Here is a 54,874-nt window from a genome sequence, read left to right as displayed (position 1 = left end):
CGTCCTACACTGTCTACTATCTCGCCATCGCCGCGCTTCCGCTGGCCGACGCTGTGGCGCTCTATTTCATGGCGCCGCTGGTCATCATGGCGATGGCCGGACCCTATCTCGGCGAGCGCGTCTCATGGAAAACGCTAGCGACGGTGCTCATCGGCCTGGTCGGGGTCTTCGTGATGCTGCGCCCGGGTGCCGGCGTATTCGATTGGGCGGCGCTGCTGTCGCTGGGCTCGGCTTTCCTCTACGGCTTTTCGCAGCTGATGGCGCGCCGTATCGGCGACACCGAATCATCGACCGTGATGGCCTTCTACCAGAACGGCGCCTATCTCAGCGGCGCCGTGGCCGTCGCCATCGTCTTTCACCTGGCCGGCATCACCCACGCGGCGCATCCGAGCGTCGAATTCCTGGTGCGGCCATGGGTCTGGCCGACGCTGCCGGACTTCCTCAAAATGGCCGCCTGCGGCTTCGTCGCCTCCGCCGGCATGATCCTGTTGTCGCAGGGCTACCGGCTGGCGCCGGCCAACCGGGTCGCCACTTTCGAATACACCGGCATCCTCTGGTCGCCGCTATGGGGCTTCCTGTTCTTCGCCGAGGTGCCGCGTGAAACGACGGTGCTGGGCGCCGCGCTGATCATCGGCGCCGGCCTGCTGGCGCTGAACAACGAGCGCAGGCGCGGCGCTGTATCGGCAGTCGCCGCGACTGGCGAGGCTCAGGCTTAGTTCAGCACGCGGCCGACGCGGGCGCGAATCTCGGCAAGCGTGAACGGTTTCTGCACGACATCCAAGATGATGCCGTTCAGTTCCTCGGCCCGTTCGCGCTGGTCGGCATAGCCGGTCATCAGCATGATCTTCATCGCCGGGAACTGCCTTGCCGCGGCGGTCGCCATCTCGATGCCGTCCATCTCCGGCATGCGGATATCGGACACCACCAGATCGTAACCGCCTGCCGCGCGTTGGATCAGTTCCAACCCTTGCGCGCCGTCGGCGGCGATCGTGACCATATGGCCATCGCGTTCGAGCGCGCGGGCGGCGAGGGTGCGGACGGACTCATCGTCCTCGACAATCAGGAGCTTTGCCATGGCGAGAATACATGGCTGGGAAACGTTGATGTTTTCTGAAAATTTTATGCTTTCAGCGAGGTCCAAAGCCTTTGTTTCGATGCATGTCGTTGTCCCAGAACCGCCGCACACTTCTGGGCGACATGCATCAGGCGTCCCCCTTCACGACACCGACAAACGGCAACTCGCGAAACGCATGGGCGACGTCCATGCCGTAGCCGACGACGAAATAATCCGGACAGTCGAAGCCGACATAGTCGGCGTGGAGTTCGGTCTGGCGGCGCATGCGCTTGTCGAGCAGCACGGCGATGGCGCAGCTCTTGGCGCCGCGCGACAGCATCAACTCGCGCGTGTAGGAAAGCGTCTTGCCGGATTCCAGAATATCGTCGATCAGCAGCACGTCGCGACCGGCGACCTCATTGTCGATGTCGCGCAGCACCCTGACCTCGCCGCTTGTCGTGCCGGCGCCATAGCTCGATATGAAGATGAACTCGACCTCCGGCGACAGGCCGACATCGTGCATGGCGCGGATGAGATCGGCGGCAAAGACGAACGAGCCTTTCAGGATCGAGATCACCAGAAGGTCGTGATAGTCGCGCCCGGCAATTTCCTTGGCGAGCTCGAGATTGCGGCGCGCGATCGCCGACGCCGAAAACAGGACCTCGATGTCCTTACCGCGCACAACTGGCATAGTTTTATTCCCCTCGATCGCCTGCAACGCTGACAGGTCAGGTGGGTTGAGATTCAGGTCAGGCCGAGCCGAAAATGGCGGCTTCCGAGAACCGGAGCGGAGCGTACATTTCAGTACGTGAGCACCGGAAGCGCAGGAAGCCGCTATTTGCAGGCCGGCCTCACCTGAATATCGACGCACCTAGCCGGCGAAGATGACCGCAACGGTTCTGACGCCGTCTTTAGGCACATCGAGGCGGCTGGAAAAGCCAAATCTTTCGCCTGGCGCCAGGGAGCGGTTGGATGTCCCCAGCCTGTAGCGGATGATATTGCTGTTGTTGTCGGTGACGCGGATTTCGAGCGGCGGCAGCGTCTCTGGCCCCACTCCGTCGTTCGCCGCTTCTCCGTCGACGAACAGCAACGGCTTCAATCCCGACGCATCGATGCGCGATGTCACGCCGGAAATGGTGAGCGCGCTGGTCGGCCCGGCATTCGCCAGGAACGGACCCTGCCGCAACAGGGCATGGCCGCCCGACACCCAGAACGACACCAGCGCTATGGCGACCCCGGCGATCCAGAACATCGGGCCGCCGCGTGAGGAGCGCGATGGCGCGGCCTCCGGCCTGCGCAGCATGCCCATGCCTTCGATCGGCGGCGTCGAGGGCGGTGGCGGCGAGATCGTCGACACTGGTCCGGGACGCGCGTCAAAACGCGGCAGCACGACATAGTCGGCGTCGACGACATCGGCCAAGGCATCGAGCACGACGCGCCCGGGCGTGGCCTTCGCTGCCGCGCCGGTCATGATTTCGCCGGAAACGAGGCGCGCGGTTCTGTCATCAGCCATTAACGGCACCAGTTCAGTCTTCGTTTCTTTTGCGTAAACGCAAATGGTTAACGCTTCCCCACCGTAACGGTTGTAAGGAGGCGTCAGTGCCTGGAAATTAACCGCCGGTTAACCATGCCGGCCGATGGTCTGTTAAAGTAGATTGTGGCGCGTCGCCGCCGAGAGTTTCAGGTCGCCGAACGTGATCCGCTTCGAAAATGTCGGCCTCCGCTATGGCATGGGTCCGGAAATCCTCCGCGACATCTCCTTGCACATTCCGGAGCGCTCCTTCCAGTTCCTGAGCGGCCCCTCCGGCGCCGGCAAGACGACATTGCTGCGCCTGCTCTTCATGTCGCTGAAACCGACGCGCGGCCTGATCACCATTTTCGGCAAGGACCGCTCGCGGATCTCGCGCAGCGAACTGCCGCATCTCAGGCGCCGCATCGGCGTGGTGTTCCAGGATTTCCGCCTGCTCGACCACATGACGACCTACGAGAATGTCGCGCTGCCCTTGCGCGTGCGCGGGCGCGAGGAGGCGAGCTACCGCACCGACGTCACCGAGCTTCTGAAATGGGTCGGCCTCGGCGACCGCATGCATGTGCTGCCGCCGGTGCTGTCCGGCGGCGAGAAACAGCGCGCCGCGATCGCGCGCGCGCTGATCGAACAGCCGGAGATCCTGCTGGCCGACGAGCCGACCGGCAATGTCGACCCGCCGCTGGCGCGCCGGCTGCTCAGGCTCTTCATCGAGCTCAACCGTCTCGGCACCGCGGTGGTGATCGCCACGCACGACCTCGGCCTCATGGAGCAGGTCGATGCGCGGCGCATGATTCTCGCCGGTGGAAGGCTGGATGTCTATGACTGACCTTCCGGCCGATCACCTGCATGAACAGGACGACGTCGAAACCACGACCACCGTCCGCCGCGTCCAGCGCAAGATGGCGCCGATCGTGCCGGCGCAGAACATTGCCGGTCGCGCGCTTGTCCTGGTCATTGCCATCATGACCTTCCTGTCCTGCCTGACCTTCGGCGCCGTGACGCTGGTGCGCGACACCGCATCGGTCTGGGAAAACCAGATCTCCCGCGAGGCGACCATCCAGATCAAGCCGGCCGACGGCCTCGACATGGAGGCCGCCCTTGCCCAGGCCTCGCAGATCGCCGGTGAATTCCCCGGCGTGAAGGGCACCAAGATCATCGATCGCGACGCAACCGCGCGGCTTCTGGAACCCTGGCTGGGCAGCGGTCTCAACATCGACGAACTGCCGGTGCCGCGCCTGATCATCGTCACCATCGACGAGGCCAGCCCACCGGATTTTGCCGCGATCCGTGCCGCGATCACGCCGAAAATCCCAAGTGCCGCGCTCGACGATCACCGCACCTGGGTCGACCGGCTGGTCGCCATGGCGCATACGACGGTGACGATCGGCGTCGCCGTGCTGGCTTTGATGCTGTCGGCGACCGTCCTGACGGTGGTGTTCGCCACGCGCGGCGCCATGGCCGGCAACGGCCATATCATCGAGGTGCTGCATTTCGTCGGCGCCGAGGCCCGCTTCATCGCGCGCGAATTCCGCTGGCATTTCCTGGTCACCGGCATGAAGGGCGCCGCCGCCGGCGGGGCGCTCGCGATCGCCGTCTTCATCGTCTTTTCCTGGTGGTCGTCGCGCAACATGGCAACGCCAGAGGCCGACCAGGCGACCGCGCTGTTCGGCAATTTCGCCATCGGCTCCGCCGGCTATCTCGGCGTCGGTCTGATGGTGGTGGTGATCGGTGTGCTGACGGCGGCAACCTCGCATGTGACCGTGGTCGCCTATCTCAGCGACATCGACGTTCGCCAGCCGGATGGGGGCTGACCCATGAACTCCAACCGCAAGTCAGCGCAAGGCGTTATATACCAATCAGACAACGATCACGGCTTGGGCAAATGCCGTAACGCAAAGTGCGCCGTCTCATCTATCAACGGCCGCATTTCAGGATTAACCATAGGATGATGGACGCGCGGGACTCGACCGGGACAGCTGGACGGATGCCGGCGGTGCTTGCGCGCGCCGCCACTCCGGCCAAGCCCGGCCGTTTGAGGCTTGCGCTGCGTTTCTGCGGATTTGTCGTCCTCGTCATACTGGTGCTGTTTGCCGGTGGCTTCGGATGGTTTGCCGACAAGGTGAGCCACATGGCGACCCCGGTCGATCCGGCCAAGGCCGATGCCATCATCGTGCTGACCGGCGGCCAGTCGCGGCTGGACGCGGCGATGGACCTTTTGGCATCCGGCAAGGGCAAGCGGCTGCTGATCAGCGGCGTTCACCCTCTGCCAGCCGCCACCAACTGCAGGTGGCGATGGGTGGCGACAAGCAGCTGTTCTCGTGCTGCGTCGACATCGATCGCGCCGCGCTCGACACCATCGGCAATGCCGAGGAGAGCGCCAAATGGGTCGAAAGCCACTCCTATGGCAGCATCATCATCGTCACCAACAATTACCACATGCCGCGCAGCCTGCTCGAGATGAGCCGGCTGCTGCATGGCGCGCGGATCGAGCCCTACCCGGTGGTCAACACCAATCTCGGCAATGGCGGCTGGCTGACCAAGCCGGAAGCGTTGCGCGTGCTGCTTACCGAGTATAGCAAATATGTGCTGTCGTTAGCGCGCGGCTTCCTGCCGCTGCATCCGACGCCCGATGGCCTGACACTGGCGGAAGCCTCCTCGGTCAACAGCGGGAAGCCCGGCCAAATCACCCCATAGGCTTGCTGTCACGCAGGCGAGCGACCTCCTGCTCGAGGCTTGCAATGCGCCGATCGCGTTCGGCAAGCGCCGCCGCGACATCGGCCGCCTCGAAGCGCTGCGGGATATGCTGCGGACAATTGGCGTCCCAGGCCGAGACGGTGAACAGGATCGTCTGCTCCGGCCGCGCCTTGTAATTCTCGGGCATCAGTCTAGCCGTCTGCTCCGGATCGTTGTCGACGACACGCGCCTTGCCCCAGATCTTGATGCGCTGCCGCATCATGTAGTCGATCAGGAACAGGAAGGCCTGGTCGTTATCTTCCAGATTGCCCTGGGTGATGAACTGCCGGTTGCCGGAGAAATCGGCAAAGCCGATCGTGTGCTCGTCCAGAACCTTGAGGAACCCGGCCGGGCCACCCCTATGCTGGATGTAAGGTTGTCCGTCGGCATTGGCCGTCGCCAGGAAAACGCTGGTCTGCGCCTCGATGAAGGCGGCGAGATCCGGCGTGATCGTCGCGCGCCAGCCGCCACGCTGCTCGACGCGGGCATAGGAGTCGCGCGATCCCTTGCGCGCCTGGATCGCCTTGATGGTCGGCGTGAAGGCGACATCGCTGGTGAAGCCATTCATGGCGGCGTTCCTCTTGCAGGCTCGCACATCAGATAGCCTCTTCCGGAAAACGGATGTAGAGAGCATATTTGCAATTCATCCTTCCAGATTTCGGAAGAATAATGGATCGCCTTGATGCCATGTCCCTGTTCGTCGCCACGGTGGAGGCCGGCAGCCTTTCGGCCGCGGCGCGACGCGCCGGCATGCCGCTGGCAACCGTCAGCCGCAGGCTCTCCGAGCTGGAAAAGCATCTGAAGACGCGCCTGCTCAACCGTTCGACGCGACGCCTGAGCCTGACCGACGCCGGCCAGTCCTATCTCGCCGCCTGCCGCCGTATCCTTGAAGATGTCGGCGAGGCCGAGCGCGCCGCTGCCGGCGAGTATCTGAACCCCACCGGCGAACTGGTCGTCACCGCGCCGGTCGTCTTCGGCCGCCTGCATGTTCTGCCTGTCGTCACCGACTTCCTTGCCGCCTATCCCGAGGTGGATATCCGCCTGACCTTGTCCGACCGGCTCACCCAGCTGGTCGAGGAGCATATCGATCTCGCGGTGCGCATCGGCGAATTGCCGGACTCGGCGATGGTCGCGATGCGCGTCGGTTCGATCCGCCGCATCATTTGCGCGAACCCGACCTATCTTGCCGGACGCGGAGTGCCGACAAGGCCGCAGGACCTTGCCGGCCACGACTGCGTCACGTTCGAAGGGCTTGCGTCTCCGGCCACCTGGACCTTCGGCGCGGGCAAGTCGGAAATTGTGGTGCCTGTCCGCTCGCGGCTGCAGGTCAACACGGCCGAAGCGGCGATCGACGCCGCGATTGCCGGCCTGGGCCTGACCAGGGTGTTGTCTTACCAGGCCGATGCCTCCGTGCGCGCCGGAGCGCTGCAAGTGGTGCTCGAGCCGTTCGAGCCGCCGCCCTGGCCGGTCAGCCTGGTGCATGCCGGCCAGGGCCGGCTGCCGGTGAAGCTGCGCGCCTTCCTCGACTTCGCCGCGCCGCGCCTGAAGCAGCGGTTGGCGCGATCGCTTTGACGGCGTGTTGCGACTGCCCGCCGTTTCCTTTTGCTGCTGCTTGGTGTAACCAACGCACACCTCATCACCGGGCCTTTCCCGTATGCTCATTATCCGCTCGCTGGCGTTCAACTTCGTCTTCTATCTCAACCTGATCGTCCAGATGATCGTCTGGACGCCCTACTATTTCCTGTCGCCGCGCCACCGCGCCTGGTTCGTGCCGAAATTCTGGTCGCGCACCTCGATGTGGCTCTACGACAAGATGGCGTTCACCAAGAACGACATCACCGGGGTCGAGAATCTGCCCGAAGGCTCCTTCATCCTGGCGCCGAAGCACCAGTCCTTCTGGGATGCGATCGCCTTCTATCCCTATCTCGAGGATCCGCTCTACATCCTCAAGCGCGAGCTGACCTGGATCCCGTTCTTCGGCTGGTACATCTTGAAGATGCGCATGATCCCGGTCGATCGCGGCAGCCGCTCGAAAGCACTGAAAGCCGTCGTCAATGCCACCAAGGAGGAGATGGCGCGCAATCCGCGCCAGCTCATCATCTATCCGGAGGGTACCCGCCGCCCGCCAGGCGCGGAGCCATCTTACAAATACGGCATCGTCGAGATTTATGCGCAATTGGGCGTACCCGTGGTCCCGGTTGCCCATGTCGCCGGCCTCTACTGGCCGCGCCGCAAGTTCTTGCGCTACCCCGGCACCATCAAGGCCCGCTTCCTGCCGCCGATCCCCCCAGGCCTTGACAAGGAAGAATTCATGCGGCGGCTGGTCGGCGAGACGGAGGCCGCCTGCGATCAGATGCTCGTCGAGGCAGCGCAGGCGCCGAACCCACCGCCGATGCCGCCGACGGCGGCGAAGCGGCTGGCGGAGCTTGGCGTAGCAGCTGTGGAAGCCTGATCTTTCTTACGGCAGCGCAGCCCAGGCGGTCGTCAGCACCAGTGTCGCGGCGAAGATCAGATTGATGATCCGCGACGCCACGGGATGGCGCAGAAACCGCGCAAAACCCGTTCCGGCGAGCAGCCATGCCGCATGGATGACAACGATCATCGCTGCAAGTACCAGCAGCTTGGCGGAACCAGCCAGCGCGCCCGCTCGCGACGAGGCGCCGGCAAAGACAGCGGCAATCGCCACATAGGCCTTCGGATTGGCGACGGCGAGCATGAAGCCGCCGGCAAAGGTCGGGTGTGCTGCTTGCCCTCCGCTTTCGGCCAGCGGCGGCGCAGTCGCTATTCTGAAAGCGAGATAAAGGATGTAGCCCGCCGAGAGGATCGCCAGCACCGTGGCAATCCCAGGCATCGAGGCAAGCATACCGACAATGCCGGCAGCCACCACCAGCAGCACGGCGATCGTTCCAAGCACCAGCCCCGACGCGTAACCCAGCGAGGAACGCAGGCCGAATGCCGCTCCGACGGCGGTGACACTGATGGTCGATGGCCCCGGACTGCCCATGACGACAGTCGCCGCCACGATGAGCGCCAACAATTGCTGCCAGGCCTCGGACCATACCCCTGCCGCCATGTCGCACTCCGTCCCCCGCTATATGGCAGGAATTACGGGCAATCATCACGGCAGTCTTGGACAATTGTGCGCGCACCTACCGCGCAAGGCGTGTTGAGATTCGGGTCAGGCCGGTCTCACCCGAAGATCGACACGCCTTAGGCGCTGGCCCGGTCGAGCGCCCCGATATCGTCTGACGAAAGCTTGAGCGACGCGGCACGGATCAAGCTGTCCATCTGCTCTGGTGTCGTCGCGCTGGCGATCGGCGCTGTCACGCCCGGTCGGGCGATGATCCAGGCCAACGCCACTTCCGCCTGCTTGGCCGAATGACGCTCGGCGACGGCATCGAGCGCCGACAGGATGCGCATACCGCGCTCGTTGAGATAGCCGGCTACGTCCGAACCGCGCGCGCTCTGGCCAAGATCGGCCTTGCTGCGGTACTTGCCGCTCAGAAAACCCTTGGCCAGGCTGAAATAGGTGATGACGCCGATATCCTCCGCCTTGCACAGATCGAGCAGCGGGCCATCGAGCGACGCGCGGTCGTACAAATTGTATTCGGGCTGCAGCACTTCGTAGCGCGGCAGGCTGCGCAGGCTGCCGACATCGAGCGCGGCGCGCAATTGGCCGGCATCGAGATTGGAGCAGCCGGAGTAGCGTATCTTGCCCTTTTCGAGCAGGCGCTGATAGGCGCCGAGCGTTTCCTCGTAAGGCGTGGCCGGATCCGGCCAATGCGACAGATAGAGGTCGATGACATCGACCTGCAGCCGCTTCAGCGATTGCTCGACCGCCTTTTCGATATAGGCCGCGGAGAGGTCCTTCTTGCCCTGCCCCATATCGGAGCCGACTTTCGTAATGACCACGATTTGATCGCGGTTGCCGCGGCTTTTCATCCAGTTACCGATGATGGTTTCCGATTCGCCGCCCTTGTTGCCGGGAACCCAGCGCGAATAAGCGTCGGCCGTGTCGACCGCGTTGAAACCGGCTCCGGCAAAGCGGTCGAGCAGGTCGAAGGAGGTTTTCTCGTCGGCGGTCCAGCCGAAGACATTGCCGCCCAGGACCAGCGGCGCGATGGAAAGGTCGGTGCGACCGAGGCGGCGTTTTTGCAAGACTGATCTCCGTTGAGCTCGGGGCGTTGAGTTGCCGCTAAGCTAGGTCCCGGCCAGCCAAGGTCAAAGGCATGGTTTTGCTTTTTGATCGGGCCAGAGCAATTCCAGCAAAAGTGCGCAGGGGTTAGGTTCGGCGGCTTCGCCGTAGCCTTGCGCCCGGAGTTGCGTGAAAACAAAGAGATAGAGCATTGGAGGCGAAATCCTTTTCGCTGGAAATGCGCCTCACGAAGGCGCGACCTGTCGGCCGACCTCCTCCAGCCAATGGTCGCGGATGCCGAGCGCCTCCAAATGATCGAGCGTGCTCAAGACATAGTCCTCATTGTTGCCGGACTGGCCGACGGCGCCGCGAACGACTTTTGCCGCCTCGTCGGGATCGAGCGCGCCGGCATATTGCTCGTGCTGGCGGTCGACGATGTAGGCGACCGCCTCGACCTTACCGCCTTCTCCCGATGCGCCGCCATCCAGCCGGACATCGAGCATGCGTTCGAGATAGACGCTGGTCACCAGTTCGCGGTCGCGCAGGTAGGAGAGCACCTCGTCGCGCAAATTGCCGGGCACGCGATACGCAAGCCCGATGCAGGAGCCGCCGCGGTCGAGGCCGAGCACCAGTCCCGGCCGCTCACGCGTGCCGCGATGCACGAAGGAATAGACGCAAAGCGAACGGCGATAGCCGTAGAGCCGGGCGCGCCGCGTCTCGATATGTGCGAAACCCGGCCGCCAGATCAGCGACCCATAGCCAAAAACCCAAAAATCGCCCATATCGCCAAGCCTGATTGCATTTCGAGTGACGACAGCGCCGGTAAGGTGCTTCTTCAGTTCCCGCTTGTTGTGCGTGAGAATGAAGTCGCCACATGAGGGGTTAACGAGAGCCGCAGCATGACGTCAAGGGACGAGCGACCATCCAAACGCCGCCGCCGGCTGCTCTGGCTTGCCGCATTTATCATCGTGCTCTTCGCCATCTATAGCGGCGGCTGGTTCTACCTGGCCGACCGGCTCAAGACCGAGGCCGACCAGGCTTCAGCAAGACTGAAGACGCAAGGCATTGTCGCCGGTTGCGCCAGTCTTACCGTCAGCGGCTATCCGACGAGCTTTACCGTCTCATGCGACAACATCGCCTATGAGGATGACGGCAGGAAAGTCGCCGCTTCCACCGGCCGCTTCAACGCCGTTGCCGATGTCACCTCGCCCTTGTCGCCCGTCGCCGACCTGCGCGGCCCGCTGCGGACGATGGCGCCCGGCACGCCGCCGCTTTTCATCGACTGGGACCAATTACAGGCAAACGTCAAAGTGTGGTGGCCGCTGCCGAGCAGCGTCTCGCTTCAGGCTGACGGCCTTTCCGGTCAAACCGATCCGCAAGACGAAACCGACCCTGTGCAATTGTTCAGCGCTGGCAAGGCCGCCGGCCAGCTGCAGCCGATAGGCCAGGACATCAAGTATGTCGGCAGCTTCGGCGATCTGGAGATCAATGCGGATGCCATTGGCGGACGTGTGCTGCCGGCGCTCGATGGCAGCGGCGAGGCAACGCTGAAGAACGGCGTAGAATTGATAGCCGCCGCGCCGAAAAGTCTGCGCGGTCAGACCGTCGACATCGCCAAGCTGGACCTGTCGTCCGGGACGGCGCGTATCACCGTGTCGGGACCGATCTCCGTCGATGCCGAAGGCCTCGTCGATGCAAATCTAACGATCAAGCTCAAGGACCCAAAGGCGGTGGCGGCCATCCTTGGCGGCGCCATGCCGGAGCACAAGAGCGAAATCGAGCAAGGATTTGCGGCCATTGCCATGCTTGGCAAGGAGCCGTCTTTGCCGCTGAAAATAACCAAGGGCAAGGCTTCGCTGGGCTTCATCCCGCTGGGCAAAATCAAGCCGGTCGACTAGGCATGGTCCCGAAAAGTGGGAACCGGTTTTCGGGCAAGACCATGCCGACTAAGAACAGTAACGCAATGATGCGCGCGCCGGTCAGACTGCTCAGCGTCGGTGCCTTCACCCTCGACACGATCCTGCGCGTCGACACGCTTCCCGCGCATCAGGGCAAGTTCATCGCCAGCGACGGTGTCCAGATCGCTTCCGGCATGGCGACGAGCGCCGCCTGCGCCGCGCATCGTCTCGGCGCCGACGTCTCGCTCTGGGCAAGCGCCGGCGACGATCTGATCGGCGACCAGCTGATCGCCGACATTCAGGCCGAAGGCATCGACTGCAGCCTCATCCGCCGCATCGCCGGCGCGCGCTCGGCGCTGGCCGCGATCCTGGTCGATGCGCATGGCGAGCGCATCATCGTTCCATTCTATGACAGCAAAGCGCAAGCCGACCCCGAAACGCTGCCGCTTGCCGACCTGTCCGGCTTCGACGCCGTGCTGGTCGACGTCCGCTGGCCGGGCGCCGCGGCGCTTGCCTTGACCGCAGCGCGAAACGCCGGCCGCCCAGCAATCCTCGACGCCGATACCGCGCCGGTCGAGGTGCTGGAGCGGCTTTTGCCCTTGGCCTCGCACATCGTTGCTTCCGAGCCCGCCGCCCGCATCGTCTGCGGCAATGCGCTCGATCCGCAAAGCGCTTGTGCCGATCTCGCATCGCGCACCGACGCCTTCGTGGCGGTGACCGGTGGCGCCGCCGGGACCTGGTGGCATGACCGGGAAAGTGGCGGCGTGGGCCATGTCGAGGCGCCGAAAGTCAAGGCGGTGGACACGCTCGCGGCCGGTGACGTCTTCCACGGCGCCTTCGCCGTCGGCCTTGCCGAAGCCATGCCTATGGAGGAAGCGCTGCGTTTCGCCAGCGCCGCCGCAGCGCTCAAATGTCTGCGCTTCGGCGGCCGTCTCGGCGCACCGGATCGGGCCGAGACGCTGGCGATGATGGCCGCGCACTGGCCGCCGTCGGAAGCGACGAGAGAAAAGCTTAGCTTTTGAACCGGGGTGTTCGACCGCCTGACGGCCGAAATCCGGCACGTCGATGTCCTGGCCGGCCTCGATGATCGAGCGGCGGACGGCGCGGGTGCGGGTGAACAGGTCGAACAGTTTTTCGCCATCGCCCCAGCGGATTGCCCGCTGCAGCGAGGCAAGGTCTTCCGAAAAGCGCGCCAGCATCTCCAGGATCGCATCCTTGTTGTGCAGGCACACGTCGCGCCACATGGTCGGATCGGAGGCCGCCAGTCGGGTGAAATCGCGAAAACCGGAGGCGGAGTATTTGATGACTTCGCTCTTGGTCACCGCCTCCAGGTCGTCCGCCGTGCCGACGATGTTGTAGGCGATGATATGCGGCAGGTGCGAGACGATGGCCAAGGTCATGTCGTGATGCTGCGGGTCCATCGTGTCGATGTTGGAGCCGCAGCGCCGCCAGAATTCCGACAGCTTCTCGAGCGCGGCGGGGTCGGTGCCCGGCACCGGCGTGAAGATGCACCAGCGGTTGTCGAAGAGATCGGCAAAGCCGGCGTCCGGTCCGGATTTTTCCGTGCCGGCCAGCGGATGTCCGGGGATGAAATGCACGCCATCGGGCACATGCGGCTGCATCTGCGCGATCACGGAGGCCTTGGTCGAGCCGACATCGGTGAGGATGGCGCCCTGCTTCAGCACTGGAGCGATCTCCGCGGCGACCTCGCCGGATGACCCGACCGGAACCGAGACGATGATGAGATCCGCGTCGCCCACCGCTTCCTTGGCATCGGTGCTGTAGGAATCGCCAAGGCCAAGCTCCTCGGCGCGCTTGAGCGTCGATGCGCTGCGCGTCGCGATGGCGATGTGGTTGGCGAGCCCCTCGCGGCGGATGACGCGTGCGAGCGACGAGCCGATCAGGCCGATGCCGACCAGCGCTATTTTCTCGAACATCGGTGATGCCATTGTGTTTTTAGCTTTTCAGGAAAATCGCCAGCGCGTCGACGACGCCGCGATTGGCCTCTTCGGTGCCGACGCTCATGCGCAGCGCGTTGGGAAAGCCGTAGCCGGTGACGCGGCGCAGGATATAGCCACGCTGGCTGAGATAGTCGTCGGCGGCCGCGGCGGAATGCTTCTTGTCGTCGGGGAAGTGGATCAGCAGGAAATTGCCGACGCTGGGCGTCACCCTGAGGCCGAGAGCGGTGAGCGCTTCGCTGAGCCAGGCCAGCCATTTCTCGTTGTGCAGCACGCTGCGCTCGACATGGGCGCGATCACGGATCGACGCGATGCCGGCCTCGATGGCCGTCGCGTTGACATTGAACGGGCCGCGCACCCGGTTGATCGCATCGACGATATGCGCCGGACCGTACATCCAGCCGACCCGGGCGCCGCCGAGGCCGAGTTTGGAGAAGGTGCGCGTCATCACCACGTTCTCGGCGCTTCCGGCGAGCTCGATGCCGGCTTCGTAGTCGTTGCGGCGCACATATTCGGCGTAAGCCGCATCGAGCACCAGAAGCACGTTCTTCGGCAGGCCGGCATGCAGGCGGCGCACCTCGCTGAACGGCAAATACGTGCCGGTCGGATTGTTGGGATTGGCGAGGAACACGATCCGCGTCGCCGGCGTCACGGCCGCCAGGATCGCGTCGACATCGGCGCGCTCCTCGGTTTCCTTGACCGCCACCGGCCTGGCGCCCGCCGTCTGGATATAGATCTTGTAGACCCCGAAGGCGTGTTCGGTGAACACTGCCTCGTCTCCGGGCGCGAGATAGATCTGCGCCAAAAGCCCCAGGATCTCGTCGGAGCCGTTGGAGCAGATGATGTTTGCCGGGTTGAGGCCATGCACCTCGCCGATCGCTTCGCGCAGCCGGCGGGCCGAGCCGTCAGGATAGACGTCGAGCTTGGCAGCCACTTGCCGCGCAGCCTCGATCGCCTTCGGCGAGGGCCCGAGCGGGTTCTCGTTCGACGACAGTTTATAGACTTTCGTCACCCCGGCCGGGGCCGTGCTCTTGCCGGGCACGTAGGCCTCGATGTCCATGATGCCCGCGCGGGGCGTCGGACGTGGCTGATCCTGCTTCATGTCACAAATCCGTCGAGAAGGTCTTGAGGCCGCAGCGGAAATACAGGCCATGGCCCGGAATGTCGAGTGCCGGCGCTTAGGCCGCCGCTCCTTGCCGTTGACGAAGCGCGGCGCTGGTTCTAGAAGAGCAGCAACACTTCCGTGGTGATTTGGCCGGTCGGCTTGCAGCCACGTTAAACAATTCGCTAAAGGGCCGTTTGCAACCTGTAAACCGGCTTCGCGAAGGCAGGCCGGTTTTTTGTTGTCCGCCGGCCCGGACACCGCATCAGTAAAGATCGATGCGGCTTGGATCGAGGACTGCGATGGCCGCTCAGCGCGCTGCACGAACCAATGACGAGGCCGACCATCCGTCGAGCCCGCTACTGCAGTTCGGCCCCGACAGGCCGCTGCAGCTCGACGCCGGCACGCTGCTGTCGCCCTTCCAGATCGCCTATCAGACCTATGGCACGCTCAACGACGCCCGCTCCAACGCCATCCTCGTCTGCCATGCGCTGACCGGCGACCAGCATGTCGCCAGCACCAATCCGGTGACCGGCAAGCCGGGCTGGTGGGCAGTGCTGATCGGCCCCGGCAAGATCATCGACACCAACCGCTTCTTCGTCATCTGCTCCAACGTTATCGGCGGCTGTCTCGGGTCGACCGGTCCTGCGTCGACCAACCCGACGACCGGCAAGCCTTACGGGCTGGAGCTGCCGATCATCACCATCCGCGACATGGTGCGTGCGCAGGCGATGCTGGTCGACCATTTCGGCATCGAAAAGCTGTTTTGCGTGCTCGGCGGCTCCATGGGCGGCATGCAGGTGCTGGAATGGGCCGCCAGTCATTCCGAACGCGTCTTCTGCGCGCTGCCGATCGCCACCGGTGCGCGCCATTCCTCGCAAAACATCGCCTTCCATGAAGTCGGCCGACAGGCCGTGATGGCGGATCCGGACTGGCACGGCGGCAAATATCTCGATTTCGGCAAGCGCCCGGAAAAGGGGCTCGCCGTCGCCCGCATGGCCGCCCACATCACTTACCTTTCGGAGGCGGCCTTGCACCGCAAGTTCGGCCGCAACCTGCAGGACCGCGAGGCGCTGACCTTCGGCTTCGACGCCGATTTCCAGATCGAAAGCTATCTGCGCCACCAGGGCATGACCTTCGTCGACCGTTTCGACGCCAATTCCTATCTCTATTTGACCCGGGCGATGGACTATTTCGATCTCGCCGCCGACCATGGTGGCCGCCTGGCCGACGCCTTCGCCGGCACCAGGACACGCTTCTGCCTGGTCTCCTTCACCAGCGACTGGCTGTTCCCGACCGAGGAAAGCCGCTCGGTCGTGCATGCGCTCAACGCCGCCGGCGCCTCGGTGTCCTTCGTCGAGATCGAGACCGATCGCGGCCACGACGCATTCCTGCTCGACGAGCCGGAGCTGTTCGCGGCGATCAACGGTTTTATCGGCTCGGCCGCGCGGGCGAGAGGGCTCCGCGCATGACCCCGAAAAATTGCAGACTTTTCGGACCGGGATCATGCGCCAGGCAGGAGGCGAAGCCATGAGCGTCAACCGCGCCCAGCGCGTCGATCTCGAGGTCGTCACCGACCTCATCCCGCCGAACTCGCGCGTCCTCGACGTCGGCTCGGGCGACGGCCTGCTGCTGGAGCTGCTGCAAGAGACCAAGCAGGTCGACGGCCGCGGGCTGGAATTGTCGCAGCGCGGCGTCAACGAATGCGTGGCGCGCGGCCTTTCGGTCATCCAGGGCGACGCCGACACGGACCTGAAATTCTATCCCGACAAGGGTTTTGATTTCGTCGTGCTGTCGCAGACCATGCAGGCGACCCGCAACCCTAAGATCGTGCTCGACGAATTGCTCAGGATCGGCAACCGCGCCATCGTCTCCTTCCCTAATTTCGGCCACTGGCGGGTGCGCTTCTCGCTGCTGGTCAAGGGCAGGATGCCGGTCACCAAGGACCTGCCTTATTCCTGGTACGACACCCCCAACATCCACTTCTGCACCATCCGCGACTTCGTCAATCTGTGCGAGGAGCTTGGCGCGACGGTCGAGAAGGCGACCGCGCTCGACGCCGCCGGCCAGAAGATCGGCTTGTCGATGCCGTGGTGGTTCTGGAACTTTTTCGGGCAGCAAGCGGTTTTTCTGCTGAAGCGCTAGCCTGCGGCACGAATTGCGCAAGCGTATAGTTCTAGCCAAGCACATCCGTAGCCTTGTGCGGATGCTCGACGCCGTCAACGACGATCACACCGGAGTTCGAATTTTCGGTGCGCAACGAGAGGATCGCCCGATAGGCCGGCGAATTGTACCAGTCCCGCACATGCTGACGGTCCGGGAATTCAATGACGATCAGATGTCCGGGCCAGTCGTTTTCGATGACCTCGACCTCGCCGCCATGGACGATGAAGCGGCCGCCGAACGGGGCCAGGGTGGCATCGATCTTTTCCAGATATTCGATCATCCAGCGGCCAGGCGTGACATGACGCATATGGGCAACGGCGTAAGCGGTCATCAATCTGCTCCTTCATTCCATGCCGACTTCCGGCTTGATGGGAGCAAACTCCGGGATTGAAGTATTCCAGTCGATTACCTCGGAAGTCATCATTCCGGATGAAGCCGTTGCGATCACGAAATGGGGCCAGCGCGGTTGTCGGCAGCCAACAGTGTTGCTTTCACGGCGCGTCCGAAGAAAAACTGCCTCCCGCCAAGACACATCCACGTGACAGTGATATGTGCTTTTTGTTAGCGTCTTCAAACAATTTGGGGGGCGGAGCATGCAAACGGGCGACGGCGGATTCTTCCGGCAGTCCAAAGCGCCGGGACCTGGCGGAGCCAGATGACGACCGAAGCGGGTCCGCTGATCACGGTCATCACGCCGACGCATAACCGGCGCAGCCAAGTTGTGCGCGCGGTGGAAAGCGTTCTTGCCCAGACACTTACCCGCTTTGAGCACATTGTGGTTGACGACGGCTCGACCGACGGCACGGCCGCCGCGCTGGCCGAAATCCGCGATCCAAGGCTGATCTATGTCGGTGCCAAATGGCGCGGCGCCAATGCCGCGCGCAATGCCGGCATCGAGCGGGCGCGAGCGCCGGTGGTGAGCTTCCTCGACTCGGACGATGTCTATTTGCCGGACCGGCTGGAGCGGACGCTGGCGCAGTTCGACCGGAACCCATCGCTCGAGGTGCTGATCAGCTCCTTCCTGTCGGTGAAGGGCGGCCGCAGCACCAAATGCATCAATCGCCAGGGTTTTCTCGACAAGGGCACGCTGCAGCGCGCTTTGGTTTCACAGACCATGTTCATCGCCGGCTCGGCGATCACGGCGCGTCATGAATCGCTGCTCGCGATCGGCGGCTACGACAGCGACGTCGCGCGTATGCAGGACCTCGAATTGCTGCTGCGTTTTTCCCAGCGCGCCGGCGCCATGCTGTCCGAAGATATCGACTGGAAGAAATACCATTCCGAGAATTCGATCTCCCGTCGCCGCAACGGCTATGTCGAGGCCTATGCCAATCTGATCGACAAGCACCCCTATATTGCCGACCGCTATCCCGATGTGCCGCCTTACATGATCACGCGTCAGATCATCGCCGATGCCCTGAAAGGCAGGTTGCCGGAGGCATTTTCTGGCTATCTCGCCAACCGGTCGTCCAAAGCGCTCGGCTATTCGGTGGTGCAATTGCTGCGCGGCTATGTCGCCGGCCGCCGCTGGCGTCGCGATTGCCATGGCGAATTCCGCGGCAAGTACGGCGCCCGACCAGCCTGAGCCGGCACCAGCTTTTAAGCCTTGGCGACTTCTTTCTTGCGGCGCGTCACGTGCGGCGGCGGTTCGATCGCGCCCGCTCGGACCCGTATCGGCTTGAGCGGCGAGCCGCTGCTGTCCTTGACGATGGTGAGGGAGCGCGGGAAGAAATAGTTGTTGTGCAGTCCACGGCCGATATTGAGGATGGCAGTCCCCGGCAGACGCTTCTCCATCATCGACAGCACCCGTCGCAGCGATGGGCCGTCGAAGGCATCCAGCGCTTCGTCGATGATCACCCATTTCGGCTTGCGTAAGGCGAGTCGGGCGAAGGCGACCGAGCGCTGTTCGTCATCGCTGAGCTCACGCTCCCAGCGCCCCGGACGGTCGAGCGACGATGACAGCCGCTCGAGGCCGACCTCGGCAAGCACCGCCAGAAAATCGGCATCGCTCGCAGACGCGGCTCCATTCGGGTGAAGCACCTCGCGCAACGTTCCCGCCGGGAAATACGGGACGCGCGGCACGAAGATCGGAGTTTCGCCCGCCGGCAGGCCGATCCGTCCCTTGCCCCACGGCCACAGCCCGGCGATGGCGCGAAAGAACAACGTCTTGCCGGCGCCCGGCTCGCCGGTGATCATGACGCGCTCACCGGGCCGGATTTCGACATGCTGTTCGGCCAGCTTGGTGCAGCCGTCCGGCGAGGCCACTTCGAGCGTCTCGAACGTCAGGCTGCCATTGGCGTTGTCGCCGAATTCGATACGCTTTTCCTTGTCATGCAGCACATCGGTTTCATTGAGCGCGATGCGGAAGTCGGCGACACGCATCAGCGTAGCGCGCCAGTCGGCGATGCTGCCGATGTTGTTGACGAACCAGCGCAAGGATGAATGCACCTGGTTGAAGGCGCCGACCGCCATCATCAGCCCGCCGAAACTGATGTCGCCAGCGAAATAGACCGGGGAGGCGACCAGGATCGGCGCCACGACAGTGATCCAGCCATAGGTATCGGTCACCCAGGACAGGTTGATCTGGGCGGTGAAGATGCGGCGCATGGCGCCCAGCACAGTGCCAAGGTCGATTTCGAGCCCTCGCTTGGCATCGGCTTCGCCATGGTAGAGCGCAATCGCATCGACATTCTCGTTGACGCGCACCATGGATGAGCGCAGCTCGGCTTCGCGGGTGTAGCGATCGCTGTTGAGCCGGATCAGCGGGCGCCCGACCAGCCAGCTCAGCCACGAGGCGATGCCGGCATAGATGAACGCGGCCCACACCATGTAGCCCGGTATCGCCAGCGAATAGCCGCCGACGTGGAAGACGAAGCCGGACGACAATTGCCAAAGCACGCCGACGAAGGAAACGAGCAGGATGAACGACTGCAACAGGCCGACGCCAAGGTCGGTCGACAGGTCGGACAGATGCGCGGCGTCCTGCTGCATGCGCTGGTCGGGATTGACGCCGATAGCCCCGGCGTTGGCCAGCCGGAAGGCGCGCGCCGGGCGCATCCACTGGTCGATCAGGTCGAGCGTCAGCGCTTGGCGCAGTTTCAGCCGGAACATCTGGTTGAGCCAAGTCTGGCCGATGTTGAGCACCAGCAGCCCGCCGGCGATCATCGCAAACACCATGAGCTGGTGCAGGAAGGCCGCCATGTCGCGGCGCGCCAGCGCATCGTAGAAGGGTTGGTTCCAACTGTTGAGCAGCACCTGGCCTATCGATGTCGCGACGATGACGCCGACAATGCCGATCGACGTCCAGGCCAGCCATTTGCGGACCGGCGATGCCACCAGCCCATGCTTGATCGTCGCCACCTGGTCACGCAGGCTGCTGGCCTCGACCGAGACGGCGGCCTGCTCAGTGCCGGGCTTATGATCTGCTTCATCGACCATACAGAAAATCCATGCTTTCGGGAGCGGCCGTCAACGCCGATACCGCGCTTCGACCTCTGCCCTGAGATAGGGTGACGATTGGCCCGTGGCGCAAGGCGCGGCCGCGATCACGAACGCGTCACCCGGCCAGGCGCGGCGGCGGTCGCCCGCCGGCCAAGCCGCGTTGCGCCCTGCGGCGAGAAGACCGGCACGAAGACGCGGCGCGAGGCGCGTTGGGCGACCGGCACGCCCTGGTAAAGCCGCTTCTGCGCCTCGACGACGATGACGCCGGAAAAGATCGGCCAGAACCGCCTGCCCGCCTTTTCCAGCACATTGTGGAACCGCATCATGAAGCGCCGCGGCGACGGCGGAAAAAACAGCGCGTCGCACCAGGCGGCAGGCGTGAAATTGGCCTCGCGCAGCAACTCCGTGAGCTGGCCGCGCGAGAATGGTCGGCCATTGCCGAACGGTGTGTGCTCAAAACGCGCCCAGACGCCGCGCCGGTTGGGCACGACGATGACGACGCGCCCCGCCGGCGACAGCACGCGCCAGATTTCGTTCAAGGTTTCGCGCGGATTTTCCGCGTGTTCGAGCGAATGCACGAGCAGCACGCGGTCGATACAGGAATCGACCAGCGGCAGTTCCTCGTCGAAGACCAGCGCGGTCGCTGTCGGCCCCGTCGCCGGCCACACCACCGCGCCTTGCGTCGCCGGCATGAAGGCAAACACGCGCTCGGCATCGGTGCCGAACCGCTCAAGCCACGGCAACGTATAGCCAAGCCCGACCAGCCGCTCGTTGGGGACGGTCGCCCATATCGAGGATAGCGCCATGCTGATCGCGCGCTCGGCCAGACGCCCGAGCGTGGTTGAGTAGAAGGAGCGCAGATCGACGATATCCGAATGCATGCGCGGGACGGTAGCTGTGATGCCTGTGAAGTTCAACAAAGGCTCAACAAAGGCCGATGACATCGGCGGCCAAGCGCCCTATGTCTGCGGCGAGCAGAGGAGCAACGCCGTGTCCGTCGAAATCGAGCAATTCATGTGCCGCACCGACAATTTCGGCGTGCTGGTGCACGACCCCAAAAGCGGTCAGACGGCAATCATCGACGCGCCGGAAGAAGCGCCGATCCTGGCCGCCATCAAGCGCACCGGCTGGACGCCGACGATGATCCTGACCACGCATCACCATGCCGACCATGTCGAAGCCAATCTGGCGCTGAAGGAACGCTTCAAGCTGCGCATCATCGGACCGGAGGCCGAGAAAGCAAAGATTCCCGGCATCGACGAGACCGTCGGCCAAGGTTCGGTCGTGCGCCTTGGCGACGAGAAGATCGAGGTCATCGAAACCCCCGGCCACACCGCCGGCCATGTTTCCTATCACCTACCGGCCTCGAAAGTGGCCTTCACCGCCGACACGCTGTTTGCGCTGGGCTGCGGCCGGCTGTTCGAATGCAAACCGCCGGTGATGTACGATTCCTTGAAGAAACTGGCGGCACTTCCGGCCGAGACCGTCATTTATTGCGGCCACGAATACACTTTGGCCAATGCCCGTTTCGCGGTGACGGTCGACCCGGGCAACCCGCTGCTGAAGCAACGTCTGGCGAAAATCGAAGCGCTGCGCGCCGACAACAAGCCGACTTTGCCGACGACCATCGGCGAGGAACTGTCGACCAATCCGTTCCTGCGCTGGCACGACCCGGCGATCCGCAAGCATCTCGGCCTTGAGAAAGCCTCCGACGCCGAGGTGTTCGCCGAGATCCGCAAGCGCAAAGATAATTTTTAATGCCTGTCGCCCAAAAGTGCGTAGCGGTCTTGGGATAACGACATGCATCCAGGCAAAGGCTTTGCATGAGCACCAGCGCCGCCGAAATCATTGCCACGCTCGACCTTCAGCCGCATCCCGAGGGCGGCTGGTATGCCGAGACGTTTCGTGACGCTGCCGCGGGCGGGCGAGGCCATTCGACCGCGATCTACTTCCTGCTCGAGCAGGGCCAGCTTTCGGCCTGGCACCGGGTGAAGGACGCGGCCGAGGTCTGGCACTTCTATGCCGGCGCGCCGCTGGCGCTGTCGATGCATGAGGAAGGCTCGGACAATGTCATCGAGCAGGTGCTGGGTGCAGCACTTGCCACGGGCGAGCGGCCGCAGATTGTCGTGCCGGCCGGCTGGTGGCAGTCGGCGCGCAGCCTCGGCGAATGGACCCTGGTCGGCTGCACGGTGGCGCCGGGCTTCGATTTTGCGGCCTTCGAGATGGCGGCGCCCGGCTGGCAGCCGACCACGATTTAAGCCAACAAGAACCCCAAGGTAATGGCCATCTGGGCGGCGTAATAAAGTACCCAGACCGCGTAGCGCATCCACACCCGATGCGGCGAGATCGCCGCGAGCAGGAAGCGTTCGGCCGCCAGTAACCCATCCGACGCCATGAACAGCACCGCGCCGGCGATGATCCAGACCTTGTCCATTGTGAGCGCGGACATGCCCATGGCCAGGATAGCCGCGACATAAACGGCGATCGGAATGCGCAGTGGCGGGCCGACGCGGCGCCAGAGCGCGGCAAGCATGACAATGCCGAATGCCGCCATGGCGAGCGCGATCGCGCCCCGCCAGGATTCGGCGCTCAACAGGCCAAGCCCGCCGCCTGCCTGCAGGAAGAGCGCGATATAGACGATATGCGCGGCAAGAAAACTCGCCAGCCCGCCGAGGAAGGCCTTCTCACCGTCGCGCGACAGGAAGGCGTCGCCGACGGCGCTCAAGCCCAGCGCCACGACCAGCAGCAGCGGGCCACCCTGCATCGCGGCAAGCACCGCCAGCATTGCGACAGCCAAAGTCTTTGCCGCCATGCGCGACAGCTTCGGCGGCATGTCGAGGGCAAAGGCGTAGATCACCGCCGCGGCAAACGAAAACAGCAGCGTCGCGTTGGCATTGGCTTCGATGCCGCCTGGAAACGGCATCATGCGCTGGCCTCGCCGGTTGTCGGCTTGCGCATCAGCAGCGATTTTGCCGCGAGCGCCGCGCCGCCGGTGATCAGCACGCAGGCGGCAAGGATGCGCAGCGACGGTTCGGCGACACCCGCCGCGATCAGCACCAGCGTCGACAGGAGCGGCGCGGCATAACTCGCGGCGCCCAGCACCTGGATGTTGCCGCGCTTGACGCCGATATCCCAGGCATAGAAGGCCGCGCCCACCGGCATCAGGCCAAGCCCGACGACGGCCAGCCATTGTCCGGGGCCATCGGGCAGCACCGTCTTCTCAAGCAGAAGATGGCAGGCCAGAGAAAGCATGGACGTCGCGGCGCAGAACCAGGTGACGATCGAGGTCGGCACGGAAGGAAAGCGTCGCGACAGCAGCGAATAGGACGACCAGAGCAGCGCGCAGACGGCGGCCATGGCATAGCCGAAGGCATAGCGGGCATCGAAGGCAAGCCCGCCACCCTTGGTAACGATCAGGAAGGTGCCGGCGAGGCCGAGCAGCGCGCCGACGACATGATTCCAGGCGAGCCGCTCGCCCGGCATCAGCGCCGAGCCGAGCACGATCAGCAGCGGCCAGAGATAGGCGATCAGGCTCGCCTCGACCGCCGGTGCGTTGCGCAGCGCCGTGAAGTAGAAGAAATGGTAGCCGAACAGGCCGGCAATGCCGATTACCCAGACCTGTGGCGGGATCTTCTGGCTCCTGTCGGGGGCCGGCATGACCAGTCGGGCAGCGAGCCCGACACAGGTGCCGATGGCGAAAGTGATGGCCGACAACAGGAATGGCGGTACCTGCCCGGAAGCACTGGTGAGCAGCGCCAGCAACGCCCACATGGCGACCGCCGAAAACCCGATCAATGTCGCGCGCCCCATGCATTCCCCCGGCGGCGCGCCGCGGCGCCTTTAGCAATTCGAGGAAAAGTGCCTCGCGGTTGGGCTCGGCGACTTCGCCGTAGCCTTCCGTCCGGAATTGCGTAAACCAAATCAATTCACTGCTTCGAACCGTCCCGCGCTGATGGTCAGCGGACCGATCTGGGTCCCGACCGTGGCGTGGATCGGCGCATATACGCCGGATTGGCCGAGCGGCGCAAACGTCACCAGCATGCGGCTCTTGTTCTTCAGGTATTCCAACGCCTTGCGGCCCTTGCGATAGCCCGCCACCGGCTCGAAACCCATCTTGCAGGTTACTGTATCGCCCTTATAGCCCTTTACCGAAATCGAGCCTTTCGAGACATAGGTGAGCGTCAGATCGGCGCGCATCTCGCCATCATAGAATTTCACGGTCCGCCCGCAGACCTTGTCGAGGCTGTCGGCGTGAATCACGGTCGCGGCCATCGGGTCGACCACCGACTTCAGGTCGCCGTCGCCGACCGGAACCCAGGTCTTGGGGTTGCGGCTGCCCGGCGCTGGGATGACCTGGGTCGAGGTGACCGTGCCACCGGCGAAGCGGATGTCGACGACCGAGGCCTTCTTGCCGGAATTGTAATCGGCCCGGAATGCCTGTGGCTGCATCTGCTTGCCGGAAATGTTGCCTTTGGACGAAATCGTGCCTTTCGTATCGTCGAACAGCTTGCCGAGGCCGGCGGCCGAGACGGTGCCGTTGATGGCATAGCTGTCGCCTTCATAGCGGCTCGAAAAAGTCGCCCTGGCGATCGAAAGACCGAGATAAGACACCGTGTATTCGCCCTTGAAGGACTGCGGCGCCGCGGCGGCGAAGCTTGTTGCCGGCGCGGCTACGGCAAGCAGCACGGCAAATGGCAGCGCGGCAAGTGGCAGCGCGGCAAGTGCATGAGATGTACGGAGCATGGCGGCTGGCGAATCCTGGCGGTTCGGCCGGAAACACAACGGTTCCAGCCTGGCATATCCCTTCGCAAAGGGCTTATAGGGTTAAATCCGGCCTTTATATGGAGCAGGCATGTCAGCCGGCCACCCGCCGGAGCTTGACGCAGTGGTGAAATGCCACTATGGAACGCCAACTTTTCCAAAGGCCGCCTGACCGAGACCGCGCGCCGCCTGGCGCGGGCTGAATGGTTTGGCAGGCTTAGAACTGAAGGTTAGACCAAATGTCCCGCACTTGCGAACTCACTGCCAAGGCAGTCCAGACCGGCAACAATGTGAGCCACGCCAACAACAAGACCAAGCGTCGCTTCCTGCCGAACCTGGTCAATGTAACGCTGATTTCCGAAGCGCTGAACCAGAACGTCCGCCTGCGCATTTCGGCCAACGCGCTGCGTTCGGTAGAACATCGCGGCGGCCTCGACGCTTTCCTGGCCAAGGCTGACGCCAAGGAGCTGTCACAGCGCGCCCGTCTGCTCAAGAAGCAGATCGCCAAGAAGCTCGCCGAGCAGCCGGCCGCTTAAAGACCTTTCAGGCGGGGGACGACCGCCTGAGCACCGGACCGCAGCCCGCAGTACGGGTTTGAAATCCGGTGTTCGAACGCAAGCGAGCGGCAACGCTCAGCTGGTTCCATTACCCAGGATAAAAAAATGAATTTCCTTTCGCGATATCTGCCTTTCGTGGCCGCCATGGCGCTTGTCGTCGTGGCCTCCAACATCCTTGTCCAGTTCCCGATGCAGGGCCAGGTCGGTGGCCTGGCGCTGGCTGATGTGCTCACCTGGGGCGCCTTCACCTATCCCTTCTCCTTCCTGGTCACCGACCTTGCCAACCGTCGCTACGGCCCGGCCGTTGCGCGCAAGGTGGTGTTCGTCGGCTTCATGACCGCGGTGATCTGCTCCATCCTGGTCCCGCCCTTCCTGTTCCGCCACGGGCTGATCGAGTTCGAGACCGCCGCCGACCGGCTGGTGCGCATCGCCGCCGCTTCCGGCGCGGCTTTCCTGACCGCCCAACTGCTTGACGTCACCGTCTTCAACCGGTTGCGCCGGCAGAGCTGGTGGCGCGCGCCGATCGTCGGCACGCTGGTCGGCTCGGTCTTCGACACGATCGTCTTCTTCGGCGTCGCCTTTTCCGCCGCTTTCGCCTTTGTCGGCCCGAACGACAGCTTCGCGCTGGAAACCGCGCCGCTGATGGGCGTGCTGCCGGTCGAGACGATGCGCTGGGTGTCCTGGGCGCTCGGCGACCTGTCGGTCAAGCTGATCATCGCCGTGGTGGCGCTGATCCCCTACCGGCTGCTTGCCGCCCGCTGGAGCCACCCGGCCGCAGTCGTCACGCCTTGATCCCCTGGGTCCAGCTTGATTCGGCCCGCACGCCGGACGGCGCGCAGGAACTTCGCCTGAAGCGGCGCGGTGCCGAATTCTCGATCATGCTGGGCACTAATGAGCTGATGAACAGCCGTCTCAGCGGCTCCGAAGAGGCGCTGGCCACCCTTTCCAGCGAGCGGCTCGCCGGCCGCAGGCGCCCGAGGATCCTCATCGGCGGGCTCGGCATGGGCTTCACCTTGCGCGCCGCTCTCGCCGCATTCGGCGCCGATGCCGCCATCACAATTGCCGAACTTGTCCCTGAGGTTGTCGCCTGGGCGCGCGGCCCGATGGCAGAGATCTTCGACGGCTGCCTCGACGATCCCCGCGTCACCGTTCGTGAGGCCGACGTCGGTCAACTGATAAAGGCGGAAAGCGCTGCCTGGGACGCTATCCTGCTTGACGTCGACAATGGCCCCGAAGGCATCGTCTACAAAGGCAATGACTCGCTCTATAGCGCGGCGGGCCTGGCAACCGCGCTCACCGCTTTGAAAGATGGCGGCGTGCTGGCGGTCTGGTCGCAGGGGCCGGATAGCGGTTTCACGCGGCGACTGAAGCAAGCGGGCTTCGCGGTCGAGGAGATCAACACGCGCGCCAACGGCAAGCGCGGCGCCCGCCACGTCATCTGGATCGCCACCGCCGCCGATAGGTTTTAGGCCGTCAAGGCCCCGTTATTACCCTTTCAAGGACAGCAGGAACGACTCTGTCGCGGTGTTGGCTTCCTCGGCATAGCGGGCGTCATAGCCCAGCCAGCCGTCGCCACCGGATGGAAGGTTGGGATTGGTGAAGGCATGCTTGGCGCCCGCATAGAGGGTCAAGGCGCAGTCGCAGCCCTTCGTCTCGAGCCAAGCCAGAACCTCCACAACCCGCGCCACATCAGCAACCACGTCACGCGCTCCATGATGAAACCTGATGGGCGTCGCGATGGCGGCATAGTCGCCGCCCGGCTGGCCGAGCGCCCCGGACAGGATGACGGCTCCGTGAACCATCGGTGCGTCAGTGAGCATCTCCAGGACGCAGAAACCGCCGAGCGAGAAGCCGACGGCGGCAAGGAAAGGCGCCTGTGGGATGACCTCACGAAACGCGCGGACCCCTGCCTGCATGCGGCGCGACGCGATACGCGGATTGTCCCGCAGGAATTGGCTGGCTTGTGTCGCCTGGGCGTCGGAAGTGATGCGCACGCCCGCACCATAGACGTCCGCTACCATCACAGCGAAGCCGAGGCTTGCGAAGCGTCGCGCCTCGGCCAGCGGATAGTCGTAGATGCCATACCAGTCGGGAGCATAGATAAGGCCGCCGCGCACCGTGCCGTCGGGCATGACTATTCGGCCAGAAAAATCGATTTCACCGTCGCGATAGGCTAGGGGCTGGCCGGGGGTTGCCGACAGACCGGTCGCGGTCTCGGACATCAGGATGCTTCCGGAGGCCGCCAGGGCGGTTGTGAGCATGGTACGGCGATTCAGCATGCGGGCAATACTCCGGTTGACAGGTTGGCTTGCACCATATTTTGTTTCCAGGAAACGATATAGTGAGGCACAATGAACAACACTGTAGCCAAGATGGAAACGATATCGCTTGCCGACTTGGCCCTGTTTCTCGAGGTCGCGCGCGAGTGCTCTCTGACCAGAGCTGCCTTGCAAGCGGGTACGACGAAGAGCGCTGTGTCGAAGGCTATCCGGCGGCTCGAACTGCGGCTGGGACGCGTCTTGCTCGAGCGCACCACTCGCCGTCTTATCGTCACACCTGCCGGTGAACTGCTACGCCAGCGCGGGCAGGCCCTGCTGGGCGATGTCGATGACCTAGCGCGAGCCCTGGAGGCTCAGGCTGACGGACTCGCGGGCCCCTTGTGCATTTGCGCGCCGCCCGAACTCGGCGCCTGGCTTTTGCAGACGTGTTTTGCACCGTTCCTGGAGTTGCATCCCCGTATCCGCCTGATTCTTCGTCTCGACTATGCCTATCAGGATCTGTTCGATCCTCACCTCGATCTTGCGTTCCGAGTCGGGGCAGTCGTAGACGACGCCATGGTTGCGCGCCGTATCGGCCAATTCCGGCGGGTGCTCGTCGCGAACCGAGCCATCGCCGATAGCCTTGCCGGCAAGGACCTGACAACCGTGGCCAGCGCTTTGCCCATGCTGGCCTTCGGTGATGGCGAAAGTGAGCTTACCCTGTCGCGCGAGGCCGAAATCGCCACAGTCACGGTTCGCTCGGACCGGTTCAGCGCCAACACTTATCCTGCCTTGCTCGAAGCAGCCGCGCAGGGCCTGGGTATCGCCGTCCTGCCCGATTTCTTCGTGCGCCGGCATGTCGAATCCGGTCACGTCGTGCGGCTTTTTGCCGATTGGCAGTCCACGGACATACCAATCTATGTCATCCATCGCCGGGCCAGCCGTCGATCGCGGCGAGCCGAAGCCTTGCTGTCCTTCATTGGACCGGAACTGGTGGGTCTATCGGAAGTGGCCCGCTCCACTGAAGTGACTCCGAATTGACTAAGTGAGTCCTGCCATTCTCTGCCCGTTTGTGGGGGATGAGGAACGATTCAATCGACCGGAGGCCGACGCTTTACGCTTTGTTACGGCCGATGGTGCAGGATCGCGAAAAGTCTCCAGGGCACCGCTACCGACATGACCGCGCAAGGCACCGGTTGGAAAAATGATCTCCTGCTTGCGTTCTGCGCTACGCTGGTGGTGCTGACGGTCAACGCGGTCTCCGGCTTCCCGACGCTTGCCGATTATGGCGGGGACAATGACAGCATGGTGCGGCTGGTCGAGGTCCGCGACCTGCTCGCCGGTCAGAGCTGGTTCGATCTCCATCAGTATCGGATGGGCGTGTCGGGCGGCTTCCTTATGCACTGGTCGCGGCTGGTCGATGCGCCGATCGCACTGATAATCATGGCCTCCGAGGCACTGGGCGCCGGCGTCGAAACCGCCGAACGGGCAGCCCGCATCATTTGGCCGACCTTGCTCTACGGGCTGACCATATTTGTCATCATGCGCGCCTCGCGGCGCTTTGCCGGCGCGAATGTGGCGATGCCCTCGGTCGTCCTGTCGACGGCGGCGCTTTTCTTCCTCGTCATCTTCAGCCCGGGCGTGATCGACCATCACAATGTACAGCTGCTTTTGACGGCGGCGAGCCTCTGTCTCTTGATGGTGTCGCCATCCTGGCGGCCTGCGGCGGTCCTCTCCGGTATCTGCTCGGGCCTGACGCTTGCCGTCGGCATGGAGACCGCTCCCTATGTGGCGATGCTCGGCGCCTGCGCCGCCGTGCTTTTCATCGTCGATGAAAAGGAGCGGCCAACAGCACGGGGCTTCGGTCTCGGATTTGCGGGCATCGCATCGATCGTCTTCGTCGCGACCATCCGGCCGGCCGACTGGGGCGTGGCCCAGTGCGATGCATTCTCGTCATTCCAGTTCGCGGTCGCCGCGCTGTCTGGCTTCGGCCTTGCGGCGATCGCCGGCCTATCTGTTGCATCGACGGCCCGGGCGCGGCTGATTTTAATGTTGGCGCTGGCAGCAATGGTCGCGGCCGTTGTTCTGGTGCTGTTCCCGCAATGTCTGGCTTCGCCTTATGCCGGCATCGATCAGCGAGTGATGGACGACATCGTGGAAGCGCAGCCTTTTTGGCGCGTCGCCGTAACGCAGCCGAAGCTGATGGCGGCGCGCTATGTGACACCCTTCATCGCGATTGTGCTGATCGGCCTTCAGCTCCGAAGCCGTCGCTTGCGCCGTGAGGAAGCGCTGACCGCTGTTCTGCTGGTCACCGCCTTTATCGTCAGCCTCTGGCAGGTGCGCGGTTCGACCTTCTCCATAGCTTTCGCGGTGCTGCCGCTCTCGGCGTGGATCGCGAAAATCCGCCTGCAGGCCAGCGCCGCGCCGTCGTGGCGTATCTCCAGCCGTATCGTCGCGGCGTGGTTGGTCTCGCTCAACGCGACGTGGGCCGGTGTTGCGGTCGCGGCGCAATCCGTGGTCCAGAAAGCGCCGCAGCAGCGGGCCAATTCCGATGCCGATCATGCCGTGACCTGCGGCAAGGCCGGCGACTTCGCCGATATTGCCGCCATGCCGGCAACCACAGTGCTTGCCTCGTCCAATCTTGGCTCGGGAATATTGCTATTCACCAGCCACCGGCCGCTGGCTGGCCCTTACCATCGAAACGTCGGGGGCAATATCGCCATGCTCGATGCGTTCCTGGGAACACCGGACACCGCCCACAGCATAATCGGCCGCGAACGGGTCGGCTTGATCGCGATCTGTCGCGGCGACACGGAAGAAATGACTTATGCCAAGGAGGCACCTGGGGGATTGGCCGCGCAATTGCTGCAAGGCAACGTACCGGACTGGCTGGAATTGGACAGCTCGACCGCCGGGAAGCCTATCGAGATCTACAGGGTCCGCTAACGGCACTCAATCCTGGTGCAGGATGAACTCCAGATAGAGGTTGCGCTGCAGGATCGACTTGTTGTCGTCGGACACCAGCGACACCATCAGCGCGCCGTCGTCGCGGGTCCAGACGTCGAGCCCTTCCATATTGTCGATCTGGTAGCCCATGTCGGCTTCCATCAGCACCGGTCCGTCGGCGACCGTGCCTTTCGCGACGCTCTCGCCATAGATGCGCCTAAGCCGCATCTTCACCCCGCCTGCCATCGAGAAGCTGCGCTCCAGAAGCAAGAGGTCGCCATCCGGCAGGAAGGCGCCATCGGTGATGTCGAAATCGCCGTTGCGCTTGACGGTGAAGACGCCCTTATGCGGCCCCTCGATGATGGCGGCATAGACGTTGCCTGATTTGTCGAGGCTCCTCTCCGACACAACGACCAGGCCGCCCGCGTGCTGTCCGTAAGCATTGGCGTGGGTGACCGTCTCGAAGCCACGGTTCTGGCGCAGCTCGCGCGCTGGGACCAGGAAATCGAGTTGCTTGAACGGCGCCTTCATATTGGCGGGATCGATCTTGAACTGGGCGATGCGGTGGTTACGCTCGAAGCCGACCGTGGCGATGCCGTCCTTGATCGCGAGCCCTTCGGCATCGACTTCCCATTTCCGGTCGATCGGCCGTCCAGAGGCGTCGACCATCTGCTGGATGCGGAAATTCGTGATGCCTGATGGGCGCTTGTCGGCATCATGCGCGACGGTGCCGAAGAACCAGAAGCCGGTGTCGGCGACGCCGATGAAATCGCCGCCGGGTTTCACGAAGCGAAAGGCAGACAACGCGCCGAAATCACGCTCCGTCGAGGTCATCTCCAGCCCGCCGACGAATTCGAGCGGCCCGAACCGCGCTTCGTCATGGCCGATATGGAATTGGCTGATCGGCCGCGCTGAAATCTCGGCCGTCCGTACAAGCGCGCGCTGGGCGGCAACCGCTGGCAAAGCGCCCACACAGGCCAGCACGCAGGCGAAAAGCGTCCGCCGCGCCCGCCCGCCGGAAAAGATCATCCGGCGCGCCGCATGCCGCCGCCGCGGCGTGTGTCGCGCGCAGTCTCTTCGCCGAACAGCGAGGCCAGTTGCTCGGTCATCGCGCCTGCCAATTCCTCGGCGTCGACGATGGTGACGGCGCGGCGATAGTAGCGCGTGACGTCGTGGCCGATGCCGATGGCCAGAAGCTCGACCGGCGAGCGCGTCTCGATCAGTTCGATAACGCCGCGCAGGTGCCGCTCCAGATAGTTGCCCGGATTGACCGAGAGCGTGGAATCGTCGACCGGCGCGCCGTCCGAGATCATCATCAGGATCTTGCGCTGCTCGGGCCGGCCGATCAGCCGGTTATGCGCCCACAGCAGCGCCTCGCCGTCGATGTTTTCCTTGAGCAGGCCTTCGCGCATCATCAGGCCGAGATTGCGCCGCGCGCGCCGCCAAGGATGGTCGGCCGATTTGTAGATGATGTGGCGCAGATCGTTGAGGCGGCCCGGATTCGGCGGCTTGCCGTCCTTCAGCCACTTCTCGCGCGCTTGTCCGCCCTTCCAGGCGCGGGTGGTGAAGCCGAGGATCTCGACCGAAACACCGCAGCGCTCCAGCGTGCGCGCCAATATGTCGGCGCAGGTGGCGGCGACCGTGATCGGCCGGCCGCGCATCGAGCCCGAATTGTCGAGCACCAGCGACACCACCGTGTCGCGGAACTTGGTGTCGCGTTCCTGCTTGAAGGACAATGGCTGCATCGGATCGATGACCACGCGCACCAGGCGCGCCGGATCGAGATAGCCTTCCTCCAGGTCGAAATCCCACGAACGGTTCTGCTGCGCCATCAGCCGGCGTTGCAGCCGGTTGGCGAGCCGCCCGACGACACCCGACAGGTTGGCGAGCTGCTTGTCGAGGAAGGCGCGCAGACGGTCGAGCTCTTCTTCCTCGCAAAGGTCCTCGGCGCCGACCGTCTCGTCGAAGGCGGTGGTGAAGACCTTGTAGTCGATCTCTTTGGGCAGGTTGAGGAACGGGTTGTCGTTGCGCTTGGCCTCGCCCGGCGTCTCGGCGTCGGCATCGTCCTCGTCGGAAAGATCGTCGGAGGTGGCGTCGGTCGCTTCGGTCTCGGCGGACTCTTCCTCATCGGCGGAGGCTTCGGCATCCTCGGACTGCGACTGTTCGGAGCCGGAATCGTCCTCGCCGCCCTCCTCGCTCTGGTCCTCGCTTTGCTGCTCGTTTTCTTCGTTGTCTTCGGAGTCCTCGCTCTCCTGGTCGTCGCCCAGCTCCTCGGCCATTTCCATGGAGACGAGCATCTCGCGCACGACGCGCGCGAAAGCCTGCTGGTCGTCGAGCTTGGCCGACAGGCCGGCCAGATCGTCGCTGGCCTTTTCCTCGACCCACGGGCGCCACAGATCGACCAGCCGCTCGCCGCTTCTCGGCACGGGGCGTCCGGTGAGCTTCTCGCGCACCATCAGCGCGATCGCCTCTTCGAGCGGTGCGTCGGCCTTGTCCTTGACGTCGACGAGGTTCGCCTTGGCGTATTTGTCCTCGAGCATCGAGCCGATGTTGTCGGCGACGCCCTGCATGGCGCGGCTGCCGATCGCCTCGACCCGCGCCTGCTCGACCGCGTCATAGACGGCCCGGGCAAGCTTGCCTTCCGGTGCCAGCTTCGTGTGGATGCGCTGGTCGTGACAGGCGCGCTTCAGCGCCATGGAATCGCCAATGCCGCGGGTGATGGCGATGTCGTTGCGCGAAGCCTTCTTCGGCAGTTCAGGCAGCCGGGCGCGGTTTCCCGCCAGCGCCGGCCGGTCCTTGGCAAAGCCGACTTCGAGGTCCTTGTCGCCGGCGACGGCTCGCATGCAAACGGTCACGGCGCGCTTGAAGCTGTCCGCTTCAGACCCGTTCTTCGGCTTGTTGCGCGTGTTGTCGCCCGGACCCGCCATCAATCATTCCCTGCGCGTTCATGCGAAAGGCTGGATGGCCTTTCAGCTGCGCGCTTAGCCCAGCACAACGTTGGCTGCACTCTCCGGCAATTCCTCGCCGAAGGCGCGCTGGTAGAATTCGGCGACCACCGACCGCTCCAGCTCGTCGCACTTGTTGAGGAAGGTCAGCCGGAACGCCATGCCGATATCACCGAAGATTTCGGCGTTTTCGGCCCAGGTGATCACCGTACGCGGGCTCATCACCGTCGACAGGTCGCCATTGATGAAGGCCGAGCGCGTCATGTCGGCGACGCGCACCATCTTGTTGACGATGTCCTTGCCCTTGTTGTCGCGATAGTGCTTGGCCTTGGCCAGCACGATGTTCACTTCATTGTCGTGCGGCAGGTAGTTGAGCGTGGTGACGATCGACCAGCGGTCCATCTGCGCCTGGTTGATCTGCTGCGTGCCGTGATAGAGGCCGGTGGTGTCGCCGAGACCAACCGTGTTGGCGGTGGCAAACAGCCGGAAGGCCGGATGCGGACGGATGACGCGGCTCTGGTCGAGCAGCGTCAGGCGGCCCGACGATTCCAGCACGCGCTGGATGACGAACATCACGTCCGGACGGCCGGCATCATATTCGTCGAAGCAGAGCGCGACATTGTGCTGGTAGGCCCAGGGCAGGATGCCGTCGCGGAATTCGGTGATCTGCAGCCCGTCCTTGACGACGATCGCGTCCTTGCCGACGAGGTCGATACGGCTGACGTGGCTGTCGAGGTTGACGCGCACGCAAGGCCAGTTGAGGCGCGCCGCGACCTGCTCGATATGGGTCGACTTGCCCGTGCCGTGATAGCCCGAGACCATGACGCGGCGGTTGTAGGCAAAGCCGGCGAGGATCGCCAGCGTCGTCGCCTTGTCGAACAGATAGTCCGGATCGATGTCCGGCACATGCTCGGTCGCCACCGAATAGGCGGGAACCACCATCTTGGAGTCGAAGCCGAATTTCTCCCTCACCGACGCCGTCGTGTCGGGCAGGTTGGCGATGTCGCGATCGACCTTGTTCATCTCTATCAACGTCTCCACGGGCGAAACGCCGCGTTTCGCCGGCAATCGATTTTGTTCGGGGGCGGTCTTAGAGCCTTTTCCAACCTTATGAAAGTTGGAAAACGACACGGACCGAAAGGTCGCTCAGCACAATCCTGCCTGCTTGAGCACGCGATAGGCCTGCAGCACATCGCGGAACCGGTCTTCCGAACCTCTATCGCCGCCATTCGCATCCGGATGGTGGCGTTTTACGAGTTCCTTATAGCGCGCCTTGATGTCCTGACCAGTCGCCTTTGTATCAAGGCCAAGCGTTTCCAGCGCCTTGGCCTCAAGCGGCTTGGCCTTGCGTTCGCGAGGTTCCCGGGCTCCGCCGGTGAACAGATTGAAGGGATCGCGCATGCGATTGTAATAGCCGGCGCGGCCCGAGCGCTGCTGCGCGAAATCCGGCGCCGAGCGCATGCCGGCGCCATTTGCGCCCATGCCGCCGCCATTGGCGCCCATGCGCCATGTCGGCCGGTGACCGGTCATCGCCTCTTTCTGGAAGCGGGCGATCTCGGTGTCCGACACGCCGGAGAAGTAATTGAAACCTTTGTTGTATTCGCGCACATGGTCGAAGCAGAAGTGGAAATACTCACCCTCCTTCAGACGGCCCACCGGCGCGCGATGCGTGCCGGCCTCGTTGCAGCCATCCCACTGGCAGATCGGCGAGCGCGACTTCAGCTCGGCGTCCTTCTCCGGCCGAACCCGAATTTTCTCGAAATATTTGGGATACGCTTTCATCTCACCCATTTATGGGCTGTTCGCACGTGCGAAACAAGAATTGACATTTCGCCGATGATCGCCCTAACCGCTGAATCGCGGCTTAAAGGCGGTCGAAAACATAGATTTTGCGGATGTGCCGTCAATAATTTGCGGCTAAGCCGTCATGTGGGGAGGGAAAGCCCGGATGTCCATACAGTCGACGATGGAAGAGAAGCTGAGGGCTGCGTTTTCGCCCGAGCGGCTCGTCATCATCAATGAGAGCCATCTTCACGCCGGCCATCATCACCACGGCTCGGACCATCACGGCGCCTATGACGGCACCGGCGAGACGCATTTTCGCGTCCGTGTCGTCTCCGCCGCCTTTGCCGGCATGACCCGCATCGACCGCCACCGCGCCGTCAACGAGTTGCTTGCCGACGAGCTGAAAGCCGGCGTGCACGCGCTGGCGATCGAGCCGGCGGCACCGGGCGAAAAGACGCGCTGGTAGTCAGGCCACCGTCGCCTTGAGAAAGGTCATTACGGCGGCGGTAAGCGCGTCGCCGTCTTCGCCGAAGTCACGGTTGATCGACATATGTGTAGGCGCTGCCGTCGAACAGCGTGACCTTGGTACCGGTGGCGCGCAAGCGTTCGGCGAAGGCTTTCGACTCCTCGCCACGGCCCGAGGCGCGCGAATAGGCGATGAAGGTCGGCGGATGCTTCCTGCCATCGACATAGCTGGCCGGCGACAACGCCGCCCACTGCGATGGGTCGGAAAAGACGCGGGCATAGGCCCGCACCATGCCGCCATTCTTCGAGAGCGCGGCAAGGTCATAGGCCCTGGTGTCGTCGAGGATCAGTGCTGCGACGCTAGGCAATCCGCCGCGCATACCGGTCAACGCGATCAGATGGCAGCCGGCCGAATGGCCCATGCCGACAATGCGATTGGGATCGCCGCCACGCTGGGCGATGTTGGCGCGCACATAGGCATAGGCTTTCTCGACATCGCTGGCCTGGGTGGCGACATCGGCTTCCGGCAGCATGCGATAGTCGATCGAGACGAACACGAAGCCATTGGCAAGCAGAAAGGCGGGTTTGGCTCCCACCTGGCTCCGCTTGCCGAGCCGCCACGCGCCGCCATGGACGAAGAACACCACCGGCAGGTTTTTCGCGCCGTCGGGCGCGTAGATATCGAGCTTGGCCGGACCGTAGTCGAGGGTTTGCGGTGCTTGCTGCCCCGGACGCCCGGCGGCTGACGCACCTGCCGGCAACAGCGCCGCCAGGGATGCCATGATGAAGCCGCGTCGATCGATCATCGTCACCTCCGGTCAGGGTGCGGCGGCGCGCGGACGCTCGCCATGCACTTCAGTTAAGGATCAATGCTTCGGTAAGGTCAATAATGACAACTTATCGGTGCGAAACCGAATCCCGCCCTTGAAGCTTCGTCTGGAATCCACCACGTATTTTTGAGGCGAGCATTTTTCGGCCATGTCGGGTGTGCCCCAAGGTCGATGCTGGAAAGCATCGCGTTCTCCTTCACATGAAGGGAACCACAATGCTTTCCGGCAGTTGAATGAGCGATGAGCCGATTGGCAGCCTATCGGCTCCGAGGCAGAGCATCATGCGAGAGAATCAATCAGACGTCTTCGATCTGTTTTCGGAGATTTATTCCGACGCGGCCCAGGAAGAGATCAGCCTCCAGCAATATCTGCTAGCCTGCCGCGAGGATAAATCCATGTATGCCTCGGCCCCTGAACGCATGGTCGAGGCAATTGGAGAGCCGAACCTGGTCGACACCAGCAAGGACGAGCGGCTCGGCCGCATTTTCTCCAACCGCACCGTCAAGGTGTATCCCTCCTTTTCCGATTTCTACGGAATGGAAGACACGATCGAGCGCATTGCGGGATATTTCCGCTACGCCTCGCAAGGCCTCGAGGAGCGCAAGCAGATCCTTTATCTGCTGGGCCCGGTCGGCGGCGGCAAATCCTCGCTCGCCGAACGGCTGAAGAAGCTGATGGAGCAGCGCCCGATCTATACGCTCAAGGTCGGCAACCAGATAAGCCCGGTCTTCGAATCGCCGCTCGGCCTTTTCAATCCCGACCGCATGGGCGATTTGCTGGAAGACAAATACGGCATAGCCCGCCGCCGCCTGAACGGGCTGATCTCGCCCTGGGCGGCCAAGCGCCTGGACGAACTGTCCGGCGACATCTCCAAATTCAGCGTCGTCAAGCTGTTGCCGTCACGGCTGCGCCAAATCTCCATCGCCAAGACGGAGCCCGGCGACGAGAACAATCAGGACGTCTCGGCCCTGGTCGGCAAGGTCGACATCAGGCAACTGGAGAACTTCAGCCAGTCCGACCCGGATGCCTATTCCTACAGCGGCGGCCTGAACCGGACGACGCAGGGCCTGCTCGAATTCGTCGAGATGTTCAAGGCCCCCATCAAGGTCCTGCACCCGTTGCTGACGGCGACCCAGGAAGGCAGCTACAACGGCACCGAGAATTTCGGTGCTTTCCCCTACCAGGGCATCGTCGTTGCCCACTCCAACGAATCGGAATGGCAGCAGTTCAAGAACAACAAGAACAATGAGGCCTTCCTCGACCGCATTCTCGTGGTCAAGGTTCCCTATTGCCTCCGTATCACTGAAGAAAGGCATATCTACGAGAAGCTGCTGCGTGAAAGTGAGCTGGCGAACAGCCCCTGCGCGCCAGAGGTGTTGGACATTCTCAGCCGCTTCACCGTGTCGACCCGACTTGCCAAGCACGACAATTCGCCGCTCTACACCAAGATGCGCGCCTATGACGGCGAAAACCTCAAGGAGGTCGATCCGAAGGCCAAGTCGGTCCAGGAATATCGCGATGCCGCCGGCGTCGACGAAGGCATGAACGGGGTCAGCACGCGTTTCGCCTTCAAGATCCTGTCGCAGACCTTCAACTACGACACCAAGGAGGTCGCTGCCGATCCGGTGCACCTGATGTACATCCTCGAGGAGGCGATCAAGCGCGAGCAGTTCCCGAAGGAGACGGAAGCCGCCTATCTCGAATTCATCAAGTCGGAGCTCGCAACACGCTATGCTGAGTTCATCGGTCATGAAATCCAGAAGGCTTATCTGGAATCCTACAGCGAATACGGCCAGAACCTCTTCGACCGCTACATCGCCTACGCCGATGCCTGGATCGAGGATCAGGACTACAAGGACCCCGATACAGGGCAGATCCTCAACCGCGAGGTTCTGGACAAGGAATTGTCGCAGGTCGAGAAACCGGCCGGCATCGCCAACCCCAAGGACTTCCGCAACGAAGTGGTCAAGTTCACGTTGCGCGCCCGGGCGCGCAACCATGGCCGCAATCCATCATGGACGAGTTATGAAAAGCTTCGCGAGGTCATCGAGAAGCGCATGTTCGGCCAGGTCGAGGATCTGCTGCCGGTGATCAGCTTCGGCTCCAAGCAGGACAGCGTCACGGAGAAACGGCACAACGAATTCGTGCAGCGCATGGTCGAGCGCGGCTACACCCAGCGGCAGGTGCGCCGGCTGGTCGACTGGTACATGCGCGTGAACAAGGCGGGCTGAGCAAGGCCCGAACGGTTCCATGCCGATCTTCATCGACCGTCGCCTGAACCCGAAAGACAAAAGCCTGGGCAATCGTCAGCGCTTCCTCCGGCGCGCTCGCGAGGAACTCAAGCGCAGCATCCGCGACCATGTCCGGGCGGGTCGCATCGCGGAGATCGATCGCGAGCATGCCGTGCCTATGCCTCGCAAGGGCACCAGCGAACCGACCTTCGGCGATGACAAGCTAAGCGGCCAGCGCCAGCACGTCCTGCCCGGCAACAGGACGTTCATCTCCGGTGATCTTATCCCCAAGCCTGGTGGCGGGGGAGGCTATGCATCGGCGCCGGGAACCACCGAGATCCGAAGACGACTTTCGCTTCGTGCTGTCGCGCGAGGAAGTGCTCGACCTTTTCTTCGAAGATCTCGAACTGCCCGACCTGGTCAAGCTCAATCTCAAGCAGATATCGAGCTTCAAGCCAAGACGGGCAGGTTTCACTGCAAGCGGAGCGCCGACCAACATCAATGTCGGACGCACGATGCGAAACAGCCACGGGCGCCGCATCGCGCTGCGGCGCCCCAAACAAGCAGAGCTCGACGAAATCGCCCGGCAGATTGCCGAACTGGAAGCGAAGCCTCCAGGCCCAGCAGCGCGCGAACGCATCGCCACCCTGCGCCAGGCGCTTGACCAGCTCGAGCGTCGGCGCAAGCGAATTGCCTATGTCGATCCGGTCGACATCCGTTTCAATCGGTTCGATCCCCAGCCTGTGCCCAATGCGAACGCGGTCATGTTCTGCCTGATGGATGTCTCGGGATCGATGGGAGAGCGCGAGAAGGATCTGGCCAAACGCTTCTTTGTGCTGCTGCATCTGTTTCTGACACGGCGCTACGAACGCACCGACATCGTCTTCATTCGCCACACCCACGAGGCCAAGGAGGTGGACGAACATGCCTTCTTCTATCATACCGAAAGCGGCGGCACCGTCGTCTCCACCGCGCTGGAGGAAATGCACCGCATCATCGAGCAGCGCTATCCGGTCGCCGAATGGAACATCTACGCCGCTCAGGCCTCCGACGGCGACAATTTCGCCACCGACTCCGAGCGCTGCATAGAACTGCTCGACCGCAAGCTCATGCGGCTTTGCCAATATTTCGCCTATGTGGAGATCATCGACGAGCGGGAAAGCCACATTTTCGGTTCGACCGAGAACGGGACATCGCTCTGGCGCGCCTACAACGCCGTCGATGGGAAATGGCCGAACTTCCAGATGAGGCGCATTGCCGCCCCGGCCGATATATACCCGGTCTTTCGCCAGCTCTTCGCCAGGCAGCCTGATCTGCGCAAGAGCGCGTGAGGGGCACCGCCAATGGTCAGTCAGGCGCGCAAATCCGAACTGTTGTTTTCAGGGTCGGACTGGAATTTTGCGAAACTGTCGCGAGTCTACGACGAGATCGAGGCGCTCGGCCTGGAAGAGCTTGGCCTCGACATCTACCCGGTGCAGATGGAGGTCATCTCGTCCGAACAGATGCTCGACGCCTATTCATCGGTCGGCATGCCGCTGATGTACCGGCATTGGTCATTCGGCAAACGTTTTCTCTACGACGAACTTCTCTACCGCAAGGGCGCTCGCGGCTTGGCCTACGAACTGGTCATCAATTCCAATCCCTGCATCGTCTACCTGATGGAAGAGAACACCATGGCCTTGCAGGCTTTGGTGACCGCCCATGCCGCGCTTGGCCACAACCATTTCTTCAAAAACAATCACCTTTTCCGGCAATGGACGGATGCTGGCGGCATCCTGAGCTATCTCGACTTTGCCAAGAGCTATGTAGCCCGATGCGAGGAACGGCATGGCCTGGCCGCCGTGGAGGCGATCCTGGATTCCGCGCACGCGCTGATGGAGCAAGGCGTGTTCCGTTACCGTCGGCCGCCGAAGCTGACGTCCGAGCAGCAACGCGACGGGCTTCGCGAGCGCCTCGAATACGAGGAGCGTTCCTACAACGATTTGTGGCGCACCCTGCCGCCTTCGCAAGACAGCGGCAACACCGAAACAAGCAGCGACGGCGAGGCGGAGCGGAAGAAATCACTCAACCTGCCGGAGGAAAACCTGCTCTATTTCCTCGAGAAGAACAGCCTCGTCCTTGAACCCTGGCAACGGGAGGTCATCCGGATCGTGCGCATCATTGCGCAATATTTTTATCCGCAGCGGCAAACCCAGGTGATGAACGAAGGCTGCGCCACTTTCGTGCATTACACGCTCATGAACACGCTTTTCGACCGTGGCCGCATCAGCGAAGGCGCGATGCTCGAGATCTTGCGCAACCACTCCAACGTCATCTTCCAGCCGGCCTATGACGATCCGCGCTTTTCCGGCATCAATCCCTATGCGTTGGGTCTCGACATGATGCAGGATATCCAGCGCATTTCGACCGCGCCGACCGCGGAGGACCGCGACTGGTTCCCCGACATCGCCGGCCGTGGCGACTGGCGCGACACCCTGCTCGACGCCTGGGCCAACCACCGCGACGAATCCTTCATTCGCCAGTATCTGAGCCCGACCCTGATCCGGAAGTGGCGGCTCTTCGTGCTGGCCGACGGTGCCGACGAGCCGCATTACGAAGTCGCCTCCATCCATAATGAACGCGGCTATGGCAAGATACGGTCAGCGCTCGCTCAAAGCTACGACGTCGGGGCGAGCCGGCCCGACATCCAGGTGGTTGACGTCGACCTCCTGGGCGACCGGCATCTGCGACTTCAGCACACAGTGAAGGACCGCATCATGCTCGAGGGCGAAAGCCGCGATGCAACCCTGCGCCACATCCGGAACTTGTGGGGCTACGACGTCAGCCTGACCGCAATTGATGGTGGAACTGGCGCAACGCTCAGCGAACGCTCGACAAAGCAGTTTTGAGTTTCAGGCAACTGCCGGTTTAACCCTCGCCGGCCGGCCTGATCCTCAATCTGGCGATGCGATTCTTGTCGCGCTTCATCACCACGAAACGCTTGCCGTGGAAGGTGAAGGCCTGCTTTTCCTCGGGGATCGACTGGGTCTCGTGGATGACCAAACCGGCGATCGTGGTGGCTTCCTCATCGGGCAGGTCCCAGTCGAGCGCCCGGTTCAAATCGCGGATCGACACCGTGCCGTCGACGACCACCGAGCCGTCGGCCTCCTTCTTGACGCCCTGCATGTCGATATCGTGTTCGTCGGCGATCTCTCCTACGATCTCCTCGATGATGTCTTCGAGCGTCACCAGCCCTTCGACCTCGCCATACTCGTCGACGACGATGGCGAAATGCGCCTTGCGGCGCAGGAAGGCGTTGAGCTGCTCCTGCAAGGTGGTGGTGTCCGGCACAAACCACGGTTTCGACGCGATCTTCATCACGTCGATCTGGGAAAAATCGTTGCCGACTTCGTTGAGGGCCCTCAGCAGATCCTTGGCGTGCAGCACGCCGACAATGTTGTCGAGCGAGCCTTTCCACAGCGGCATGCGGGTGTGCGGGCTCTGCAGGATCTCGCGCACCACGGCTTCGGGCGCATTGTCGGCATTGACGGAGCGCATATTGGTGCGGTGGACCATGACGTCGGACACTTCGAGCTCGGCGAGGTCGAACAGGCCGCCGACGCGGTCGCGATCCTCGCGCACCACCTGGCCGTCGCGGCGGAAATCGTCGACCGCGCCGCGCAATTCGTCCTGGGTCGACCGCTGCGGCTCGATACGCGACAGCTCATAGCCGAAGACCGCAAGCAGGCGCTTGCGCAAGGCGACAGCCAGCACGATGAGCACGGCGAGAACGGCAAAGACGATCCAGCCGCTGTCGCTGTTCATCTTAGCCGGCTTTCGTGTTGGCTGGATGCTTCGCCTTGAGGAATGAGAGCACCTCGGAAGGCGGCACGTCCCTGGCGATAAAGGCTTGGCCCACGCCGTGCGTCAGGATGAAGGTCAGCGCGCCGCGCGACACCTTCTTGTCCTGGGCGATGAAGCCAAGCAGCGCTTCGGCATCCGGCAGTTCGCCGGGGATGTCGGACATCCGCCAGGGCAGGCCGACGGCACGCAGATGCGCCTCGACGCGCTCGGCATCGTCCGGGCTCGCCAGATTGAGCCGCGTCGAAAAACGATGCGCCAGCGCCATGCCGATGGCAACGCCTTCGCCATGGACGAGGCGTGCGCCGTCATAGTGCGTGGCAGCTTCCAGCGCATGGCCGAACGTGTGGCCGAGATTGAGCAACGCGCGATCGCCGGTTTCGAACTCGTCGCGGGCAACCACATCGGCCTTGGCGCGGCAGGCTTCGGCGATCGCCTCGATCCGAGCCGGGCCGCCGGCAAACACATCGCGCCAATTCTGCTCCAGCCAGGCGAAGAAGGCCGGTCGGTCGATCAGCCCGTATTTGGCAAGCTCGGCATAGCCGGCGCGGAATTCGCGGATCGGCAGCGTGTCGAGCACGCCGGTATCGGCCAGCACCAATCTGGGCTGATGGAAGACGCCGACAAGGTTCTTGCCGCGCGCACTGTTGATGCCGGTCTTGCCGCCGACAGAGGAATCGACCTGCGCCAGGAGCGTGGTCGGGATCTGCACGAAATGCATGCCGCGCCGCACGATGCCGGATGCGAAGCCGGCGAGATCGCCGATAACGCCGCCGCCGAGCGCAATCACCGTGTCGCGGCGCTCGAGCCTTGCGGCTAGCACGCCATCGACCACCTCTTCAAGGTGAGCGAAGCTTTTGGTTTTCTCGCCGGCCGGCAGCGTGATGACGGCGGATTGGATGCCGCCCCGCTCAAGCCCCGCCGTCAGGGTTTCGAGATGCGCGGCAGCCACATTCTCGTCGGTGACGACGGCCGCGCGAGTGCCGGGAAGCCGCCGCGCGATCTCCTCGCCCGAGCGCGCGAGCAACCCCGGTCCGATCAGTATGTCATAAGCGCGCTCGCCGAGCCCGACTTCGACCTTCACCGGTTCGCTCACGATTGCACCTCGTCGCTGGTGGCGATCGCGGCGATGCCGAGATGCACGCAAAGTGTCGAAACCACCTCGCCGGCGATGATCTCCTTGCGGTCGTCGCGCGTCGGCACCGTCAGGTCGGCCGTGGCATAGACCGGATAGCGCTCGACCATCAGCTTCTCCAGCACTTTGCGTGGATCGGAGTTTTTCAAAAGCGGCCGGTTCGGCTTCTTGGAAACCCGTTCCATCAACAGGTCGAGATCGGCCTTCAGCCACACCGATACGCCATGGGCGGCAATCGCCTCGCGGGTCTGCGCGTTCATGAAGGCGCCGCCACCGGTCGACAGCACCTGCGGGCCGTTTTCCAGCAAGCGCAGGATCACCCGCTGCTCCAGCGCGCGGAACTCCGGTTCGCCATAGCGCTCGAACAGTTCCGGTATCGTCATGCGCGAAACGCTTTCGATCTCCTGGTCACTGTCGGTGAAAGGCAGCGACAGCATCGTCGCCACCTTGCGCCCGATCGCCGTCTTGCCTGCCCCCATCAATCCGACGAAGACGAGCGAGCGGCTGCCGAGCTTTTCGAGCAGCGCGACACGGCCTTCGTCCGGCGGATTTGCAGGCAATGCGTTCATGCGGACCCTCTTTGCGCCGTATCGACATCAAAAGCCTGTTTGCGTCAAGCACGGCGCGGAAGGCTGGCCTTTCACTTGGCTTTTGCCACGAGCCCGTTCCGCGCGCGAGGCTTCGTCCTTGAATTGGTCGGGTTGGCGTCCCATAAGGGCACAGGGGCTGGAATCGCAGAACAACAAGACGGGCGAAAATTGAATGCCGACTTTGTTTCGGTTTGTTGTGACGGTGGCGGTTCTGGCCGGTATTGCCTATGGCGCGATGTTTGCTTTGGCGATGTTCGTCGAGCCCAAGAAGGCGGAAATGAGCGTGCGCATTCCGGCCGACAAGCTCAATCCGAAGAAGAACTGACCAAGAGCTGATCCTGGCCCGATGAACAGCGCAGCCCGCATCGAAGCCTTCCTCGAAATGATGAGCGCCGAACGGGGGGCGGCCGAAAACACCCTCTCTTCCTACCGACGCGATCTGGAGGATGCCTCGCAAGCGATCCGCGGCGGACTGGCGGCGGCGGGATCGTCCGACATCCGCGCCTATCTCGACGACATCGCCGCGCGCGGCTTCGCGCCGACCTCGCAGGCGCGCAAATTGTCGGCCATCCGCCAGTTCTTCAAATTCCTCTATGCCGAGAACCTGCGCGGCGACGACCCGACCGGCACGCTGGACAGTCCGCGCAAGGGCCGGCCGCTGCCGAAGACGATGAGTGAGGCCGAGACCGGCCGCCTGCTCGACCGCGCGGCGCAGGAGGCGTTAGACGTCGCGCCGGACGGCGACAGGCTGGCGGCATTGCGGCTGCACGCGCTGGTCGAGGTTCTCTATGCCACCGGCCTGCGCGTGTCCGAGCTGGTCGGCCTGCCGGTGACGGTGGCGCTGCGCGACGACCGTTTTTTCATGGTGCGCGGCAAGGGCGACAAGGAACGCATGGTGCCGCTCTCGACCAAGGCGCGAACCGCCATGCGCGCCTGGCTTGTCGCCAGGGCCGAACGACCGGCCTTTGCCGAAAGCCCGTTCCTGTTCCCCGCTTCTTCCGACAGCGGTCATCTCTCCCGGCAGGTTTTTGCCCGCGATCTCAAGGGGTTGGCAGCGCGCGCCGGCATTGCCGCCGCAAAAATCTCGCCGCACGTGCTTCGCCATGCTTTTGCCAGCCATTTGCTGCAGAACGGCGCCGACCTCAGAGCCGTTCAGCAATTGCTTGGCCACGCCGACATCTCGACGACGCAGATCTATACCCATGTGCTCGAAGAGCGGCTGGTGCGGCTGGTCAACGATCATCATCCGCTTGCCGACTAGGCCTCATATCGCTATGTGAGGGCGACGTTCCACCGCCCGGAGCCTGCTTTTTCGCGGTTCCGCCAGCCATTAGCCTTCCGACGGATCGGTCCGCCCAAGAATGTACAACTACCTCGATTTCGAAAAGCCGGTGCAGGATCTGGAGCTCAAGATCCTTGAGCTTAAGAAGCTTGCCGAGAATGGCGAAGCGGTCGATGTGGCGGATGAGATCAGCAGGCTGGAGAAGCGCTCGCGCGATGCGCTGCGCGAGCTCTACAGGGCGCTTACCCCTTGGCAGAAGGTGCAGGTCGCCCGCCATCCCGACCGCCCGCACTGCGTCGACTATATCAAAGGCCTGTTCACCGATTTCACGCCGTTGGCCGGTGACCGCAATTTCGGCGACGACGAAGCCATCGTCGGCGGCTTCGCCCGCTTCCGCGGCGAGCCGGTCGCGGTGATCGGTCAGGAAAAGGGCTCCGACACGGCAAGCCGCATCAAGCACAATTTCGGCTCGGTGCGGCCCGAGGGCTACCGCAAGGCGGTGCGCGTGATGGAGCTTGCCGACCGCTTCAGCATTCCTTTGCTCACGCTGGTCGACACCGCCGGCGCCTATCCCGGCGTTGGCGCCGAGGAGCGTGGCCAGGCCGAGGCCATCGCCCGTTCGACGTCGGCCTGCCTATCGCTGAAGGTGCCGTCGATCTCGGTGGTCATCGGCGAAGGCGGCTCCGGCGGCGCGATCGCGATCGCCACCGCCAACCGCGTCTATATGCTGGAACATGCCATCTATTCGGTGATCTCGCCGGAGGGCGCGGCCTCGATCCTGTGGCGCGACACCACCCGCTCGAAAGACGCGGCGACCAACATGAAGATCACCGCGCAGGATCTTCTGGAAATGAAGATCATCGACGCTATCATCCCCGAGCCGATGGGCGGCGCCCAGCGCGCGCCGGAAACCGTGATTGCCGCGACCGGCGATCTCATCGCCAGGACGATGAAGGATTTTGGCGGCGCCAACACCGATTTCCGCGAGCAGCGCCGCGAGAAATATCTGGCGATGGGCCGCAGCCTCTGAGGCAGCCAAGCTGTTCAACTGTGGCCGGAATGAGCAATTCCGCCACAAAAATGCCGCCGCATTCGCGTCAATGGATTTGACGCGAGGGGTTGGCCCGGTCTTGCGGTCAAGGCTTGCGGTAAGGAATTTTCAAGGTTAACGGGCTTACGGTCCGTCAGTATTCAGCATGGCGGCCCCGATCACGATTGCGGCCGTTGGCCCTAGAGAAAAGACATAGCCGTACCGATGTTTGCCAAGCTTGCCCGCACCGGAGTTCTGATCGCCGCCATTGGCGTCGCCGGCTGCAATGATTCGTCGATGAAGAATTTCGCGCCGGAGGCCAGCAAGCCGCTGCCCGACAAGATCCTTGCCGACATGCAGGCCAAGGGCATGATCCGCACCTCTTCCGTGATGGCGCGTATCTTCAAGGAAGAAGGCAAGCTGGAGATCTGGAAGGCCAAGACCAATGGCCGCTACGATCTCGTCGCCAGCTACGACATCTGCAAATGGTCGGGCAAGCTCGGCCCGAAATACACCGAGGGCGACCGCCAGGCGCCGGAAGGCTTCTACACTGTCCGTCCGTCGCAGATGAATCCGCGCTCGAACTACCATCTGTCGTTCAACATCGGCTTTCCCAACGCCTATGACCGCGCCAATGGCCGCACGGGTCAGAACCTGATGGTGCATGGCGCCTGTTCGTCGTCGGGCTGCTATTCGATGACCGATGCGCAGATCGAGCAGATCTATGCTTTCGGCCGCGACGCCTTCCAGGGTGGCCAGACCGAATTCCAGATCCAGGCCTTTCCCTTCCGCATGACGGCCGCCAACATGGCGCGCTACCGCAACGACCCGAACTACGAGTTCTGGAAGATGCTGAAGGTCGGCTACGACAATTTCGAGATCACCAAGGTGCCGCCAAAGGTCGACGTCTGCGAAAAGCGCTACATCTTCAACCAGGTGGCGCCTGAGGGCACGACCTTCGACCCGACCGGCCCCTGCCCGGCGATGACGCAGCCGGATTCGCTGAAATCGGCCTATGCCAATTACGAGAAGAGCTACGACGCGGCCTTCAATTCGGCCGTGAACTCCAGCACGCCGCCGCCGAAGCCGACCATTGCCGGCGTCAAGGAAGCCAGCATCGTCTCCGACTGGTCGAAGCGCCGGGCCCGTGGCGAGCGCGTGCCGATCGACCCGCCATCGATGAATTCCGACGGCTCGGTGACAGAGACGACGCGCATGGGCCGCATCGATTCGCCAACCGGCCGCAAGATGGCGGCGCTCGACGCGGAAAAAGAAGCCAAGCGCAAGGCCGAAGAGCAGCGCGTGGCGGCGATCGAGGCGGCCAAGGCCGCCAAGCAAGCCGCCAAGGCTCAGGCGCTGGCCGAAAAGGAAGCCGCCAAGCAGGCAGCCCAGCAGCCGGTGGTCACCGCAGGTGTCGAAACAGCGCCCGCCCAGCCGGCGGCCGAAACGCAGGCGGCGGATGCCGACCAGGGCACTGTCTCGAAGCTGAAGAAGAAGCTGCTCGGCATGTTCGGCGGCTGAAGCTTCGATGCATGTCGCCCAAAAGCATGCGCTCGGGCATTGACTCGGGGGCAAGGCGGTTTTGGGATAACGACATGCATGAACAAAAGGCAAAGCAGGCGGCTATTTACGACCTCAAAGGCCTCAACTGCCCGCTGCCGGTGCTGAAGGCCCGTAAGCGGCTGGCCGCGATGCTGCCGGGCAGCCGGTTGTGGCTTGAGACCACGGATCCGCTGGCGGTCATCGACATTCCAGCTTTCTGCGCCGATGCTGGCCACCGATTGGTCGAGACAGCCGCAATTGGCGGCGGCCATCGCTTCCTCGTCGAACGTGGCAGCGCGGCCTGACCCCTGACTGTTTTTGGCTTATAGCCCGGCGATCGCCAGCGGGTTGGCCTCAAGCGCCGCCCGGTCAGGTGTGTCGACCGACGGCTTGTTGGTGAAAGCCGCGAACAGGCGCGGGATATAATCCTGCGGCATGTCGAGCGTGATCAGAACCAGCCTGGTGCCGCGCTGGCCGTCCGGCCAGGCCGGCAGCCTTGCCGGCGGATGCAGGATCTTCTGCACGCCGTGAATGACCAGCGGTCGCGATGGATCCTCCATGAGCTCGATGACGCCCTTCATGCGCAGCAGCTTCTCGCCATGGGTGGAGCGCAGGAGATCGAGGAACATCTCGATCGCCGAGAATGGCACCGGGCCGTCATGAACGAGCGAATGCGAGCGCACGCGGGCATCGTGGCGATGGTGATCATGGTGATGATCCTGATCATGGTGATGATCGTGATCATCGTCATGGTGATGATGGTGATCACGCGCCGCTTCTTCACCCAGCCAGCGGCGCACATCGGCGCTCTTGGTTTCAGGGTTGTAGAGCCCGCAATTGAACAGCGACGCAGCACCGGCATCGGCAACATCGAGAACCGCGGCGCCCGGATTGATCTGCTTCAGTCGCGCCCGCAATGCCTCGATATCGGCCGCATCGGCAAGGTCGGTCTTGGTCAGCACGATGCGATCGGCGACCGCCGCCTGCTTGAGAGCCTCGACATGGGCGTCGAGTGTGGCCTCGCCATTGACGGCGTCGACCAGCGTGATGACCCCGTCGAGCCGGAAGGCCTGCACCAATGCCGGATGCGCCATGATCGACTGCAGCACCGGCGCCGGATCGGCCAGGCCGGTGGTTTCGACCACAACCCGCGCCAGCCTCTCGATGCGGCCGGTCTGCAACCGGTCGACAAGGTCGGCCAGCGTGTCGACGAGATCGCCGCGCACCGTGCAGCATAGGCAGCCGTCGGAAAGCTGGATAATGCCATCGGAGGCCTGCTCGACAAGCAAATGGTCGATCGCCACCTCGCCGAACTCGTTGATGATCACCGCCGTGTCGGTCAGATGTGGATCCTTGAGCAGCCGGTTGAGCAGCGTCGTCTTGCCGGCGCCGAGGAAGCCGGTGAGCACCGAGACGGGAATGGGGAAACCTACCACGGCCCTAGTTCGCTGCCTTGGCCGGCTGATCGCCCTGGGCGGCGGCGGCGGCCGTTCCGGTTGCCAGCGGTTCGGTGCCGGCCGGCGCCGGTTTGTCGGGCCGCCAACTCGGCAGTGGCACGTCGGCAAAGTTCTGGTCGGCCTGGTCGGCAAAGGCCTTGGGCGCCGGTCCGGTGGCGCCGCCGAGGCCGACCGCAATCAGCGTCGGATGGTCGAGCTTGACCTGATAGGGTGATTTCGGCGCACCCTTGGCCGCAACCTCGGGCGCCGCCTCGGACTGCTCCTCAGGCGCCTTCTTCTTGCAGATCTCGTCATGCATGTCGTTGGGCGACAGCGTGTCGCCATACGGCTTGAGCGCGGCCAGTGTCGTCGAGGTGGTTGCCGGCATATCAAAACCCTGGTCGAGCAGCTTTGCCGCCGCTTCGGCCCGGCTGACGGCGGATTTCTCGCCGAGCACCACGGCAACCAGGGTGCGGCCGTTGCGGGTCGCCGAGCCGATCATGTTGAAGCCCGACGAACAGACGAAGCCGGTCTTCATGCCGTCGGCGCCGGGATAGCGGCCGATGAGCAGATTGTAGTTCGGGATGGCCTTCTTGCCGACGGCAAGCCCTTCGATCGAGAACCAGGGCGCATATTGCGGGAAATCGGTGCGCAAGGCCGTCACCAGCACCGCCAGGTCACGCGCCGTCGTATACTGTTCCGGCGAATAGAGCCCGTTCGGGTTGACGAAATGCGTGCCCACCATGCCGAGCCGGGCCGCCTCGGCGTTCATGCGGATGGCAAACCCGGCCTGCGAGCCGCCGATGTTTTCGCCCACCGCCATGGCGATGTCGTTGGCCGATTTGACCAGCATCATCTTCAACGCATTGTCGAGCCGCATCACCGAGCCCGGCTTGAAGCCCATCTTGCTCGGCGGCTCACCGGCCGAATGTTTCGTCACCTTGATCGGCGAATCGAGCGCCACCTCGCCGGCGGCAATCGCCCGGAAGGTGACATAGGCAGTCATCAGCTTGCTAAGCGAAGCCGGATACCAGCGTTTGAAGGCGTCCTGATGCTCGAGCACGTTGCCGCTCTTCAGGTCGAACAGGACCACCGGATTGGCGCGTGCTGCACCAATGGACACCGGAAGCGCCAGCGCGCTCGCCAGCAATAGGTTGAGGAAATGCCCTTGCCGCATGATCTATTCCGAAATCGCCTCTTGCCGTAATCGCCGCTGGCTCCGTAAGATTTGGTTACACGGTCGCCAGCACAATGCGGGCCGACCCTCGACCCCGGACCGCATTCTGCGGTGCTATTTATGCTATGTGACGCCAAAATGGCAAAGAGCCGGACAATCACAATTGTTGAGCAGCGGACCTGAACCGCGGCCCCAACCAGGAAATGGACTCTCAAAATGCCGATTTTGAACCGCGCCGCGGAGATGCAGGAAGAAGTTGCCGGCTGGCGGCGGCATCTGCACCAGACGCCGGAACTGAACTTCGATGTCTTCCAGACCGCCGACTTCGTCGCCGAGAAGCTGAAGGCTTTCGGCTGCGACGAGGTGGTGAGAGGGCTCGGCAAGACCGGCATCGTCGGCGTCATCCGCGGCCGCAAGGGCGACGGCGCGACCATCGGCTTACGCGCCGACATGGACGCGCTGCCGATCGAGGAGACCACCGGCAAGCCATGGACCTCGACCGTGTCCGGCAAGATGCATGCCTGCGGCCATGACGGCCACACGGCAATGTTGCTCGGCGCCGCCAAATATCTCGCCGAGACGCGCAATTTCGCCGGCACCGTGGCGGTGATCTTCCAGCCGGCCGAAGAAGGCGGCGGCGGCGGCAATGAAATGGTCAAGGACGGCATGATGGACCGCTTCGGCATCGCCAAAGTGTTCGGCATGCACAACATGCCGGGCCTGCCCGTCGGCCAGTTCGCCATCAAGCCCGGCCCGATCATGGCCGCCACCGCCGAATTCACCATCACCATCAGGGGCCGTGGCGGCCATGCGGCGATGCCGCACGGCACGATCGACCCGATCGTCATCGCCAGCCAGCTGGTCGTCGCCCTGCAGACCATTGCCTCGCGCAGCACCGACCCGGTCGAGGCCGTGGTGGTCTCGGTGACCAAGTTCCATGCCGGCGACGCCTATAACGTCATCCCCGAAAGCGCCCAGATTGCCGGCACGGTGCGCACGCTGAAGAAGGAAGTGGCCAGGAAGTCGGAAGAGCGCATCCGCGCCATCTGCTCTGGCGTCGCCACCGCCTTCGGCGCCGTGATCGAGGTCGACTACGACGCCAACTACCCCGTCACCTTCAACCACACCGAAGAAACGGTCTTTGCCGGCGACATTGCCGCCAACGTCGCCGGCGACAGCCATGTCCACCGCGCCATCCAGCCGGTGATGGGCGGCGAGGATTTCTCCTACATGCTCGAAGCCCGCCCCGGCGCCTTCATCTTCATCGGCAATGGCGACAGCGCCGGCCTGCACCACCCGGCCTACGACTTCAACGACGAGGTCATCCCGCACGGCATGAGCTATTGGGTGAAGCTGGCCGAGACGGCGCTGGCGGCCTGACGATCCGGCAGTCGAAGGCGGCGCGCATTCTCGCCGCCTTGCGGTCAGGCCGTTTGGCCTGACCGGACAAGCACCGACGGCGCCGGAAAGCCTCCGTCGCATACCTCTTGGCGAACCGGCCCGAAGCGTTTATGTGTCGGGCCGCGTGGTCCCGTAGCTCAGTAGGATAGAGCGGCAGATTCCTAATCTGTAGGTCACAGGTTCGATTCCTGTCGGGATCACCACTCGCAAACCCATACAGCGCAAGGCTTTGCGAGTGATCGATCTTCTAAAAACCTGATGATTTTATGTTGCATCCGTCCGCAACACAAAACTAGCAAACACAAGGGGTCACAAGGCAGCGCAAGCGTGTGCCCGCAACATGAGCGCAACAGGGGCGGCACCCCCGTTGTGCTACTTTGCGGGGTATTGTGGAACGCTTGCAGCCGTGCAAACATAGCGTTCTAGACAGGTCCGGACACAGGGACACAATCATATCTCGGCCCAGCTTCGACGGCTTTCAGCCTCGATGTCTCAGGCCTGCTCCTTCGGAGCCGCGCGTGATTAAGTCCGCGCCGTCCTCAGTCTCCACGCTCTTCCATCGAGACGACACCGGTGCATCCAATTAGGTTGGAGCAGTCCGATGGACGACAACAAAACCGAAAATGAATTGGGCCTCATCTGGGGGCCGAGAATATTGCGCGGGCGATTGGCCGCAAGCCGGGCATCACCCTACACATGCTCCAGAAAGACCATATCCCTGGCGCGAAGCTGGTCTGCGGGCGCTGGGTCATCGCGCGCAGCAAGTTGCTCGAAGCCTTCGGACTGGAGGCTGCGTGATGGATACCAACGATCTGAAGTTGATGGATCGGCTGGTGAAGGTGGCTGATGGCGCGTTCGACGGCCACCTCTCCATCCTCAAGTTCACCACCAACTGGCGTGTCTCGTTCGAAACGCCAAGCAGCCGTGAGGACATTGGTGTGATGGCGGTTGGCGATACGTTTAAGGAGGCTGCACTTGCGCTCCTTAATCGAATCCAACTCTCCAACCCGATCCTCTGATTTGCCATGCGGGAAGAAAAAAGCGCCGATCCTGAAGGATAAGGACCGGCGCTAGAATTTGGCACATCAAAGACAGAAGAAACCAAGGGTGTCACGCGGAAGTCGACCCTGGGATCAACTCCCAAAATACCCGCAAAACCTTGATGGTACAAGGACTTAGGGTACATGGCTGCTATCGACATCGACGCCACAAGGTCCGCCGCTCGGCGGTACAAAGAGGCGGGTTGGACACCGATCGCCTACCAGCATCTATCGAAGGCCACTTACGAGAAGGACTGGCAGAAGAAGAAGCGCGAAAAGGTCGATGTCGACAAGGACTTCGCCGGCAACAATTCCAACATCGGAATTGTGCTTGGAGCGCCCTCGACCAACCTCGTTGACGTGGATCTTGATAGCCCCGAGGCGATTGAGCTTGCGACAGTATTCCTGCCGCCGTGCGACAAGCGCTTCGGACGCCCGTCTACGCCCGACGCACACTGGCTCTACAGGGCGGTTGTTCCTGAGACGGTGGCATTTAGCGTGAACGGCGAGAAAGACGGCATGCTGGTCGAGCTTCGATCAACTGGCGGGCAGACAATGTTCCCGCCGTCCGTCCACCCATCAGGGGAACGGCTTAGCTGGGCGGAGGATGGGGAGCTGCCTGACGTCGATGGCGCCGAGCTTCTGCAGCGCGTCCGCCGCCTAGCGCTCGCATCCCTGATAATGCGGCACTGGCAGGATGGGACGCGCAACGTCCTTGGCCTCCGCGTGCCTGGCGCGCTGCTAACGCACGGTTGGACAGAGGCTGAAGTCGAAAGGCTGGTTGAGGCCGTAGCTACGAAGTGCGGCGACGATCAAGGCGCGATTCAGAAGTCCATCGCGCGCACTCGATACACGGCAAATCGTCTCAAGAACAAAAGGCCCTGCACCGGCATTCCGAAGCTGGCGCAATCGCTCAACATCAACGCCGATACGTTGCGCGAATGGATCGACATGCGTCCCGCTGAGGAGCGCGGCATCTTCCCTAGTTCCGATCCTATCTATGTCGCTCGCCAATTCGCCAAGACGCTTGATGACGTGTGGCACTGGCGTGGTGACTTCTACCGCTGGACCGGAAGCTGGTGGGTCCAGATGGATGACGAGGAGCTTCGTGGTCGGCTCTACCCTTGGCTTGAGAAAGTCCGGGTGCTTGAGAAAGGCAAGCCCGTCCCGTTCAAGTCGACGCGCAATGCAGTGGGTGACATCCTCGCAGCGCTGGCCGGCGTCAGACAATTACCCAATTCGGTCGAGACGCCATTCTGGACCGAAGCCAAGGGCGACGAACCATCGCCCGCCGACCTGCTCCCCTTCAAAAATGGCGCGTTCGATTTGCGGACGTATACCCTGCATCCGCCACAGCAGCGCCTCTTCGCTCTACATGGTGTTGAGTGCAATTACGACGTGGCCGCGACATCGCCCAAGTGGGCTAAGTTCATGCAGGACGGCTTCCCCGACGATCCCAAGTCCATTGAGTGTATCGAGGAAATCCAAGGCTACTGCCTGACCGGCGACACCTCGCAGCAAAAGGCCTTCGCCTACATAGGCCAGAAGCGTTCAGGTAAGGGCACTATTGGACGCGTAGCGAGAGCGGCGGTCGGCGTGAGCAGATAC

At 63.2% G+C, this 54,874-nt stretch carries 53 protein-coding genes, 1 tRNA gene, 4 pseudogenes and 1 riboswitch (2 of these 59 cut by a window edge); of the genes and pseudogenes, 31 read left to right on the top strand and 27 right to left on the bottom strand.

Annotation, left to right across the window (positions count from 1 at the left end; all coding sequences use genetic code 11):
* Positions 1 to 716, top strand: partial view of a DMT family transporter gene (locus ACVDG8_RS23485; RefSeq protein ID WP_447256847.1) — the 3' portion only. The gene continues 238 nt to the left of window position 1, outside the view; the window shows 716 of its 954 coding nt (coding positions 239–954); the start codon falls outside the window, past its left edge; it ends in the stop codon at positions 714 to 716.
* On the opposite strand, the gene ACVDG8_RS23480 is transcribed toward ACVDG8_RS23485, so the two are convergent.
* From ACVDG8_RS23480 to ACVDG8_RS23470, 3 genes are all read right to left on the bottom strand, one after another.
* Positions 713 to 1,075 (bottom strand): response regulator, encoded by a 363-nt coding sequence (locus ACVDG8_RS23480; protein WP_447256846.1) that lies wholly within the window; start codon positions 1,073 to 1,075, stop codon positions 713 to 715. The two genes, ACVDG8_RS23485 and ACVDG8_RS23480, sit on opposite strands and share 4 nt — an antisense overlap.
* Before the next feature lie 127 nt (positions 1,076 to 1,202).
* Positions 1,203 to 1,745 carry a hypoxanthine phosphoribosyltransferase gene (gene hpt, locus ACVDG8_RS23475; RefSeq protein ID WP_371013021.1) on the bottom strand — a complete coding sequence of 181 codons (543 nt, stop codon included), beginning with the start codon at positions 1,743 to 1,745 and terminating at the stop codon, positions 1,203 to 1,205.
* A 180-nt stretch (positions 1,746 to 1,925) separates the two neighbouring features.
* Positions 1,926 to 2,567: a hypothetical protein gene (locus ACVDG8_RS23470; protein ID WP_447256845.1), complete on the bottom strand. Its 642-nt coding sequence runs from the start codon at positions 2,565 to 2,567 to the stop codon at positions 1,926 to 1,928.
* Positions 2,568 to 2,748: 181 nt separating this feature from the next.
* Between ACVDG8_RS23470 and ftsE the strand changes: the two genes are divergently transcribed.
* From ftsE to ACVDG8_RS23455, 3 genes and pseudogenes are all read left to right on the top strand, one after another.
* Positions 2,749 to 3,408: a cell division ATP-binding protein FtsE gene (ftsE, locus tag ACVDG8_RS23465; RefSeq protein WP_371013019.1), complete on the top strand. Its 660-nt coding sequence runs from the start codon at positions 2,749 to 2,751 to the stop codon at positions 3,406 to 3,408.
* Positions 3,401 to 4,393, top strand: a complete 993-nt coding sequence (locus ACVDG8_RS23460; protein WP_447257422.1) for a cell division protein FtsX — start codon at positions 3,401 to 3,403, stop codon at positions 4,391 to 4,393. The genes ftsE and ACVDG8_RS23460 overlap by 8 nt, the downstream gene beginning before the upstream one ends.
* Positions 4,394 to 4,527: 134 nt before the next feature.
* Positions 4,528 to 5,276: pseudogene (locus ACVDG8_RS23455) on the top strand (YdcF family protein).
* On the opposite strand, the gene ACVDG8_RS23450 reads toward ACVDG8_RS23455, so the two are convergent.
* Positions 5,266 to 5,883, bottom strand: coding sequence for a pyridoxamine 5'-phosphate oxidase family protein (locus ACVDG8_RS23450; protein WP_447256843.1), 618 nt, complete (start codon positions 5,881 to 5,883; stop codon positions 5,266 to 5,268). The pseudogene ACVDG8_RS23455 and the gene ACVDG8_RS23450 overlap by 11 nt on opposite strands.
* 101 nt (positions 5,884 to 5,984) lie before the next feature.
* Between ACVDG8_RS23450 and ACVDG8_RS23445 the strand changes: the two genes are divergently transcribed.
* Together ACVDG8_RS23445 and ACVDG8_RS23440 are read left to right on the top strand one after the other, a co-directional pair.
* On the top strand, positions 5,985 to 6,887 hold the full coding sequence (locus ACVDG8_RS23445; RefSeq protein ID WP_447256842.1) for a LysR family transcriptional regulator: 903 nt from the start codon (positions 5,985 to 5,987) through the stop codon (positions 6,885 to 6,887).
* Positions 6,888 to 6,969: 82 nt separating this feature from the next.
* Positions 6,970 to 7,767 (top strand): lysophospholipid acyltransferase family protein, encoded by a 798-nt coding sequence (locus ACVDG8_RS23440; RefSeq protein WP_447256841.1) that lies wholly within the window; start codon positions 6,970 to 6,972, stop codon positions 7,765 to 7,767.
* A gap of 6 nt (positions 7,768 to 7,773) precedes the next feature.
* On the opposite strand, the gene ACVDG8_RS23435 is transcribed toward ACVDG8_RS23440, so the two are convergent.
* From ACVDG8_RS23435 to ACVDG8_RS23420, 4 genes are all read right to left on the bottom strand, one after another.
* Positions 7,774 to 8,388, bottom strand: coding sequence for a LysE family translocator (locus tag ACVDG8_RS23435; RefSeq protein ID WP_447256840.1), 615 nt, complete (start codon positions 8,386 to 8,388; stop codon positions 7,774 to 7,776).
* 137 nt (positions 8,389 to 8,525) lie between these two features.
* The gene (locus ACVDG8_RS23430; RefSeq protein WP_447256839.1) at positions 8,526 to 9,473 is read right to left on the bottom strand and encodes an aldo/keto reductase; all 948 of its coding nucleotides are present in this window, start codon (positions 9,471 to 9,473) and stop codon (positions 8,526 to 8,528) included.
* 63 nt (positions 9,474 to 9,536) lie between these two features.
* Positions 9,537 to 9,662 (bottom strand): hypothetical protein, encoded by a 126-nt coding sequence (locus ACVDG8_RS23425; protein WP_447256838.1) that lies wholly within the window; start codon positions 9,660 to 9,662, stop codon positions 9,537 to 9,539.
* Between the two features lie 33 nt (positions 9,663 to 9,695).
* Positions 9,696 to 10,232 (bottom strand): gamma-glutamylcyclotransferase, encoded by a 537-nt coding sequence (locus tag ACVDG8_RS23420; protein ID WP_447256837.1) that lies wholly within the window; start codon positions 10,230 to 10,232, stop codon positions 9,696 to 9,698.
* Between the two features lie 117 nt (positions 10,233 to 10,349).
* On the opposite strand from ACVDG8_RS23420, the gene ACVDG8_RS23415 reads away from it, so the two are divergent.
* A complete protein-coding gene (locus ACVDG8_RS23415; protein WP_447256836.1) occupies positions 10,350 to 11,348 on the top strand; it encodes a DUF2125 domain-containing protein in 999 nt (332 codons plus the stop codon).
* Between the two features lie 68 nt (positions 11,349 to 11,416).
* A complete protein-coding gene (locus tag ACVDG8_RS23410; protein ID WP_455707855.1) occupies positions 11,417 to 12,370 on the top strand; it encodes a sugar kinase in 954 nt (317 codons plus the stop codon).
* 3 nt (positions 12,371 to 12,373) lie between these two features.
* On the opposite strand, the pseudogene ACVDG8_RS23405 reads toward ACVDG8_RS23410, so the two are convergent.
* Both ACVDG8_RS23405 and hisC read right to left on the bottom strand, forming a co-directional pair.
* Positions 12,374 to 13,297 (bottom strand): annotated as a pseudogene (locus tag ACVDG8_RS23405) (prephenate/arogenate dehydrogenase family protein); the annotation flags it as partial.
* Positions 13,298 to 13,304: 7 nt separating this feature from the next.
* Positions 13,305 to 14,408, bottom strand: a complete 1,104-nt coding sequence (gene hisC, locus ACVDG8_RS23400; RefSeq protein ID WP_447256834.1) for a histidinol-phosphate transaminase — start codon at positions 14,406 to 14,408, stop codon at positions 13,305 to 13,307.
* 131 nt (positions 14,409 to 14,539) lie between these two features.
* Positions 14,540 to 14,617: riboswitch (SAM riboswitch) on the top strand.
* A gap of 93 nt (positions 14,618 to 14,710) precedes the next feature.
* Here hisC and metX point away from each other — a divergent pair.
* Positions 14,711 to 15,880 (top strand): homoserine O-acetyltransferase MetX, encoded by a 1,170-nt coding sequence (metX, locus tag ACVDG8_RS23395; protein ID WP_447256833.1) that lies wholly within the window; start codon positions 14,711 to 14,713, stop codon positions 15,878 to 15,880.
* Between the two features lie 58 nt (positions 15,881 to 15,938).
* Positions 15,939 to 16,553: a methionine biosynthesis protein MetW gene (gene metW / locus ACVDG8_RS23390; protein ID WP_371013006.1), complete on the top strand. Its 615-nt coding sequence runs from the start codon at positions 15,939 to 15,941 to the stop codon at positions 16,551 to 16,553.
* Positions 16,554 to 16,584: 31 nt separating this feature from the next.
* Here metW and ACVDG8_RS23385 read toward each other — a convergent pair whose 3' ends face one another.
* Positions 16,585 to 16,905 (bottom strand): DUF1330 domain-containing protein, encoded by a 321-nt coding sequence (locus tag ACVDG8_RS23385; RefSeq protein ID WP_447256832.1) that lies wholly within the window; start codon positions 16,903 to 16,905, stop codon positions 16,585 to 16,587.
* 324 nt (positions 16,906 to 17,229) lie between these two features.
* Here ACVDG8_RS23385 and ACVDG8_RS23380 point away from each other — a divergent pair, with 324 nt between their 5' ends.
* Positions 17,230 to 18,159: a glycosyltransferase family 2 protein gene (locus ACVDG8_RS23380; RefSeq protein WP_447256831.1), complete on the top strand. Its 930-nt coding sequence runs from the start codon at positions 17,230 to 17,232 to the stop codon at positions 18,157 to 18,159.
* A gap of 14 nt (positions 18,160 to 18,173) precedes the next feature.
* Here ACVDG8_RS23380 and ACVDG8_RS23375 read toward each other — a convergent pair whose 3' ends face one another.
* Positions 18,174 to 20,012 carry an ABC transporter ATP-binding protein/permease gene (locus tag ACVDG8_RS23375; RefSeq protein WP_447256830.1) on the bottom strand — a complete coding sequence of 613 codons (1,839 nt, stop codon included), beginning with the start codon at positions 20,010 to 20,012 and terminating at the stop codon, positions 18,174 to 18,176.
* A 107-nt stretch (positions 20,013 to 20,119) separates the two neighbouring features.
* Positions 20,120 to 20,896 (bottom strand): class I SAM-dependent methyltransferase, encoded by a 777-nt coding sequence (locus ACVDG8_RS23370; RefSeq protein WP_447257420.1) that lies wholly within the window; start codon positions 20,894 to 20,896, stop codon positions 20,120 to 20,122.
* 109 nt (positions 20,897 to 21,005) lie between these two features.
* Between ACVDG8_RS23370 and gloB the strand changes: the two genes are divergently transcribed.
* Together gloB and ACVDG8_RS23360 are read left to right on the top strand one after the other, a co-directional pair.
* Positions 21,006 to 21,773: a hydroxyacylglutathione hydrolase gene (gloB, locus tag ACVDG8_RS23365; protein WP_447256829.1), complete on the top strand. Its 768-nt coding sequence runs from the start codon at positions 21,006 to 21,008 to the stop codon at positions 21,771 to 21,773.
* Positions 21,774 to 21,838: 65 nt separating this feature from the next.
* Positions 21,839 to 22,273 (top strand): cupin domain-containing protein, encoded by a 435-nt coding sequence (locus tag ACVDG8_RS23360; RefSeq protein WP_447256828.1) that lies wholly within the window; start codon positions 21,839 to 21,841, stop codon positions 22,271 to 22,273.
* On the opposite strand, the gene ACVDG8_RS23355 is transcribed toward ACVDG8_RS23360, so the two are convergent.
* From ACVDG8_RS23355 to ACVDG8_RS23345, 3 genes are all read right to left on the bottom strand, one after another.
* On the bottom strand, positions 22,270 to 22,941 hold the full coding sequence (locus ACVDG8_RS23355; protein WP_447256827.1) for a lysoplasmalogenase: 672 nt from the start codon (positions 22,939 to 22,941) through the stop codon (positions 22,270 to 22,272). The genes ACVDG8_RS23360 and ACVDG8_RS23355 overlap by 4 nt on opposite strands.
* The gene (gene yddG, locus ACVDG8_RS23350; RefSeq protein WP_447256826.1) at positions 22,938 to 23,825 is read right to left on the bottom strand and encodes an aromatic amino acid exporter YddG; all 888 of its coding nucleotides are present in this window, start codon (positions 23,823 to 23,825) and stop codon (positions 22,938 to 22,940) included. The genes ACVDG8_RS23355 and yddG overlap by 4 nt, the downstream gene beginning before the upstream one ends.
* A gap of 111 nt (positions 23,826 to 23,936) precedes the next feature.
* Positions 23,937 to 24,758 (bottom strand): DUF3108 domain-containing protein, encoded by an 822-nt coding sequence (locus ACVDG8_RS23345; protein WP_447256825.1) that lies wholly within the window; start codon positions 24,756 to 24,758, stop codon positions 23,937 to 23,939.
* 257 nt (positions 24,759 to 25,015) lie between these two features.
* Between ACVDG8_RS23345 and rpmB the strand changes: the two genes are divergently transcribed.
* From rpmB to ACVDG8_RS23330, 3 genes are all read left to right on the top strand, one after another.
* A complete protein-coding gene (gene rpmB, locus ACVDG8_RS23340; protein ID WP_140784042.1) occupies positions 25,016 to 25,312 on the top strand; it encodes a 50S ribosomal protein L28 in 297 nt (98 codons plus the stop codon).
* A gap of 126 nt (positions 25,313 to 25,438) precedes the next feature.
* Positions 25,439 to 26,125, top strand: a complete 687-nt coding sequence (locus tag ACVDG8_RS23335) for a queuosine precursor transporter (protein WP_447256824.1) — start codon at positions 25,439 to 25,441, stop codon at positions 26,123 to 26,125.
* Positions 26,122 to 26,802, top strand: a complete 681-nt coding sequence (locus ACVDG8_RS23330) for a hypothetical protein (RefSeq protein ID WP_447256823.1) — start codon at positions 26,122 to 26,124, stop codon at positions 26,800 to 26,802. The genes ACVDG8_RS23335 and ACVDG8_RS23330 overlap by 4 nt, the downstream gene beginning before the upstream one ends.
* 18 nt (positions 26,803 to 26,820) lie before the next feature.
* On the opposite strand, the gene ACVDG8_RS23325 is transcribed toward ACVDG8_RS23330, so the two are convergent.
* The gene (locus tag ACVDG8_RS23325; RefSeq protein WP_455707233.1) at positions 26,821 to 27,612 is read right to left on the bottom strand and encodes a dienelactone hydrolase family protein; all 792 of its coding nucleotides are present in this window, start codon (positions 27,610 to 27,612) and stop codon (positions 26,821 to 26,823) included.
* A 72-nt stretch (positions 27,613 to 27,684) separates the two neighbouring features.
* Between ACVDG8_RS23325 and ACVDG8_RS23320 the strand changes: the two genes are divergently transcribed.
* Together ACVDG8_RS23320 and ACVDG8_RS23315 are read left to right on the top strand one after the other, a co-directional pair.
* Complete coding sequence (locus tag ACVDG8_RS23320) at positions 27,685 to 28,632, top strand: LysR family transcriptional regulator (RefSeq protein ID WP_447256821.1); 948 nt, start codon at positions 27,685 to 27,687, stop codon at positions 28,630 to 28,632.
* A 135-nt stretch (positions 28,633 to 28,767) separates the two neighbouring features.
* Positions 28,768 to 30,537: a GtrA family protein gene (locus tag ACVDG8_RS23315; protein ID WP_447256820.1), complete on the top strand. Its 1,770-nt coding sequence runs from the start codon at positions 28,768 to 28,770 to the stop codon at positions 30,535 to 30,537.
* 6 nt (positions 30,538 to 30,543) lie between these two features.
* Here the strand turns inward: ACVDG8_RS23315 and ACVDG8_RS23310 are convergent, their stop codons facing one another.
* The 4 genes from ACVDG8_RS23310 to ACVDG8_RS23295 form a co-directional block, all read right to left on the bottom strand.
* Positions 30,544 to 31,566, bottom strand: a complete 1,023-nt coding sequence (locus ACVDG8_RS23310; RefSeq protein ID WP_447256819.1) for an esterase-like activity of phytase family protein — start codon at positions 31,564 to 31,566, stop codon at positions 30,544 to 30,546.
* Entirely contained in the window at positions 31,563 to 33,464 is a 1,902-nt protein-coding gene (gene cobT, locus ACVDG8_RS23305) for a cobaltochelatase subunit CobT (protein ID WP_447256818.1), read from the bottom strand. The genes ACVDG8_RS23310 and cobT overlap by 4 nt, the downstream gene beginning before the upstream one ends.
* A gap of 54 nt (positions 33,465 to 33,518) precedes the next feature.
* Positions 33,519 to 34,505, bottom strand: coding sequence for a cobaltochelatase subunit CobS (gene cobS, locus ACVDG8_RS23300; RefSeq protein ID WP_447256817.1), 987 nt, complete (start codon positions 34,503 to 34,505; stop codon positions 33,519 to 33,521).
* A gap of 123 nt (positions 34,506 to 34,628) precedes the next feature.
* A complete protein-coding gene (locus tag ACVDG8_RS23295) occupies positions 34,629 to 35,273 on the bottom strand; it encodes a J domain-containing protein (RefSeq protein WP_455707232.1) in 645 nt (214 codons plus the stop codon).
* 157 nt (positions 35,274 to 35,430) lie between these two features.
* On the opposite strand from ACVDG8_RS23295, the gene ACVDG8_RS23290 reads away from it, so the two are divergent.
* A complete protein-coding gene (locus tag ACVDG8_RS23290) occupies positions 35,431 to 35,733 on the top strand; it encodes a BolA family protein (protein WP_447256815.1) in 303 nt (100 codons plus the stop codon).
* Here ACVDG8_RS23290 and ACVDG8_RS23285 read toward each other — a convergent pair.
* Positions 35,734 to 36,538, bottom strand: a pseudogene (locus ACVDG8_RS23285) (alpha/beta hydrolase). It abuts the gene before it with no gap.
* Between the two features lie 305 nt (positions 36,539 to 36,843).
* Between ACVDG8_RS23285 and ACVDG8_RS23280 the strand changes: the two are divergent.
* The 3 genes and pseudogenes from ACVDG8_RS23280 to ACVDG8_RS23270 all read left to right on the top strand — a co-directional run bounded on the left by ACVDG8_RS23280 (position 36,844) and on the right by ACVDG8_RS23270 (position 41,681).
* On the top strand, positions 36,844 to 38,793 hold the full coding sequence (locus tag ACVDG8_RS23280; RefSeq protein WP_447256813.1) for a PrkA family serine protein kinase: 1,950 nt from the start codon (positions 36,844 to 36,846) through the stop codon (positions 38,791 to 38,793).
* A gap of 19 nt (positions 38,794 to 38,812) precedes the next feature.
* Positions 38,813 to 40,124: pseudogene (locus tag ACVDG8_RS23275) on the top strand (YeaH/YhbH family protein).
* A gap of 12 nt (positions 40,125 to 40,136) precedes the next feature.
* Complete coding sequence (locus tag ACVDG8_RS23270; protein WP_447256811.1) at positions 40,137 to 41,681, top strand: SpoVR family protein; 1,545 nt, start codon at positions 40,137 to 40,139, stop codon at positions 41,679 to 41,681.
* Between the two features lie 19 nt (positions 41,682 to 41,700).
* Here the strand turns inward: ACVDG8_RS23270 and ACVDG8_RS23265 are convergent, their stop codons facing one another.
* The 3 genes from ACVDG8_RS23265 to ACVDG8_RS23255 are packed head-to-tail and all read right to left on the bottom strand — an operon-like array spanning position 41,701 to position 44,337.
* The gene (locus ACVDG8_RS23265; protein ID WP_447256810.1) at positions 41,701 to 42,597 is read right to left on the bottom strand and encodes an HlyC/CorC family transporter; all 897 of its coding nucleotides are present in this window, start codon (positions 42,595 to 42,597) and stop codon (positions 41,701 to 41,703) included.
* Position 42,598: 1 nt separating this feature from the next.
* Positions 42,599 to 43,729, bottom strand: a complete 1,131-nt coding sequence (gene aroB, locus ACVDG8_RS23260; RefSeq protein WP_447256809.1) for a 3-dehydroquinate synthase — start codon at positions 43,727 to 43,729, stop codon at positions 42,599 to 42,601.
* On the bottom strand, positions 43,726 to 44,337 hold the full coding sequence (locus tag ACVDG8_RS23255) for a shikimate kinase (protein ID WP_447256808.1): 612 nt from the start codon (positions 44,335 to 44,337) through the stop codon (positions 43,726 to 43,728). The genes aroB and ACVDG8_RS23255 overlap by 4 nt, the downstream gene beginning before the upstream one ends.
* A gap of 193 nt (positions 44,338 to 44,530) precedes the next feature.
* On the opposite strand from ACVDG8_RS23255, the gene ACVDG8_RS23250 reads away from it, so the two are divergent.
* The 5 genes from ACVDG8_RS23250 to ACVDG8_RS23230 all read left to right on the top strand — a co-directional run bounded on the left by ACVDG8_RS23250 (position 44,531) and on the right by ACVDG8_RS23230 (position 48,517).
* Positions 44,531 to 44,683: a histidine kinase gene (locus tag ACVDG8_RS23250; protein ID WP_371012981.1), complete on the top strand. Its 153-nt coding sequence runs from the start codon at positions 44,531 to 44,533 to the stop codon at positions 44,681 to 44,683.
* Between the two features lie 21 nt (positions 44,684 to 44,704).
* Positions 44,705 to 45,619, top strand: coding sequence for a site-specific tyrosine recombinase XerD (locus ACVDG8_RS23245; protein ID WP_447256807.1), 915 nt, complete (start codon positions 44,705 to 44,707; stop codon positions 45,617 to 45,619).
* A gap of 100 nt (positions 45,620 to 45,719) precedes the next feature.
* Entirely contained in the window at positions 45,720 to 46,670 is a 951-nt protein-coding gene (locus ACVDG8_RS23240; protein WP_447256806.1) for an acetyl-CoA carboxylase carboxyltransferase subunit alpha, read from the top strand.
* Positions 46,671 to 46,895: 225 nt separating this feature from the next.
* The gene (locus ACVDG8_RS23235) at positions 46,896 to 48,191 is read left to right on the top strand and encodes a L,D-transpeptidase family protein (RefSeq protein ID WP_447256805.1); all 1,296 of its coding nucleotides are present in this window, start codon (positions 46,896 to 46,898) and stop codon (positions 48,189 to 48,191) included.
* Between the two features lie 74 nt (positions 48,192 to 48,265).
* Positions 48,266 to 48,517 carry a sulfurtransferase TusA family protein gene (locus tag ACVDG8_RS23230; RefSeq protein WP_447256804.1) on the top strand — a complete coding sequence of 84 codons (252 nt, stop codon included), beginning with the start codon at positions 48,266 to 48,268 and terminating at the stop codon, positions 48,515 to 48,517.
* Positions 48,518 to 48,535: 18 nt separating this feature from the next.
* Here ACVDG8_RS23230 and ACVDG8_RS23225 read toward each other — a convergent pair whose 3' ends face one another.
* Both ACVDG8_RS23225 and ACVDG8_RS23220 read right to left on the bottom strand, forming a co-directional pair.
* Complete coding sequence (locus ACVDG8_RS23225; RefSeq protein ID WP_447256803.1) at positions 48,536 to 49,648, bottom strand: CobW family GTP-binding protein; 1,113 nt, start codon at positions 49,646 to 49,648, stop codon at positions 48,536 to 48,538.
* Positions 49,649 to 49,652: 4 nt separating this feature from the next.
* Positions 49,653 to 50,825: a D-alanyl-D-alanine carboxypeptidase family protein gene (locus tag ACVDG8_RS23220; RefSeq protein ID WP_447256802.1), complete on the bottom strand. Its 1,173-nt coding sequence runs from the start codon at positions 50,823 to 50,825 to the stop codon at positions 49,653 to 49,655.
* 216 nt (positions 50,826 to 51,041) lie between these two features.
* On the opposite strand from ACVDG8_RS23220, the gene ACVDG8_RS23215 reads away from it, so the two are divergent.
* The 4 genes from ACVDG8_RS23215 to ACVDG8_RS23200 all read left to right on the top strand — a co-directional run.
* Entirely contained in the window at positions 51,042 to 52,205 is a 1,164-nt protein-coding gene (locus ACVDG8_RS23215) for a M20 aminoacylase family protein (protein WP_447256801.1), read from the top strand.
* 147 nt (positions 52,206 to 52,352) lie between these two features.
* Positions 52,353 to 52,429 (top strand) — tRNA-Arg (locus ACVDG8_RS23210).
* Between the two features lie 594 nt (positions 52,430 to 53,023).
* Positions 53,024 to 53,245 carry a hypothetical protein gene (locus tag ACVDG8_RS23205; RefSeq protein ID WP_447256799.1) on the top strand — a complete coding sequence of 74 codons (222 nt, stop codon included), beginning with the start codon at positions 53,024 to 53,026 and terminating at the stop codon, positions 53,243 to 53,245.
* 165 nt (positions 53,246 to 53,410) lie between these two features.
* Positions 53,411 to 54,874, top strand: the 5' portion of a protein-coding gene (locus ACVDG8_RS23200; protein WP_447256798.1) for a phage/plasmid primase, P4 family. 801 nt of this gene lie beyond the right edge of the window; only the first 1,464 of its 2,265 coding nucleotides appear in the window; it begins with the start codon at positions 53,411 to 53,413; the stop codon falls past the right edge of the window.

Source organism: Mesorhizobium sp. ORM8.1 (genome assembly GCF_053005525.2).
This window is presented reverse-complemented; position numbering and strand designations above follow the sequence as displayed.

What these genes read in the sequence shown, in the direction of transcription:
- ACVDG8_RS23480 (WP_447256846.1), bottom strand. Translation starts at nt 1,075, where the DNA reads ATGGCAAAGCTCCTGATTGTCGAGGACGATGAGTCCGTCCGCACCCTC.
- hpt (WP_371013021.1), bottom strand. Translation starts at nt 1,745, where the DNA reads ATGCCAGTTGTGCGCGGTAAGGACATCGAGGTCCTGTTTTCGGCGTCG.
- ACVDG8_RS23470 (WP_447256845.1), bottom strand. Translation starts at nt 2,567, where the DNA reads ATGGCTGATGACAGAACCGCGCGCCTCGTTTCCGGCGAAATCATGACC.
- ACVDG8_RS23460 (WP_447257422.1), top strand. Translation starts at nt 3,401, where the DNA reads ATGACTGACCTTCCGGCCGATCACCTGCATGAACAGGACGACGTCGAA.
- ACVDG8_RS23450 (WP_447256843.1), bottom strand. Translation starts at nt 5,883, where the DNA reads ATGAATGGCTTCACCAGCGATGTCGCCTTCACGCCGACCATCAAGGCG.
- ACVDG8_RS23445 (WP_447256842.1), top strand. Translation starts at nt 5,985, where the DNA reads ATGGATCGCCTTGATGCCATGTCCCTGTTCGTCGCCACGGTGGAGGCC.
- ACVDG8_RS23440 (WP_447256841.1), top strand. Translation starts at nt 6,970, where the DNA reads ATGCTCATTATCCGCTCGCTGGCGTTCAACTTCGTCTTCTATCTCAAC.
- ACVDG8_RS23435 (WP_447256840.1), bottom strand. Translation starts at nt 8,388, where the DNA reads ATGGCGGCAGGGGTATGGTCCGAGGCCTGGCAGCAATTGTTGGCGCTC.
- ACVDG8_RS23425 (WP_447256838.1), bottom strand. Translation starts at nt 9,662, where the DNA reads ATGCTCTATCTCTTTGTTTTCACGCAACTCCGGGCGCAAGGCTACGGC.
- ACVDG8_RS23420 (WP_447256837.1), bottom strand. Translation starts at nt 10,232, where the DNA reads ATGGGCGATTTTTGGGTTTTTGGCTATGGGTCGCTGATCTGGCGGCCG.
- ACVDG8_RS23415 (WP_447256836.1), top strand. Translation starts at nt 10,350, where the DNA reads ATGACGTCAAGGGACGAGCGACCATCCAAACGCCGCCGCCGGCTGCTC.
- ACVDG8_RS23410 (WP_455707855.1), top strand. Translation starts at nt 11,417, where the DNA reads ATGCGCGCGCCGGTCAGACTGCTCAGCGTCGGTGCCTTCACCCTCGAC.
- hisC (WP_447256834.1), bottom strand. Translation starts at nt 14,408, where the DNA reads ATGAAGCAGGATCAGCCACGTCCGACGCCCCGCGCGGGCATCATGGAC.
- metX (WP_447256833.1), top strand. Translation starts at nt 14,711, where the DNA reads ATGGCCGCTCAGCGCGCTGCACGAACCAATGACGAGGCCGACCATCCG.
- metW (WP_371013006.1), top strand. Translation starts at nt 15,939, where the DNA reads ATGAGCGTCAACCGCGCCCAGCGCGTCGATCTCGAGGTCGTCACCGAC.
- ACVDG8_RS23385 (WP_447256832.1), bottom strand. Translation starts at nt 16,905, where the DNA reads ATGACCGCTTACGCCGTTGCCCATATGCGTCATGTCACGCCTGGCCGC.
- ACVDG8_RS23380 (WP_447256831.1), top strand. Translation starts at nt 17,230, where the DNA reads ATGACGACCGAAGCGGGTCCGCTGATCACGGTCATCACGCCGACGCAT.
- ACVDG8_RS23375 (WP_447256830.1), bottom strand. Translation starts at nt 20,012, where the DNA reads ATGGTCGATGAAGCAGATCATAAGCCCGGCACTGAGCAGGCCGCCGTC.
- ACVDG8_RS23370 (WP_447257420.1), bottom strand. Translation starts at nt 20,896, where the DNA reads ATGCATTCGGATATCGTCGATCTGCGCTCCTTCTACTCAACCACGCTC.
- ACVDG8_RS23360 (WP_447256828.1), top strand. Translation starts at nt 21,839, where the DNA reads ATGAGCACCAGCGCCGCCGAAATCATTGCCACGCTCGACCTTCAGCCG.
- ACVDG8_RS23355 (WP_447256827.1), bottom strand. Translation starts at nt 22,941, where the DNA reads ATGATGCCGTTTCCAGGCGGCATCGAAGCCAATGCCAACGCGACGCTG.
- yddG (WP_447256826.1), bottom strand. Translation starts at nt 23,825, where the DNA reads ATGGGGCGCGCGACATTGATCGGGTTTTCGGCGGTCGCCATGTGGGCG.
- ACVDG8_RS23345 (WP_447256825.1), bottom strand. Translation starts at nt 24,758, where the DNA reads ATGCTCCGTACATCTCATGCACTTGCCGCGCTGCCACTTGCCGCGCTG.
- rpmB (WP_140784042.1), top strand. Translation starts at nt 25,016, where the DNA reads ATGTCCCGCACTTGCGAACTCACTGCCAAGGCAGTCCAGACCGGCAAC.
- ACVDG8_RS23335 (WP_447256824.1), top strand. Translation starts at nt 25,439, where the DNA reads ATGAATTTCCTTTCGCGATATCTGCCTTTCGTGGCCGCCATGGCGCTT.
- ACVDG8_RS23325 (WP_455707233.1), bottom strand. Translation starts at nt 27,612, where the DNA reads ATGCTGAATCGCCGTACCATGCTCACAACCGCCCTGGCGGCCTCCGGA.
- ACVDG8_RS23320 (WP_447256821.1), top strand. Translation starts at nt 27,685, where the DNA reads ATGAACAACACTGTAGCCAAGATGGAAACGATATCGCTTGCCGACTTG.
- ACVDG8_RS23315 (WP_447256820.1), top strand. Translation starts at nt 28,768, where the DNA reads ATGACCGCGCAAGGCACCGGTTGGAAAAATGATCTCCTGCTTGCGTTC.
- ACVDG8_RS23310 (WP_447256819.1), bottom strand. Translation starts at nt 31,566, where the DNA reads ATGATCTTTTCCGGCGGGCGGGCGCGGCGGACGCTTTTCGCCTGCGTG.
- cobT (WP_447256818.1), bottom strand. Translation starts at nt 33,464, where the DNA reads ATGGCGGGTCCGGGCGACAACACGCGCAACAAGCCGAAGAACGGGTCT.
- cobS (WP_447256817.1), bottom strand. Translation starts at nt 34,505, where the DNA reads ATGAACAAGGTCGATCGCGACATCGCCAACCTGCCCGACACGACGGCG.
- ACVDG8_RS23295 (WP_455707232.1), bottom strand. Translation starts at nt 35,273, where the DNA reads ATGGGTGAGATGAAAGCGTATCCCAAATATTTCGAGAAAATTCGGGTT.
- ACVDG8_RS23290 (WP_447256815.1), top strand. Translation starts at nt 35,431, where the DNA reads ATGTCCATACAGTCGACGATGGAAGAGAAGCTGAGGGCTGCGTTTTCG.
- ACVDG8_RS23280 (WP_447256813.1), top strand. Translation starts at nt 36,844, where the DNA reads ATGCGAGAGAATCAATCAGACGTCTTCGATCTGTTTTCGGAGATTTAT.
- ACVDG8_RS23270 (WP_447256811.1), top strand. Translation starts at nt 40,137, where the DNA reads ATGGTCAGTCAGGCGCGCAAATCCGAACTGTTGTTTTCAGGGTCGGAC.
- ACVDG8_RS23265 (WP_447256810.1), bottom strand. Translation starts at nt 42,597, where the DNA reads ATGAACAGCGACAGCGGCTGGATCGTCTTTGCCGTTCTCGCCGTGCTC.
- ACVDG8_RS23255 (WP_447256808.1), bottom strand. Translation starts at nt 44,337, where the DNA reads ATGAACGCATTGCCTGCAAATCCGCCGGACGAAGGCCGTGTCGCGCTG.
- ACVDG8_RS23250 (WP_371012981.1), top strand. Translation starts at nt 44,531, where the DNA reads ATGCCGACTTTGTTTCGGTTTGTTGTGACGGTGGCGGTTCTGGCCGGT.
- ACVDG8_RS23245 (WP_447256807.1), top strand. Translation starts at nt 44,705, where the DNA reads ATGAACAGCGCAGCCCGCATCGAAGCCTTCCTCGAAATGATGAGCGCC.
- ACVDG8_RS23240 (WP_447256806.1), top strand. Translation starts at nt 45,720, where the DNA reads ATGTACAACTACCTCGATTTCGAAAAGCCGGTGCAGGATCTGGAGCTC.
- ACVDG8_RS23235 (WP_447256805.1), top strand. Translation starts at nt 46,896, where the DNA reads ATGTTTGCCAAGCTTGCCCGCACCGGAGTTCTGATCGCCGCCATTGGC.
- ACVDG8_RS23230 (WP_447256804.1), top strand. Translation starts at nt 48,266, where the DNA reads ATGCATGAACAAAAGGCAAAGCAGGCGGCTATTTACGACCTCAAAGGC.
- ACVDG8_RS23220 (WP_447256802.1), bottom strand. Translation starts at nt 50,825, where the DNA reads ATGCGGCAAGGGCATTTCCTCAACCTATTGCTGGCGAGCGCGCTGGCG.
- ACVDG8_RS23215 (WP_447256801.1), top strand. Translation starts at nt 51,042, where the DNA reads ATGCCGATTTTGAACCGCGCCGCGGAGATGCAGGAAGAAGTTGCCGGC.
- ACVDG8_RS23205 (WP_447256799.1), top strand. Translation starts at nt 53,024, where the DNA reads ATGGATACCAACGATCTGAAGTTGATGGATCGGCTGGTGAAGGTGGCT.